72 protein-coding genes (2 of these 72 cut by a window edge) are annotated in these 57164 nt (G+C 36.2%); 10 read left to right on the top strand and 62 right to left on the bottom strand.

The genetic code is table 11. The annotated features are described in order from the left end of the window. From RCJ93_RS02405 to terS, 28 genes are all read right to left on the bottom strand, one after another. Positions 1–170, bottom strand: partial view of a hypothetical protein gene (locus RCJ93_RS02405; protein WP_446738297.1) — the 5' portion only. Its footprint begins 157 nt before the window's first position; 170 of the gene's 327 nt are visible here — the first part of the coding sequence; it begins with the start codon at positions 168–170; its stop codon lies beyond the left edge, outside the window. Between the two features lie 296 nt (positions 171–466). Beyond that, positions 467–1270, bottom strand: a complete 804-nt coding sequence (locus RCJ93_RS02400) for an N-acetylmuramoyl-L-alanine amidase (protein WP_446738296.1) — start codon at positions 1268–1270, stop codon at positions 467–469. A 2-nt stretch (positions 1271–1272) separates the two neighbouring features. Continuing rightward, positions 1273–1524, bottom strand: a complete 252-nt coding sequence (locus RCJ93_RS02395) for a phage holin (protein WP_446738295.1) — start codon at positions 1522–1524, stop codon at positions 1273–1275. A gap of 13 nt (positions 1525–1537) precedes the next feature. Beyond that, positions 1538–1873 carry a hypothetical protein gene (locus RCJ93_RS02390; protein WP_446738294.1) on the bottom strand — a complete coding sequence of 112 codons (336 nt, stop codon included), beginning with the start codon at positions 1871–1873 and terminating at the stop codon, positions 1538–1540. Between the two features lie 105 nt (positions 1874–1978). Continuing rightward, entirely contained in the window at positions 1979–2173 is a 195-nt protein-coding gene (locus RCJ93_RS02385; RefSeq protein ID WP_446738293.1) for a hypothetical protein, read from the bottom strand. A 247-nt stretch (positions 2174–2420) separates the two neighbouring features. Further along, on the bottom strand, positions 2421–2702 hold the full coding sequence (locus tag RCJ93_RS02380) for a hypothetical protein (RefSeq protein ID WP_446738292.1): 282 nt from the start codon (positions 2700–2702) through the stop codon (positions 2421–2423). Between the two features lie 100 nt (positions 2703–2802). Further along, a complete protein-coding gene (locus RCJ93_RS02375; RefSeq protein ID WP_446738291.1) occupies positions 2803–3990 on the bottom strand; it encodes a siphovirus ReqiPepy6 Gp37-like family protein in 1188 nt (395 codons plus the stop codon). A 261-nt stretch (positions 3991–4251) separates the two neighbouring features. Continuing rightward, positions 4252–4395, bottom strand: coding sequence for a hypothetical protein (locus tag RCJ93_RS02370; protein ID WP_446738290.1), 144 nt, complete (start codon positions 4393–4395; stop codon positions 4252–4254). A gap of 50 nt (positions 4396–4445) precedes the next feature. Next, entirely contained in the window at positions 4446–4754 is a 309-nt protein-coding gene (locus tag RCJ93_RS02365; RefSeq protein ID WP_446738289.1) for a hypothetical protein, read from the bottom strand. A gap of 11 nt (positions 4755–4765) precedes the next feature. After that, complete coding sequence (locus RCJ93_RS02360; protein WP_446738288.1) at positions 4766–6022, bottom strand: hypothetical protein; 1257 nt, start codon at positions 6020–6022, stop codon at positions 4766–4768. 2 nt (positions 6023–6024) lie between these two features. Continuing rightward, entirely contained in the window at positions 6025–7041 is a 1017-nt protein-coding gene (locus RCJ93_RS02355; protein WP_446738287.1) for a hypothetical protein, read from the bottom strand. Positions 7042–7053: 12 nt separating this feature from the next. Then, positions 7054–7911, bottom strand: coding sequence for a phage distal tail protein (locus RCJ93_RS02350; protein ID WP_446738286.1), 858 nt, complete (start codon positions 7909–7911; stop codon positions 7054–7056). A gap of 6 nt (positions 7912–7917) precedes the next feature. After that, on the bottom strand, positions 7918–12066 hold the full coding sequence (locus RCJ93_RS02345) for a hypothetical protein (protein ID WP_446738285.1): 4149 nt from the start codon (positions 12064–12066) through the stop codon (positions 7918–7920). Positions 12067–12068: 2 nt separating this feature from the next. Next, complete coding sequence (locus RCJ93_RS02340) at positions 12069–12287, bottom strand: hypothetical protein (protein ID WP_446738284.1); 219 nt, start codon at positions 12285–12287, stop codon at positions 12069–12071. Between the two features lie 107 nt (positions 12288–12394). Further along, positions 12395–12856, bottom strand: coding sequence for a tail assembly chaperone (locus RCJ93_RS02335; RefSeq protein WP_446738283.1), 462 nt, complete (start codon positions 12854–12856; stop codon positions 12395–12397). A 69-nt stretch (positions 12857–12925) separates the two neighbouring features. Then, complete coding sequence (locus tag RCJ93_RS02330) at positions 12926–13462, bottom strand: phage major tail protein, TP901-1 family (protein WP_446738282.1); 537 nt, start codon at positions 13460–13462, stop codon at positions 12926–12928. Between the two features lie 3 nt (positions 13463–13465). After that, positions 13466–13885: a DUF3168 domain-containing protein gene (locus RCJ93_RS02325; protein ID WP_446738281.1), complete on the bottom strand. Its 420-nt coding sequence runs from the start codon at positions 13883–13885 to the stop codon at positions 13466–13468. Positions 13886–13889: 4 nt separating this feature from the next. Then, complete coding sequence (locus tag RCJ93_RS02320; RefSeq protein ID WP_446738280.1) at positions 13890–14315, bottom strand: HK97-gp10 family putative phage morphogenesis protein; 426 nt, start codon at positions 14313–14315, stop codon at positions 13890–13892. Beyond that, complete coding sequence (locus tag RCJ93_RS02315; RefSeq protein WP_446738279.1) at positions 14281–14637, bottom strand: phage head closure protein; 357 nt, start codon at positions 14635–14637, stop codon at positions 14281–14283. The genes RCJ93_RS02320 and RCJ93_RS02315 overlap by 35 nt, the downstream gene beginning before the upstream one ends. 1 nt (position 14638) lies before the next feature. Further along, the gene (locus RCJ93_RS02310; protein ID WP_446738278.1) at positions 14639–14950 is read right to left on the bottom strand and encodes a phage head-tail connector protein; all 312 of its coding nucleotides are present in this window, start codon (positions 14948–14950) and stop codon (positions 14639–14641) included. Further along, complete coding sequence (locus RCJ93_RS02305) at positions 14934–15185, bottom strand: hypothetical protein (RefSeq protein WP_446738277.1); 252 nt, start codon at positions 15183–15185, stop codon at positions 14934–14936. Before RCJ93_RS02305 ends, RCJ93_RS02310 begins: the two co-directional genes overlap by 17 nt. Before the next feature lie 41 nt (positions 15186–15226). Continuing rightward, the gene (locus tag RCJ93_RS02300) at positions 15227–16201 is read right to left on the bottom strand and encodes a major capsid protein (protein WP_446738276.1); all 975 of its coding nucleotides are present in this window, start codon (positions 16199–16201) and stop codon (positions 15227–15229) included. Positions 16202–16214: 13 nt separating this feature from the next. Then, positions 16215–16826, bottom strand: a complete 612-nt coding sequence (locus tag RCJ93_RS02295; RefSeq protein WP_446738275.1) for a phage scaffolding protein — start codon at positions 16824–16826, stop codon at positions 16215–16217. Positions 16827–16946: 120 nt separating this feature from the next. Next, positions 16947–17123, bottom strand: a complete 177-nt coding sequence (locus tag RCJ93_RS02290) for a hypothetical protein (RefSeq protein WP_446738274.1) — start codon at positions 17121–17123, stop codon at positions 16947–16949. A gap of 50 nt (positions 17124–17173) precedes the next feature. Continuing rightward, the gene (locus RCJ93_RS02285) at positions 17174–18181 is read right to left on the bottom strand and encodes a phage minor head protein (protein ID WP_446738273.1); all 1008 of its coding nucleotides are present in this window, start codon (positions 18179–18181) and stop codon (positions 17174–17176) included. Then, the gene (locus tag RCJ93_RS02280) at positions 18162–19583 is read right to left on the bottom strand and encodes a phage portal protein (RefSeq protein ID WP_446738272.1); all 1422 of its coding nucleotides are present in this window, start codon (positions 19581–19583) and stop codon (positions 18162–18164) included. The genes RCJ93_RS02285 and RCJ93_RS02280 overlap by 20 nt, the downstream gene beginning before the upstream one ends. 14 nt (positions 19584–19597) lie before the next feature. Beyond that, positions 19598–20878 (bottom strand): PBSX family phage terminase large subunit, encoded by a 1281-nt coding sequence (locus RCJ93_RS02275; RefSeq protein WP_446738271.1) that lies wholly within the window; start codon positions 20876–20878, stop codon positions 19598–19600. Continuing rightward, complete coding sequence (terS, locus tag RCJ93_RS02270; protein WP_446738270.1) at positions 20871–21674, bottom strand: phage terminase small subunit; 804 nt, start codon at positions 21672–21674, stop codon at positions 20871–20873. Before terS ends, RCJ93_RS02275 begins: the two co-directional genes overlap by 8 nt. A gap of 81 nt (positions 21675–21755) precedes the next feature. Here terS and RCJ93_RS02265 point away from each other — a divergent pair, with 81 nt between their 5' ends. Next, positions 21756–21917 carry a hypothetical protein gene (locus RCJ93_RS02265; RefSeq protein WP_446738269.1) on the top strand — a complete coding sequence of 54 codons (162 nt, stop codon included), beginning with the start codon at positions 21756–21758 and terminating at the stop codon, positions 21915–21917. Between the two features lie 17 nt (positions 21918–21934). Here RCJ93_RS02265 and RCJ93_RS02260 read toward each other — a convergent pair whose 3' ends face one another. The 23 genes from RCJ93_RS02260 to RCJ93_RS02150 form a co-directional block, all read right to left on the bottom strand. Further along, positions 21935–22234 carry an ImmA/IrrE family metallo-endopeptidase gene (locus tag RCJ93_RS02260; protein WP_446738268.1) on the bottom strand — a complete coding sequence of 100 codons (300 nt, stop codon included), beginning with the start codon at positions 22232–22234 and terminating at the stop codon, positions 21935–21937. Positions 22235–22332: 98 nt separating this feature from the next. Continuing rightward, positions 22333–22923, bottom strand: coding sequence for a hypothetical protein (locus RCJ93_RS02255; RefSeq protein ID WP_446738267.1), 591 nt, complete (start codon positions 22921–22923; stop codon positions 22333–22335). Positions 22924–23007: 84 nt separating this feature from the next. Further along, positions 23008–23217 (bottom strand): hypothetical protein, encoded by a 210-nt coding sequence (locus tag RCJ93_RS02250; protein WP_446738266.1) that lies wholly within the window; start codon positions 23215–23217, stop codon positions 23008–23010. 465 nt (positions 23218–23682) lie between these two features. After that, positions 23683–24165 carry a sigma factor-like helix-turn-helix DNA-binding protein gene (locus RCJ93_RS02245; protein ID WP_446738265.1) on the bottom strand — a complete coding sequence of 161 codons (483 nt, stop codon included), beginning with the start codon at positions 24163–24165 and terminating at the stop codon, positions 23683–23685. A gap of 117 nt (positions 24166–24282) precedes the next feature. Beyond that, positions 24283–25371 carry a GTP pyrophosphokinase gene (locus tag RCJ93_RS02240; RefSeq protein ID WP_446738264.1) on the bottom strand — a complete coding sequence of 363 codons (1089 nt, stop codon included), beginning with the start codon at positions 25369–25371 and terminating at the stop codon, positions 24283–24285. 313 nt (positions 25372–25684) lie between these two features. Next, complete coding sequence (locus RCJ93_RS02235) at positions 25685–26167, bottom strand: Panacea domain-containing protein (protein ID WP_446738263.1); 483 nt, start codon at positions 26165–26167, stop codon at positions 25685–25687. 5 nt (positions 26168–26172) lie between these two features. Further along, positions 26173–26967: a hypothetical protein gene (locus tag RCJ93_RS02230; RefSeq protein ID WP_446738262.1), complete on the bottom strand. Its 795-nt coding sequence runs from the start codon at positions 26965–26967 to the stop codon at positions 26173–26175. Positions 26968–27102: 135 nt separating this feature from the next. After that, on the bottom strand, positions 27103–27291 hold the full coding sequence (locus RCJ93_RS02225; RefSeq protein WP_446738261.1) for a DUF3954 domain-containing protein: 189 nt from the start codon (positions 27289–27291) through the stop codon (positions 27103–27105). A 149-nt stretch (positions 27292–27440) separates the two neighbouring features. Then, complete coding sequence (locus RCJ93_RS02220; protein ID WP_249775577.1) at positions 27441–27623, bottom strand: hypothetical protein; 183 nt, start codon at positions 27621–27623, stop codon at positions 27441–27443. 19 nt (positions 27624–27642) lie between these two features. Next, the gene (locus RCJ93_RS02215) at positions 27643–27819 is read right to left on the bottom strand and encodes a DUF6877 family protein (protein ID WP_446738260.1); all 177 of its coding nucleotides are present in this window, start codon (positions 27817–27819) and stop codon (positions 27643–27645) included. After that, a complete protein-coding gene (locus RCJ93_RS02210) occupies positions 27782–27982 on the bottom strand; it encodes a DUF6011 domain-containing protein (RefSeq protein ID WP_446738943.1) in 201 nt (66 codons plus the stop codon). Before RCJ93_RS02210 ends, RCJ93_RS02215 begins: the two co-directional genes overlap by 38 nt. Positions 27983–28454: 472 nt before the next feature. Continuing rightward, a complete protein-coding gene (locus tag RCJ93_RS02205) occupies positions 28455–28664 on the bottom strand; it encodes a hypothetical protein (protein ID WP_446738259.1) in 210 nt (69 codons plus the stop codon). Then, a complete protein-coding gene (locus tag RCJ93_RS02200; protein ID WP_446738258.1) occupies positions 28664–29518 on the bottom strand; it encodes a DnaA ATPase domain-containing protein in 855 nt (284 codons plus the stop codon). The genes RCJ93_RS02205 and RCJ93_RS02200 overlap by 1 nt, the downstream gene beginning before the upstream one ends. Next, positions 29433–30239, bottom strand: a complete 807-nt coding sequence (locus RCJ93_RS02195) for a DnaD domain-containing protein (RefSeq protein ID WP_446738257.1) — start codon at positions 30237–30239, stop codon at positions 29433–29435. The genes RCJ93_RS02200 and RCJ93_RS02195 overlap by 86 nt, the downstream gene beginning before the upstream one ends. A 12-nt stretch (positions 30240–30251) precedes the next feature. After that, positions 30252–30419 (bottom strand): hypothetical protein, encoded by a 168-nt coding sequence (locus RCJ93_RS02190; RefSeq protein WP_446738256.1) that lies wholly within the window; start codon positions 30417–30419, stop codon positions 30252–30254. Between the two features lie 3 nt (positions 30420–30422). Beyond that, positions 30423–31229: a recombination protein RecT gene (gene recT / locus RCJ93_RS02185; protein ID WP_446738255.1), complete on the bottom strand. Its 807-nt coding sequence runs from the start codon at positions 31227–31229 to the stop codon at positions 30423–30425. A 35-nt stretch (positions 31230–31264) separates the two neighbouring features. Then, entirely contained in the window at positions 31265–31429 is a 165-nt protein-coding gene (locus RCJ93_RS02180) for a hypothetical protein (RefSeq protein WP_446738254.1), read from the bottom strand. Then, positions 31426–32364: a YqaJ viral recombinase family nuclease gene (locus tag RCJ93_RS02175; RefSeq protein WP_446738253.1), complete on the bottom strand. Its 939-nt coding sequence runs from the start codon at positions 32362–32364 to the stop codon at positions 31426–31428. Before RCJ93_RS02175 ends, RCJ93_RS02180 begins: the two co-directional genes overlap by 4 nt. A 73-nt stretch (positions 32365–32437) precedes the next feature. Then, positions 32438–32629, bottom strand: coding sequence for a hypothetical protein (locus RCJ93_RS02170; protein ID WP_446738252.1), 192 nt, complete (start codon positions 32627–32629; stop codon positions 32438–32440). 277 nt (positions 32630–32906) lie between these two features. After that, positions 32907–33170 (bottom strand): hypothetical protein, encoded by a 264-nt coding sequence (locus tag RCJ93_RS02165; RefSeq protein ID WP_446738251.1) that lies wholly within the window; start codon positions 33168–33170, stop codon positions 32907–32909. Beyond that, entirely contained in the window at positions 33171–33689 is a 519-nt protein-coding gene (locus RCJ93_RS02160) for a helix-turn-helix domain-containing protein (protein WP_446738250.1), read from the bottom strand. A 65-nt stretch (positions 33690–33754) separates the two neighbouring features. Beyond that, complete coding sequence (locus tag RCJ93_RS02155) at positions 33755–34054, bottom strand: hypothetical protein (RefSeq protein ID WP_446738249.1); 300 nt, start codon at positions 34052–34054, stop codon at positions 33755–33757. Positions 34055–34087: 33 nt separating this feature from the next. Next, positions 34088–34333: a helix-turn-helix transcriptional regulator gene (locus RCJ93_RS02150; RefSeq protein WP_446738248.1), complete on the bottom strand. Its 246-nt coding sequence runs from the start codon at positions 34331–34333 to the stop codon at positions 34088–34090. A gap of 161 nt (positions 34334–34494) precedes the next feature. Here RCJ93_RS02150 and RCJ93_RS02145 point away from each other — a divergent pair, with 161 nt between their 5' ends. The 7 genes from RCJ93_RS02145 to RCJ93_RS02115 all read left to right on the top strand — a co-directional run bounded on the left by RCJ93_RS02145 (position 34495) and on the right by RCJ93_RS02115 (position 39563). Beyond that, complete coding sequence (locus RCJ93_RS02145) at positions 34495–34860, top strand: helix-turn-helix domain-containing protein (protein ID WP_446738247.1); 366 nt, start codon at positions 34495–34497, stop codon at positions 34858–34860. 112 nt (positions 34861–34972) lie between these two features. After that, positions 34973–35764 (top strand): SHOCT domain-containing protein, encoded by a 792-nt coding sequence (locus RCJ93_RS02140; RefSeq protein ID WP_446738246.1) that lies wholly within the window; start codon positions 34973–34975, stop codon positions 35762–35764. A gap of 22 nt (positions 35765–35786) precedes the next feature. Beyond that, complete coding sequence (locus RCJ93_RS02135) at positions 35787–36311, top strand: ATP-binding protein (protein ID WP_446738245.1); 525 nt, start codon at positions 35787–35789, stop codon at positions 36309–36311. Positions 36312–36313: 2 nt separating this feature from the next. After that, positions 36314–37384 (top strand): N-acetyltransferase, encoded by a 1071-nt coding sequence (locus RCJ93_RS02130; RefSeq protein ID WP_446738244.1) that lies wholly within the window; start codon positions 36314–36316, stop codon positions 37382–37384. Next, positions 37362–37736 carry an ASCH domain-containing protein gene (locus RCJ93_RS02125; protein ID WP_392993381.1) on the top strand — a complete coding sequence of 125 codons (375 nt, stop codon included), beginning with the start codon at positions 37362–37364 and terminating at the stop codon, positions 37734–37736. The genes RCJ93_RS02130 and RCJ93_RS02125 overlap by 23 nt, the downstream gene beginning before the upstream one ends. Positions 37737–37809: 73 nt before the next feature. Beyond that, complete coding sequence (locus RCJ93_RS02120; protein ID WP_446738942.1) at positions 37810–38289, top strand: ImmA/IrrE family metallo-endopeptidase; 480 nt, start codon at positions 37810–37812, stop codon at positions 38287–38289. An 80-nt stretch (positions 38290–38369) separates the two neighbouring features. Then, positions 38370–39563, top strand: a complete 1194-nt coding sequence (locus RCJ93_RS02115; RefSeq protein ID WP_446738243.1) for a tyrosine-type recombinase/integrase — start codon at positions 38370–38372, stop codon at positions 39561–39563. 80 nt (positions 39564–39643) lie between these two features. On the opposite strand, the gene odhB is transcribed toward RCJ93_RS02115, so the two are convergent. The 6 genes from odhB to dapF all read right to left on the bottom strand — a co-directional run bounded on the left by odhB (position 39644) and on the right by dapF (position 48923). Next, positions 39644–40894: a 2-oxoglutarate dehydrogenase complex dihydrolipoyllysine-residue succinyltransferase gene (odhB, locus tag RCJ93_RS02110; protein WP_150284585.1), complete on the bottom strand. Its 1251-nt coding sequence runs from the start codon at positions 40892–40894 to the stop codon at positions 39644–39646. Positions 40895–40925: 31 nt separating this feature from the next. Then, entirely contained in the window at positions 40926–43736 is a 2811-nt protein-coding gene (locus tag RCJ93_RS02105; RefSeq protein ID WP_150284586.1) for a 2-oxoglutarate dehydrogenase E1 component, read from the bottom strand. A gap of 231 nt (positions 43737–43967) precedes the next feature. Then, complete coding sequence (locus RCJ93_RS02100) at positions 43968–45386, bottom strand: HAMP domain-containing sensor histidine kinase (protein WP_446738242.1); 1419 nt, start codon at positions 45384–45386, stop codon at positions 43968–43970. Beyond that, positions 45383–46063 (bottom strand): response regulator transcription factor, encoded by a 681-nt coding sequence (locus RCJ93_RS02095; RefSeq protein WP_066787908.1) that lies wholly within the window; start codon positions 46061–46063, stop codon positions 45383–45385. Before RCJ93_RS02095 ends, RCJ93_RS02100 begins: the two co-directional genes overlap by 4 nt. Before the next feature lie 131 nt (positions 46064–46194). Next, entirely contained in the window at positions 46195–47928 is a 1734-nt protein-coding gene (locus RCJ93_RS02090; protein ID WP_190323428.1) for a sensor domain-containing diguanylate cyclase, read from the bottom strand. A 23-nt stretch (positions 47929–47951) separates the two neighbouring features. After that, a complete protein-coding gene (gene dapF / locus RCJ93_RS02085) occupies positions 47952–48923 on the bottom strand; it encodes a diaminopimelate epimerase (RefSeq protein ID WP_150284590.1) in 972 nt (323 codons plus the stop codon). Between the two features lie 606 nt (positions 48924–49529). Here dapF and RCJ93_RS02080 point away from each other — a divergent pair. Next, a complete protein-coding gene (locus RCJ93_RS02080) occupies positions 49530–50078 on the top strand; it encodes a GNAT family N-acetyltransferase (RefSeq protein WP_066787918.1) in 549 nt (182 codons plus the stop codon). A 102-nt stretch (positions 50079–50180) separates the two neighbouring features. On the opposite strand, the gene RCJ93_RS02075 is transcribed toward RCJ93_RS02080, so the two are convergent. Continuing rightward, a complete protein-coding gene (locus RCJ93_RS02075) occupies positions 50181–51263 on the bottom strand; it encodes an undecaprenyldiphospho-muramoylpentapeptide beta-N-acetylglucosaminyltransferase (protein ID WP_150284591.1) in 1083 nt (360 codons plus the stop codon). A 73-nt stretch (positions 51264–51336) separates the two neighbouring features. Here RCJ93_RS02075 and RCJ93_RS02070 point away from each other — a divergent pair, with 73 nt between their 5' ends. Beyond that, a complete protein-coding gene (locus RCJ93_RS02070; RefSeq protein ID WP_150284592.1) occupies positions 51337–52686 on the top strand; it encodes an MATE family efflux transporter in 1350 nt (449 codons plus the stop codon). Positions 52687–52751: 65 nt separating this feature from the next. On the opposite strand, the gene RCJ93_RS02065 is transcribed toward RCJ93_RS02070, so the two are convergent. The 4 genes from RCJ93_RS02065 to RCJ93_RS02050 form a co-directional block, all read right to left on the bottom strand. Beyond that, positions 52752–53843 (bottom strand): Ger(x)C family spore germination protein, encoded by a 1092-nt coding sequence (locus RCJ93_RS02065; protein ID WP_150284593.1) that lies wholly within the window; start codon positions 53841–53843, stop codon positions 52752–52754. Next, positions 53831–54862, bottom strand: coding sequence for a GerAB/ArcD/ProY family transporter (locus RCJ93_RS02060; RefSeq protein WP_150284594.1), 1032 nt, complete (start codon positions 54860–54862; stop codon positions 53831–53833). The genes RCJ93_RS02065 and RCJ93_RS02060 overlap by 13 nt, the downstream gene beginning before the upstream one ends. Beyond that, complete coding sequence (locus RCJ93_RS02055; protein ID WP_150284595.1) at positions 54859–56277, bottom strand: spore germination protein; 1419 nt, start codon at positions 56275–56277, stop codon at positions 54859–54861. Before RCJ93_RS02055 ends, RCJ93_RS02060 begins: the two co-directional genes overlap by 4 nt. A 264-nt stretch (positions 56278–56541) precedes the next feature. Next, positions 56542–57164, bottom strand: partial view of a CAP domain-containing protein gene (locus RCJ93_RS02050; protein ID WP_150284596.1) — the 3' portion only. The gene runs 184 nt beyond the window's last position; 623 of the gene's 807 nt are visible here — the last part of the coding sequence; the start codon falls outside the window, past its right edge; it ends in the stop codon at positions 56542–56544.

The following is a 57164-nucleotide window of genomic DNA, read 5'->3' as shown; positions in this document are numbered from 1 at the left end:
TTAACAACTTCATATCCATTATGAAAACCTGGATGGAATCCTGGATCTTCTAAAATGTCCCCTTTTACAGGACGAATGTTAGATTCAAATGTTTTCATAACTATTTCTCCGATATTGTTTTCTTTTTGTTTTTTTATGGATGATATAAAAACCATTAAATTTATTTTCATTATAGTTCCCTTCTTTACTTTATATTGTATTAATTAATTTATCTCTCTCCACTGTACTACAAAATGGATATATTATCCTTAATATGTTTCATTAGTTCAATAAGTATTATACAACCTTAAAAGACCACAAACAGGACTTTCAGTTATGTATGAATTTTAGAATAGCAATATAAAACAAAAAACGCGGCTAGTCTCATATTTTTAGTAACATGGGAAACCGCGTTTTTACTATACTTAACACAATTTTGTTCTTTTGAGATTCTTTAATTATAGCTTTTTGAGCGGTAAAAGTAATGTTATTTCTTATCTACTGTATAGGCTTTTACATACTCACGATTGGCTGTGATAAAACCAAATTCATCTTTTTCTTTAACTAAGAAACGAGGTATACCACTCTTGGTATAAACAATAGCTTCGATATCAATCTTGGTATCTTTTTTGTACCTATTAAGCTCTTTTTCAAACTCGACGTCTGCATAAACCCCTGCGTCTGTTAGTAAAACTAACCGATCAAATTTTTTATTATAATAGATGCTATCTTTTGGGTTAGATACGCCTTCAACTTGATTGTTTGCATATCCTAAATGTCCTGCTATAACTTTTGCGATAGCTTGACACAAATCTTCAAAGTTATTGCGATAAGCTACAGCATCTTTTTCAGACGTTACAAAGCATACTTCTAACAGGATTGCGGGTTTATTAGTGTTACGTAGGAAATACAATTCCTTTCGTTCCTTTGCTCCCCTGTCCACAATTCCAAGAGCAGATGCCATAGCTGCACTCATTTTAGCTGATAAGGTTAAAGCATCATAGTAAAAGCATTCTGTACCTGTTGCTGTAGGAGTAGCACTGTTAAAGTGAATGCTAACATCTAGTTCTCTTGTTTTGCCATTGTGGAAGGAAACGATATTTGATAAGTTTTGATCCTGTGTTGTGGCAGTTGTTTCGTGATACTTATAACCCACACCGTTGTATTCCTTAGTTAGAATATCGTATACACGATTAACAACCTTTTTTGCTTCGTCATGCTCATTTAAAATCCCAATTGCCCCTGCCACTTTGTCGCCATGTCCACTGCTAATTACAAATTGTTTTGCCATATTTATTTCAGCCCTTTCTTTTCTAATTCTTTTTCTTGGATTTTTGCTGTTTTACTTACTACATAAGTGTTTTTCCAAATACCATAAATAACTAATGCAAAGGGAACGGTGGCTATCAGGACTTTCGTTAAAGCATCGATAGATTCATCTGTATACCATTTCATCTCCACTCCCAGTGTATGCAAAAATAAAAGGATCGCTGATAGCAATCCCCCAAATAACGCTATATATTGTTTAAGTTTCTCTGCTGTCATTATTATTACCTCCCTATTTTAAAAAAGCAAAGTAACCTGCTGTAAACAAGGCAACTATTCCTCCACAGATTTTTAAAAATACCGTGGCTAAAGTATTCCATTTTAGTATCTTCAATTCATGTGACTGAGTTGTTCTTGTAGCTTGATATCCCATTGCATTTTCAACTAATTCAAACATTTTGTCTGTTTGTTCTTTCAGAACTGTCCGTGTTTCTCTGCTTTCAGTCATCATGGTGTTTTCTAACTTAAGATGACTATCTTCTAATCGCTTAATCCGTTCCTTTTGTTCATGTTCCGAAAGCTCTAAATTCACAATTCTTTCCTCATGATTCTGTACTGTTTCAAACATTGACGAACCCTCTTCCATGACCCGTCCCCCTCTCTAACCCTTAGCAGGGCTTATCTCTTTATATTAAAAATACCCTCCACAGATTGTGGAAGGCCAGTTGTTACTCTACTTTATATTTGCTTGAATACGAATGGAAAAATCATCACATCTAGTCAACTCTCCTATATTTACTTTTCCCTCCTCTTTAAGCTCTTTTGCTGACTCATAAGTTAAATCGGCTTTTCTTTTGTTCCAAAATTGTAGTAAAAGCGAATTACCTGCTACTTCGGTCAGCCGTTTTAAAAGTTCTAATTTATCCATTAAAGACACCTCCTCTACCTGCTAATTTCGACAGAGAAGTAATATAACCTTTAATAATTGTTGTCCATTTTTTGGCAATGAAGATAACGCTAGTCGATTAACTACGTCTATTTCATATTATATTCCTCTAATGTCTTAATCATGGAATTACCCCCTTCCGGCATTCCAACCTTCCTCGTTCTCTCTATTTTTCGGCAATGAAAATACCCTCCACAATGATTGTAGAAGGTATTGAAACAGCAACCTCCTATTGGACTTGCTGTTTTATTAACATAACCTTTTTATCCGAGTCTGTAATAAAAATAGTTTTATAATTTTCCAAGTCATTGGTTTCATCGCCTTTTGATATTAGCAAACTTGTAATAATATAGTGATTCATATGCAATTTTATGAAATGTTTATATGCGTCATCTCGTTTACTAAAATTAATTTCTATTGAATTTTCTCTAACGCCAAAAGTACCTTGAGTCTTAAATATACGTCTTTCACCTTGAGCAAGAATATTTATCTTATCAAATTCTTTTAACATATCATCCACTCCCATCTATCTACTTAATTCGACAAAAAGGAGTTTGTACCTTTAATATATTTATGGTTGTTTTTGGCAAAAAATAAAGTTAGTCGATTAACTAACGCTTAATCACTGGATTCATATTTTTAAATTGCCGCTTAATGATCTCAATAAAAGTAGGTTTGTCCTTATCGAACACTACTTCGATTTGTTTAGGGTTGCCGACTTCGTAAATTTCTTTTATCTCTGTTATACAAGTATCCATCGTAATGACCCAATTTTTGTTTTGAACCGTTATAATATCCCCTAAATCCCAATCTCTTTCGTATAGGAATGGCGACTTTGCAAGTATTTGACCACCCATATAAATTTCTTGCTCATGTTCGGCTAATTTTTCCTTACCTCTATCCGTTAACTCTGCAATGATTTCATCCTCTGGGCGTGGTATATCTTCGGTTGTTGGATCTCCCTCTGAATCTGTTGTATCAACACTCTTTGTCTCTTCCACATCTCGCGCATCCACAAATAACTCGTATCGGTCTAAACCTGTTGAAGTGTCATTTAACGTGATTACTCTTCGTTCTAGCCCTTCTCCTTGCCCAGCTACATAAGCCATGTTTTTATAGTCGAGATAGGACTCCGTATATTCCATATTTTTAAGACTGTTGTACTCTGGGCTAAAGATAACAGGTGGGTTTATCCGCTGCGAAGCAACTCTGTTAACCCCTTCTGCTATATCAAATACAAACTGCTTATTCTTAATGTCTACAACGATATTCCACCCTAACCCACTTAATTGTGAGATAGTGGTCATCTCATCAGATACAACTTCAAAACGAGAAGATCTGCTTATTGAATCCCCTCTATTTTTATTTGGTGCAATGACTAACTTTGGAATCTTACGCTTGCTATCAATTGGATTGACTGCATGCAAGTTGACGTAATGCTTCATTACCGTTTCGGCATTGCCTTGCTTATTGTCATATGCCGTATGGCTAGGAGGCAATATAAGGCGTTGAGAAAGCCATGCTTTTAACGGCTTCGCTTTAATCAACCAATTTTCTGTTTCCTTACCATTTTCGTCTAGTTCAATTTCTCGATGCTTAATCTGATAGGCTTTATGCAAATGATTGTGAGGGAATATGATTCTATCCTTCGTTAGCTCGTTTGCACCGCGAATATAACGGTTGATTTTAAGCTCAATTTCACCAATTTCATGCCATTTTCTTGTGAACTGTAACGATGAATATTGAGTGATTTCATCAATTAGATTGAAGTCTAAGTCAATAATTCTTAATGGGAGCATATTTCACCTTCCTCAATTTTTAATTTTTATCGCAACTGATCCATCTTATGTACCGACTGCTAGGGTAAAGAAAGGCGGTGCATTAAGATGAAGAAAAAGAATAAAGAATTACTAAATTTGATTTTGACTGTTGTGGTACAAATACTTCGTATAATCTTAGAATTGATAAGAATTTCACAGTGGGTTTAATCCACTGTGTTTTCTTTTTCGGCAATAAAAATAACGCTAGTCGATTGACTGCGTTTATGGTTGCTCCTATACCTACTGTTCAACTGCGGTACCTTCAATCACCTGTGTAACAACCTCTTTTAAATTAGATAATTTGGGTACTTGTTCAAGCTTGTAAGTTCCTACTCCTACTAGTCCTACCCAGAAAATTACCATCGCTGAATTTTTGTTAAACATTTTACATCACCTTTTCTTTATAATTTTTTTTCAAAATAAAAACACCTTCCTTAAACATTAGGTGTTAACGTAGCAACAAACATCATTAATTCTGCGAGTGCTTGTTTTTGATTTTCTAGTTCATTTTTTAAAAGTGTCATTTCATCAACTGGAGCATCTTCATACTCCACGTAGAAATTCTTACCGTCGAATTTTTGGATCGCAATCTTACCTTCGCGATGTTCAATTGGAGGGATTTCATCTACAAAATATCCAATAGCCTCTAATTCCTCTCTAGTCTTGCCTAAACCTAAAACTGGATCAAATGGGGAATTGTAAGTCATGACAATCATATTATTTTCATCTGTTCTAATAAACACTAAATTGCCTCCTATTTTACTATTTGATAGTGTGTTGCTGTTATATATGCTGTACTACTACTATCTATGGTTCTTATATTAGCTAAATTACCATTTTCCATCCACTCACATATAACTGACCCTAAAAAACGGCCATTCGGAAATTGACTCCAAAAAGGAGAGGTCATAGAACCGAGTCCGCCTGTTTCATCTCTAGTTACGTCATACCCTTCTAAGATCCCTCTACTATCTACTGTTAGAAAACCAACCGTTATAGAAGTATAGTTATCTTGTGATGCAATACCACTACCATTAATTATAGCTAACATATTCAAGTCATTATTAAACATACAACTGTAGTCTAAATTCCAATTTGCCATTTTAGCAATACGAAATGATAATTCTGTAACCAAAGTATCGCCATTCAAAACTTTATACCAAACACCGCCGTTTGAACTGTACAAATTGTGCATTGCTATTATCTTATTCAATCGTTTACTATAACCGATCTGTAATTTTCGCCCACCACTACTCCCTAAAGTTTGCCAACATGTGTATAACTCTCTTGAACTAGGTATAATATTGTCACTTATCAATACACCTTCTAATGATAAAACTACATAATATGCTTGACCAGAAATCCAAACATATACTTTATCATGATCTGGTATATGAATAAATGCATTTCCCGTAGGTGAATAATGTTTGGTTAAATCGTACACTTTGGTCCACGTTTTAGTTGTGAAACTAAAAAAAGCAATGCTCCAACCATTAGTAGGTGTACTATTATTTTCTACCATTTCAGCATAAAACCCTTCATTCGTAACTTTTAGAAGTGTGTTAACTTTACCTGAAATCGTAAATACTGTGGCCCCAGTAGTAGCATTGGCTCCTCTAAGTTTGTATACTCTGTAGTTACCACTGGTATATGTTTCTATGTTGTAATAAAGAATTCCGTCTTTTTCTAACATGAACGAGTTAGGTGAGTAACCTGGATATTCACCATTAGTATCTCCAGCTATAGTGATGGATGATATTATAGCATCAAAATTTTTATTGAATTTTGTAACTGTAAATAAACTGCTGCTATATTTGGCGTAATGAAAGAAATTATTTGACAGTCTATCTTTAGTAAAACCTGAATAATAAGCATTAACAGATGTTGAGTTTACACTTTGCCACCATGGTATAGTTGAATATGGTTTTATAGAAGTTATGGGAATTTTACTGTTCTTCCGATATTTACTACGCCCACCGAATGTACCTCCATGTTCTTCAATCCCTATCATAGTTACACCTCACTAGTTAAATCGTCATCTATATCATAAGATAGAGCGCTGACCGTTGTTTTCTCAACAGTAATTCCATCAATACCGTAATAAGTAATTGTTCGTGTCGTATATCTTGGACTTGTTCCACCGCTTAAAACCGACTTTGCAGCTAACGTATTATCTGATTTCCTTCGGTATTGTACAGTTGTAAAAATCCCATTGGAATCCTTCCCACTTTTATAAACTTTATATTCAGTTTGCTCAATCTTTTTACGGACTGCATTTTGAGTAGGTACTAATGAGTTTGAATTACCATTAATATCATCAACTAACTGTGCATGGCCTTTGTTCGTTGTTGTGGCAACCTCCGCAATATGATTATTAATAATGTTCAAGAGTTTCCCAGCTGCGTTCTCGTCCAACACTTTTTGCAATTCTGCAAACCACTCATCAAATTCAGTGTCACGACCGTTTTTATAAGATGTAAACCACGTATTAAATTGTTGCTGGAAAACGCTCGTCGGTACTGTTACTAAGGATTGAACGATGCCACATACATTCTCATTTGCTCTCTCGTCGATTAAGTCGGATTGTAACAAGCTAGAAGTATTCGCCCTAACTAAGATTTGAGCAATGGCAATCTCATATACATATTGGTCACGTGTCAGTTCAGGCACTTTAGGTGATGCAGCCGGTTCTCCTGCCACCACAAATAACTTGATGAATCGGTTCGCATTCTTTAAATCACATCTTAATACTATCCGATCAATCCGGTTCATTGTTGCTTCTGGTAGTTGATGCTTAAGCGTTAGATTTGTAGTATTTTCGTAACTATAACCTTTGATGATTGCTTTCCCTACACTTACATTTGTTGATAATGTGCCGGGCTCTACTTTGACCTCTAAACCAATTTCATTGTTATCATTCGACAGTAACCCACTTGATAAAACCGCACTAAAGTATTGGGCAAAATCAGATGCATAATACCATCGCTCATCTCCTGGTGCTGAGTTAAAAAACTTATATACTTCTGCCATTTTCCCACTTCCTTACACTGCATTAAATTGTTTTTGCCATGTTAAATTAAAGATTGCTCCTTGAATATCGTTATCTGCTGTATATTCAATTTCATTTTCACCAATTTGTAGTTTGAAAAAGTCACTAGCAAGATCAATCCAATGGAACACGTTCCTTGCATTGCTCTGGTCGTCAATAAAGTAAATGGCTCTATTCTCCTCACTTGTATCAATTACCATGCGTTCACCTTCCAAGAGCTCCTGATTCACCTTAATAAATTCACCTGTTGTGTTATTTTTAATGACCGGATTTAATGCAGGTCCATAAAATTCGATAAATAATGGAACAGGCGCGTCACCGTCATTATTCAGGATCCGCTTATCCTGCTGTAACCCCATCTGGAAAGGTTGGCTAAAAGGAAATTGAAATAACGGTTTAAATGCTGGTTCTTCTTCAATCGAAAGAGACTTCCAATATGGATTGTTCGCTACAAAAGAAAGTTGTCCTTTTTGTAATACGGTAGTTCTCCCGCCATTATCAGGGAAGCTTGGTACACTATCGGCCACCGCATTAATTACTCGAACGACATAATCATTCTCATATCGTAATAGACCCGGACCTAGTTTTGGGTTGCATACCTTAGCAATTAATGACCTAGCTTTAGAAATATCTTCATAGGTGCCGAATGGGTAACTAATCATGAAATCAATATCAATATCTCTTTCATCTAGGATTGCATCTAAAAAACTTGTTCCATCCATATATGGACTCTTTTGTGTCTGTATTTGTGCTGAGACTTCACCAAGCCCCTCAATATTTTGTAAATAAAAAGGAGAGTCACCAAATTCAATGGACTCTCCATGGCTATTAGTAAATATAACTTTCTCCATTGGTGACTACCCCCATTCTTGTGCTAATTTTTGAGCTTGTTTTTTCATCTGACGAGCGTTTTCGGATGGACTTAATTCCCGTGGGCTGTGTAAGTGTACTTCTTGGTTAACAGTAGTATTTCCTTTACCGTTATTGCCGTCGCCCTCTAGCTCTACTTTGACCTTGACGTTCAATTCTTTATTAATGGAGCTTGTAGCGTTCGCTGTATAGCCTAAAACATCTTTCTGCGTTAATCCTGCCGCCATCCCTGCTTTAACTTCCTCCGCCAACTCTAACGCGGTTGAAACTGCTTTCGATTGCATGTTTCTTATGCCGTTTATCATACCAAGTACTAAGTTTTTACCAATGAAGTTTCTACCCCATCGACTAGGTGAATGTATATCTAATGATTTTTGTATGGTTGCTTTTATACTATCAGCGATACTTTGTGCTTGAGACAACAAAGCTGGTGTCATATCAGATAAACCTTGTTGCATGCCTTTGATGACATTTTTTCCGATTGCAGGCATGGATGCAGTTAATGCATTAAATTGATTAGTTGTTTTACCTGTCAATTCTTTAATTTGCACCTGCCACTCACTCTTGTATTGTGCCAGTTGCGCTTTCGTTTCCTTTTTTAACTGTTCGATCTGCTTATTTGTTTCTAATCGTAAATCAACTAATTCATTCGTTGCGATTTGTGTTGCTAAAGTGGACTTTTCTTGCCACAGGGCTACATATTCTTGTAGTTCAGTATCAGACAAGGTATTCATTGCTGCAATCTGGCTAGCAGCACCTGGACCCATTGCCTGTAATTCTGCAAGTAAACCTTCATCAATTCCTTTTGATGCAAGAGAAGCCATGTTTTCAGACCAAGTGCGAATTGTTTCAACTTGTGATTGCAGGTTCGATTTCAACTGTTGCCCACTTACTTCTGCAGCTTCGGGTATTTCATCAAACAAACCTACAAAGTTCTTGATTGTATTAGCACGGTCCGCCACCGCTTTAGCGTATTCCTCATTAAGTGCTTTTTCACCATCAATAAGCTTTTGGTTTGCCTCTTGAATCTTAGTTGTATATTCATCATTCAAAGAAATTAGCTTGTCATAGATCGCTTTTTTCTTCTCTGCAGCAAGTTGTTCAAAGTAAACACGTTCTTCACTGTTTTTCTTATATTTCTTTGATAAATCAGTTAGAATCTCAACTTCTCTAGCTGCTGTTAGCTTTCCGGTGTTAAGCTTTTTGTCATAGTAAGCCTTATCGTTTTCAAATTGTTCTTTGAGTTGTTTTATCTTAGCTTGTGCTATTTTGACATCAATCTTTGAAATCGCATTGGTTACGCTGCTATATTTCGATTTCATCGCATTTAATGACTTAATATATTGCGACTCATTAATCTTGCCTGCAGCGTATTTATTGTTTAGGTTGGCCATTTTGTTATTAAACTCTTTTTGAAGAGCCATTTGTTTAGCGTGACGTTCCCTCTGTGCTTTTAACGCTTGTGATGTAGTAGCCTTACGAATCTTAGCCGCCACAACGTTTTGTGCATTAGTGACTGTTTTATACTTGTTTCCTAAAGCTTTCGCTTGTGCCACATAAGTAGACGTGGTGATTGATCCAGCTTGCAGTTTTAAATCAAGCCCCCGCATACCGTCGTTAAATGCCTTTTTAGCAGTTGCTGCAATTGATTTAGCAGACTTAGAGACTGTTTTCGATTTACTTCTTATCCCATTTGCATAACCTTGACCTGTGTACTCACCAAGTGCATAGGTAACACGTGACGGTGAATGAATGTCCATTGCTTTCTTAATCGTACTTGTTACTTTGCTAGCGATTGATTTTGCTGTACTGATAACAGCGCCGATCTTTGATTGAATACCATTGATTAAGCCTTGGATAATATGTGCGCCAATGCTGACTAAGTTTATTCCAGATAAAAATGATTTTGCTCTATTCCAACCACTTTCAACTTTAGATTTCACTTCGTTCATCTTATTGCCAACGGATGAAACCATTTCTGAAAACTTATTAGCAACCGCAATTTTCATCTCTGAAACTTTATTAGCTGCTGAAGACTTTAATTGGCTAAACTTGCTTACTGCACTAGTGGCCAACTGTTGGACTTTACTTACTGCCGATGACTTTAATTCACTGAACCTACTAACAACAGCGGTTTTTAGTTCACTGACTTTGCTTGATGCCTTTGTCTTTAGGCTTGTAAATTTAGAGACAGCTTGTGTCGCTAACTCTGCCACTTTTGCTGTTGCTTTAGTTTTTAAATCATTAAATTTAGTAACGGCTTGTACCGTTAATTCTGCTACTTTTGAAATAGCTTTTGTTTTTAATTCATTAAATCGTTGGACAGCCTTATCTCGTAACTCTACAAACTTGGCAATAGCCTTTGCTGTAAGCTCTGTTACCTTGGTTACTACGGCTGTTGATAATTCAGAAGCTTTGACTTTAATGGTATCCCAATTCTTGTAGAGAGCGACTCCTATGCTGATTAAAGAAGCAATAATGGCAATCGTAGCGCCGACTGGTCCAGTTAATAATCCAAAGCTTCTTACTAGCCATGGCAATGCTTTTGAAGCCAAACTAATTACTCTTATACCTACATTTGCAATTACTTGACCAACCTTAGTCAAAATAGCATTAGCTGTAGTACCTGGAGCTACCATACGGATTAATGATGTTCCAACTGAAAGAATCCATGGTAATGTGGCCATTACTACCCCTATTAATGTAGTAAGTCCAGCGATGATCCGACCGATTACTGGATGAGCTTTCATCATGTTGTCCGTCCATGACAAAAACCGATTGGTTAACTCTAATAGTTTTGCTCCAAGTGGTGCCATACCAACGCCAAGGTTAATAAGAAACGTAGTAAGATTGCCGATTAAAGCCATAACAGACGGTGCTGTTTGAATTACATAATCACAAAACTTCTTGAACCCTTCACTTTTAGAAAGCGATGCCGACCATTCTCTAAACTTACTCATCATGCTTTGCAAAGCTGACATCATGTTAGCACTCATCGGACCAAATGCAGCGAATGTATTCACTACTCCTATAATTGCGTCTCCCACAATGCTTTTAAGCTTAGGCATATTCGTTTGGACATAATCCATAAACGTTTGGAACTTTTTAGATTTATCTAATCCGGCTGCCCAATCGGCAAATGATTTAGTCATATCTAAAAACCCACCAGCTGTACTTGCAGATAATGGAGCAAAAGCTGTTAACATGCTTGTAATACCTTGGAATACGTTCCCGAATGCTGCACCAAATGTGACGAGCATTGGAGCACCATTTTTATTTAGATATTCTAAGAATTTTTGTACAGGAGGTGTGCCAATTGATTTTTTAAGCGTGCCCATTAAAAAGTCCACTGCTTGTGCCGACTGTACAAATAACGGTTTAAGCTGAATAAGTAACGTTTTAGCAATACCCATCGCTTTTGTAAATGCAGATAAGACGGGTTTCTCCGTCGCGGCTACAAGGCTTGTATATGTAGCTTTCAGGCTGTCGAATGCAGACTTCGCTTTTTGTTGTTCTGCATTTAACTTCGCATTCTTTTCAAAGAGTGCTTTTATAGTCGGAATGGCAACCATACCAAATGCTGCAGCTGCAGATCCTGCTGCTGCAAATGCTCCCACTAGAGCAAAGGTACTCCCGGCCACTGTTCCTATAATCGGACCAAGTGACCCGATCAGGCCACCTAAATTGGCGATGATAGGAGAAATAGCTGGCAATACTGCGATGAACGCTCCTTGTAGTGACGTACTAACAATTTCACCGAAGTTCCGCATAGATGTAGCAATTTTGCCTATCATGGCTTGACCAGCCTGCCACCCTGCACGGAAATTACTCCAATCTGCTTTAATACGTGCAACTACTTTGCTACCAGATATAGCGAGCATTTTAGCTTTTAGAATCGCCATTGTACGATTGAACGATGATATATCTGCACTGATTTTAGCTTCTGACTTCGCATATTCGACTTGTTTTAAATTAGCTCTTACAAGTGTCATTTTCGCGTTAAAAGCTCGCACGTTGGCTCCAATATCTGCATTGGCGCCGGTCGTTGTCTTTTTTAATGTGCTGTGGACTTCTCGCATCTTTGCTAAGAAATCTTTAATACTTGCCCCTACAACGGCGCTAAAACGTTCTGTCATATTCACCCTCCTATCTTATATTTTTTCATTGCCTCTTTCGCTTTATTAAAGAGAGTAAAATCTTTCTCTGTAGCTACTTCTGATTGGTTGTTTAATATTTGGTTACGAACCTTTTCAGCATCAAATAACTTCTTCACGTTAATACGATTTTCATTTTGTGCTCGTGCTGTAAAGATTGCATGGACAGCCATATCTTCATAGGTCTTAACGTCTCGTAACATAGCTCCCTTCATGAGATTGTTATATTCGCGAGGCGTTAGGCTATAAAGATAATCTAAATCGACAATATTTAAATGCTGAATCGCATCAATTTCAAGTTGATCGAAGTCTATTCCTCGATTGCTGCTTTTTTCTTCAATGTCTGTTCGTACGCCAGATTGTTTTGTGCTTTCTCTTCCTCGTCCTTGCCGAATCCCTTCATTAGCTCTAAATCGTTCCAATAATTCTTGACCGTTTTCTTGAAAAAACCACTTTCTGAGATTTCCTTATAGATTTCTTTTAGTAATGGTTCTGTATCGCCATCTTCTTCAATACGACTTTCGAGCGCTTCCTCAATTTGCTCTATAGTGGGCTTTCCTCTCTTTGATAAATGGGCTGTGGCACAATCCCAATATTGTGCTGCTGCTTGAATATCACCTTCAACAATACCTGTAAGAATATTAGCTAACCCGTTAACCATTTTTCCCGTTTGTTCCTGGAAAGTTCCGTATTTTGAATCTGCTAGTTTTAAAAATGCAAACGATGGTTTTCCTTGTACCTCTTTATTTTCAATAGTTAATAGTAGTGACATATGTGTTTCCTCCAATTTTTCCGCTTTTATTTTTGGTAATTAAAAAAGAGAGGGCTAAACCCTCTCACATTATTCTGTAGGCTGTTGTGGTTGTTCAGTTTGCGTCTCGCCAAGTTTGCCTGATTTTTCTCCTGGCTTTTCGAAACCGTATTTCCCAAATTCAATCACTTCAATAGGTAGTGGATCTAATTCACCTTTTTGAGACTGTCCAAGTACTTGAATCGTGCCCGATACTTCAACAAAGCCCTCTGTACCAGCTTTTTCATCTGCCGATTCAAAATAGCCATATGCAAATGTTGCATTATGTTTGCCGTTTTCATTTAGAACTAAATCTACTTTCCAAACTTTAATCTGTGCACCTTTTTGTATTGCTTCAAAGATTAGTTCTTGGCCTTTGTCACCCGAATCTCCATATGCAGTGAGTTCAAATGATTCTGACGTAGTGCCTGGCGCTACAACACGTCCGAATTTAGTTTTTTCATCGCTCATTTCTGTTTCAATTGAGTGAGATAAGTCAGTTTGTTGTGCAATGACAAATGCAGATTCACCTAACGCTGCAGTTGCACTTTGAATTAATAAGATGGTGTCTTTTCCGTTTTTGAGCATGTGCTATACACTCTCCTTTTCTAATGTTAAAAGCAATGTAAAAACGCCATGCCTGTGAATGCCGTCAATGTCTGTAAACACTTTGGCGTCACGGTATGACGTTTTAATTGTTTTGTAACCTTTTATATCTAATTTGTATTTAAATGCATCATGAACAGCGCTAAGTATCTTATATGCTTCGCTATTTCCTTTGTAACTACTCCAAACGTGAAGAGTGATGGACATATCCACCACATCGTTGTTTTTAACATCGAACTGATCGCTTGTAGGTTCTCCTACAACAATATAAGGGTAAGTCGTATCTTCCGTCACATAATCATATACACCTAAGTAATTAGGTGCTTTGTTAAGCAAAGAAGTGACGTTTATATCCCCTCTTAATCTATCCATAATGGCTTTCTGGGTTGGTGCAAAAGCTAACACTGTATCACGCTCCTAGCCGCTTCATTTCAGAAAGAAAGTGTTTCCGGCCAACTAATATACTATCGAACCAAAACGGCTGTGGTGGCTGTCCTGCCGTAACCACAAACCGTCCTAGTTTTTCATCGAAGTACACCCACGTGCCTTTTCTTCCGTTTCCATGCATGGAATATTTGCCGGTTCCCCATTCAATGTATGGAGCGTATTCAGCTCCAACTGTAATGGTGGCTGTATATCCTAAGCTGCTTATATCCATAACGTATGTGATGGATTGTCTTAAATAGCCGGAATCAACAGGAGCCCTTGCTCTCGCTTCGTTTTGAATAACAATAGCTGTCTCATCGACTATTCGCTTAACTTCTTTTTCGATGTCCTTAGACCACTTTTTTAACGCTCTTTCAAGCTCCTTGCTCCCGAACCTTGTTATGCTCATGCGGCACCTCTCTTAGCTTTACACGATAAATTTCATTTGCTCCGCCCTGATCCATAGGCTTTGCAACAAGTTCGTATTCATCTCCATCAAAACGTACATAATGCTTGTTTAACAGCTTATATTCATATGGATAATACAAATATCTATCAAACGAATTTTCCAACTGCATAGCTTTATATTGTTCATCTGACGAAGGTGTATCAACAAAACAATTCATTGAGAAGAGCGTTTCTGGACCCCCTTCGGTAAATCCTCCTGAATCATCTTGGGAGCCTTCTGTAATGTGATATATTTCTACTTTATGAGGAAATTCATCGTTCAAACTACCACCTCAATTTCTTAAATGGTTTTAAAGGCTTCAATATACTAGATGGTAAGTCTGTAGCGTATGAGTAGCTTACACTGCCCATTGAACGTGCTGTAAGACCGGCTTTTTGCGTATAAAATTGAATTGCTTTCGCAATAAACACTTTCACATTTGAGTTTTCCACCGTTAATTCTTGATTGCAATAATCAATTGCATAATCCAAATAGATAGGAGCAAGTATTTTATAGGTTTCAACCCGCTCAGGCGTTGAAATATCGTCGTTAATAGCAATTAATTCGCATACTTCTTCATCAGTCGGCGTCCACATTGTTAACACCATCTTCCGCTTCCGAATTGACTGGCTTTTCAGGATCTTGATTTTCTTTAGGTACTTCAACAAGATAAGCGATTAACTCTTTTTTAGTGTCGTTTGATTTGTAATCAATCTGCTTTGAATCTAAGATTCCTTTAATTTGAGAAATCTTCATGGCATTCAATTGCTCATATGAATGGTTTTTAACTGCTAACCTCTCACGAGCACGCCGAAATGTATAAGCTCCCATACAATCACCCTTTCATAACAAAAGAGCGCCTAAGCGCCCTCTTATTTAATTTTGAACTTGAAATCAACCATACGAACTGCTTTAGGTTCATAAACTAATTCCCAGTTGGAGCCAGTTGCTAATTCTGTGTTTGTTGGGAAATCACCTGCAACTGCTGATTCAGTCCATTTCACCCCACGTGGATGGAGCATAAAGATATTACGATTGATTAAGAAATCTTCACCTGATGAGGCCATTGTGTCACGATCTGTTTCAGTCTCAATAATATTCGGGTGCTTACCATTACCCCAAGCCAATGCGCCTTGACCAAAGATATACGTTTCTGCCACACCTGTTGCAGTATCATAAGGCATACCATCATCTACAATTACTCGTTTCCCCATGAAATAAGGAATGCGAACAGATTGGCCTGCAGGTTGTACATACTCAATTAATTGCAGTTTAGCAAGATAGGTTTCAACAGCTGAATGCATTGTAATAGCTGCTAAAGAGTCCTTTGCATCTCCCATGATTTGTACCGCATCTAAGAAGCTATTAGCTGTGAATAGTGCACCTGCATCTGTTTCACTAGAAATATCATGGATTTTCTTAGCCATTGACATTGAAGAAAATACACCCTTTAATGTTGAAAGCAATACTTTTTGACGGTCACGAGCCCAATAGTTTGTCACAAGATTTCCGATAGCTCCCATAGGGTCAGCACCCGAAAGCAATGCTGATAGGCCATTTGCTCCCCATGCTTTTGCGCGACCTTGTTTGCGAGCAACGTCTTTGCTTGTGCCGATTTTTCCAGGAGTTAAAGATCCGTCATCTGACATAACTTCTGAATCACCTGTAAGGTCGTTGAAGTAAGGCATATTGACGAGAGTGTTTGGACCACTTGCTAATGCGTTGAATTCTGCGTCATTTGTAGCAATTCCGCTATTTAATACATTTGATAATTCCATTGTTCGTTGAGTCACATAGTTTGTGAAAATCTCTGGTTGAATGATGTCTCCAATACGTGTAATTGGCATAAATTAATTCCTCCTATTGCCCAAATTGGGCTTTCAATTGGTTGTATAAGTCGGGGTTATCACGTAGCAAAATCCCTTGTTCTGTTAAATTGAAAGTGTCTTTCGCAAACGGATTTGGTTTGTTGTAGCCTCCTGGCACATGTTGACCGCCTGCTGATGGCGTTTTGCCCTTCAAACTATCCGATTCAAACAAGTAAGCATCAGACTCTTTCAAAGCATTCAGTTGATCTTCAAGACCTAAAAGCGTTTGTCCATCTTGCTTGATGCCTTCCACATTTAATAGAGCCTTAACCGCTTTCGGATTCTTTGCTTTGGCCTTGCGTAACGCTTCTGACAAAGTAAAATCAAAGTCCTTTTGCTTCAATTTTTCTTCGTATTCAGCAACAGTTGTTTGGTTCTGCTCTTGCAATGTTTGAATTTGTGTTTGCAATTTCTCATTGCCTGCTGCCTTTGTACTTAAATCTGCAAGTTGAGTGTCACGGCTTTTCATAAGATCTTTCAAATCATTTACCTCTTGGATTTTGTCATCAAGACGGCTTTTCGGAACCATTTGACCAAACCCTGTTACAACCTTATTTGCTTGTTCATCCGTTAAACCTAATGCAAGTAATGCTTCTTTGTTCATCTTGTTTTCCTCCTATACGTTTTTTACGCCCAACGCGGCGATAGGTAGACTTTGTTCTTTAACGTCTACAAAGCTAAAAGACGATTTTAGACATAATAAAAAGCCGTTCCTTAGAACGACTTAACCCCAATCCATTTCAAACAATGCAAACTTTATAATCTCCCATAAAAACCAAACACCAATAATGATTATGGGTATACCGATAATACCTAGAAAGAAGCAACCTCCTAATGCTTGGAGATTAGCTAAGCAACCTTCGCCAACTTTTTGTACTTTTTCAGTTGTATACTCTTCCATTCGCCCCACCGCCTCGCTATCAGTATATCTGAAAAAAAGGTAGGTATTGGCTATGCAAATTTCTTTTCCCATTCTTCGTATGTTTGATATGGAACTGTGAGATTTGGTGGTAATATCTCTTTTTGTGCTTTTTTCAATGCCTTGGTATACGTAAGCCCGTCTTCCATATACCTATCGATACGATCAGCAAGCTTTTGTTGATAGTTTGCATCTCTATAATCCCTGCCGCGGCGTACTTCTGGCAGCATATTGTTTATAAGTACCATTACGATACAACGACAATTAATGTCCATCTTTGCAATATGCCATTGATGAGGTCCCTTAGCTTTCAAGCCAGCATGATGGAAGAAGCCTTCTGAATCTGACTTCTGGCCGTCTAGTTTTCTATGTGAAGTTCTAACTTGCGCATCTAGTGCCGACATCCAAACCTTTTTGACTGCTGCATGCTTACTTGCCTGCTTAAAGATTTGTTCGTCTGAAAGTGATAAGGATCGCCCTCCTTCTGTCCGTGCAACAAGCCTAGCCTTTCGCGAACTAAAGCCAATTGCATCCTCAATACGTTTAGCCATCTTCCAATAGCCTTCGCCGGACATAAGAGATTGAGAAATCTCAATGTGCAACCGTTGAACGGTTTCATTTCGATGTTTCTCTAAGATAGATGACAAGGTTAAGTATTTAATAGCATTCGTTAGAGTTGTCTGCACTAAATCCTTAGCTGGTGGAGCAAAGCCCATTTCTGTACTAGCAAACACCTCAAATAAATAGGCCATCTTTAAATAGTTTTCAACATAGACCGTTTCATTCATCTGTGAAATCATAACAACAAGCTTTTTATAGTCCTGTGTTAATTCCTTTGCAATGTTGTCTAGTTCCTTTGCTAATCGGTTGTACTTATTTAGGTCTGTATACCTTGTCTCATCGCTTTTAACGAACTTCACATACATTTTATTCAACTCGTCTAAAATGCTCTGTAAACGTAAGGAAAACACTTTTTCAATTTCATCTTCTGCTTTATCGATAAGCTTTTGTATATCTTGTTTAATCTCCTGTTGGTTCATCTTCAAGACCACCTAATCGATCACTATAAGAATCTTGTTCATCCCTCAATCGTTGTTGTTCCTGTGCTACATCTCTCACCCAAGGATGATTCTCTAAAATAGTAGTTTGAGAAATAACGCCAAGACTTTTTTGTGCCATATCAACGATTTCAGATTCATTCGTCAATATCATTTTGTTGAAAGAAAAGGTAATGTCACGATAATCAAACTCACCTTTTTTGCTTAACTTAGCGTACTTAGCAACAAACAACATGAACCTTCTTAAAGCTTTGGTGAATTTTCGTTCAAGCATAGAAGCTTTAATATCTAGTAACGAATAAAGATTTTGCAATGCAACACCACTTGGAGCATCCCCAATAATATCCGGTGATGGATTCACACCTTGGCCGAAAGAATAAATATCATTTGTATAAGTATCTCGCTGAGTTTTATAGGCTTCAACTGGAACCTCGCCGGTTAAAGTATCAACTCCCGAACCTTCTTCGGCTTCCACTTTGATTGCACGATACCGTTTTAGCATGGTTTTAAACTCTTGTAGGTCTTCACCTTCATAGCCTTTCAATACATAAATCAATGCTTGAATCTCTTCTAAGGTGTCTTGGGTCGTACTCACTAAGGAGTCATAACCATCAATCTGATTTTTATAGAAGGTGAGGTCTGATACGCCAAATTCATTGTTCTTAAATTCGATAAAAGGAACGACTTCCCAACTCAGGCCCTTATCACCTTGATAGAAATGTGGCGCTGGGTTGATTTCTTCGGTTACATCCATATAGATTTTGCCGTCAATCATTTCATAGTACGTCACATCGTCCGGCGTCCATAACTCTAGCTTTACTTTATTATTTGTCACATTGTAAAAGCGAATGCCGGCTAGAAGCTTATCCTTTCTCTTTGTATCGTAGATAGGGATAAATTCTTCTGCCGGTATGATAATGTGTTGAAATTTCCCATCCTCATCGACATAAGGATGAAGCCACTCCTTACCTTTGTTTGAAGCATTTAAGATTAACTCCGGCAGCGTATCTTCAAACTCTTCTCCGATTAATTCTTCAATGAGTTCGAGCGCCTTTTTATCATCGCTTTTTGACCCAAAAGAAAGAGGCTCCCCAGCAAGATAGCCGACTTTTTGATCAACTAATATCTTGTGGAAGCCCGATGGTATTTTTGATGCTTCGTTTGTTGCATCTATATCAATTGATTTGGCGCCATTTTCATCATAGACATATACTTTCTTATTCAGAATCTCGTTTTCGGTAAAGTAATATTTTACGCCTTCTAAAAGCTTTGATGGATTGAAGGCAGTGTATAGCTCCTTAACTGTATCTATCGCTTTCGGTTTATTCTTTTCAATAATTTCTATAAACTCATCTGTTTGAGTCTTCCCAAGTAGCCAGTGCAACTGTTATCCCCTCCTTACTTTAATAGTGAAATACCACGTTTCTTCATAACAACTGTATTCACAAAGTATCTGTCACCATCCATTTGGTGGTCATTCTGCTTTACTGGCTTATCTTCTCCACGATCTGCAGCTTTCTCATCCCAAATGTAAGATGAAAACTCTCGAAAGGTTTCTTTGCAGCAATCATTGTACTTAATCAATTGCTTTTCTAAGGCTGTTGCTACGTTACGAATGCCGTCTAGCACATCGTTTTTTGCTTTAATCACATGCAAACCGCGCTTCTTTAAAACAGCTATGAAAGATGCTGCGGATGGATCTACGATAATACCTTTAAAGTGAGAAACATCACCAATGAATTGTTCTAAATCATTTGCATACTCTTCATCAGTCTTCTGTTTTGACTTCTGACGCCCGTCATAGTGATATTCCTTTGTCTTATACCAAACGCCATCAAAAAGACCCCACAAACCAAATGTTGTAGGGTTCTGAGTACCATAGTCAATGCTGACATAATATTTTTCATATTCGCGTTCAACAGTTTCAACAACATGCTTTTCCTTATCGAACATGTCATAGATAACGCCCTCGGCAAGTACCCATAACCCAAGAATGAAGCGCTTGAAGAATACTCCGCTATACATCCGCTTATAACGCTCTTTTACACGTTCAGACAATGACGGGTTGTCATCCATCAAGAAATGAATCTGGAATAGATTCTTCTCTTCCATCTTGTCGATAAACTCCGTTTTAAACCAATGATAAGGGCCTGCTGGGTTACAGTTGAACCAGAACTTTGCACCTTCAACAGAACAACGCGCCGTCGCTTGGTCAACAAATGATTTCGGCATAAGCGCTACTTCATCAAAGAACATTCCGGCAAGCGTAATACCTTGGATAAGATCTTGTGAAGCTTCATCTTTACCGCCGAAGTAGTAAAAGTGATTTGTCTTGCCATTCTTCGTAACGGTAAACATATTCTCTGTACGATGCTCTTTGACTTGATACTTCCTGCTACGTAACATCTTTTGCAAAGGCTTGAAAACATTACGTCTAAATGACCCTATTGTTTTACCGGCCATGCCTAAGTTTTCATCGTCAAAGCTTTCCATCGCCCACATGATGTATGAGAGAGACATCACAACCGTTTTACCGGCTCGGACTGATCCGTCGCAGATGATACCGTCTTTGTCCTTGTATGGCGACTTACCATGTACCCACCAGGTGAGGACTTTCTTTTGTTTCATACTAAACGGCGAGAACTTGAAGAGAGCGGACTTTTTCTTTCGTTTAATCATCCCAACTCACCTCTGTGCATCCAAGTGCTTCGATGAATCCATCGTCTTCGTATTCTTCTTCCTCACCAGTTTCTTTTCGAATAGCAATGTTATTGCGTTCAATGTCCGTCTTGGTCTTCTCAATATTTAGCTGCATTTGCTCTAGCTTCATACGGCGCTCATCGTATTCATCCGAAAGCTCCAAGAATTGCTTCACCACATTGCGCCATTCGGCTGTTAAGCGGGCTTCTGTCTTAATGTACTCAGCATATTGCTCAAAGGCATACACAACCTTGTAGCGAGTTGAGGAGCCTGTCTGACCATCCGCGGTCATATCTTCTTCTCGCAAAGTGTCAAAGCGATTTTCAACGAACATGATTTTATGCAACTGGATAAGTGATGCGAATTTCGTTTCAATCTGAAACCATAACCTATCTGCTAATGTCATGGTTTTGGTGTCCTCGATGATCTCTAACATATCTTGCGGTAACCACTTACGATAGAAGCCATGTTTAACCGAGGCTTCATTCCGTTTTGTGAACTGGTTCTTCGGGTTGCTCCTGTAAGCACCTGAGCTCTTGCTTTCCTTCTGACCATCAACTTTATTAACTGCTTTTCGTTTAGTAACGTTGCCTTTCGATTGATTAGTAACGTTACCTTTCAAATGGTCGGCCCATTTATCTTGATTTTTCCACTTTCGAATCTGAGAATCAGACTTTTCAAGCTGCTCAGCAATATCTTTCAATAGCATCTTTCCGCTTGATTCTAAATACAGTTTTTTTGCTTTATCCCTGTTCGGGTCACGTGCTCTTGGCAATCATTTCACCACCTCCGAAATTGAATCTTTTTACCTGTTTAATTCGTACTATAGTTATTCCATATAAAAGAAGGTGATATTATGGCAAAAAATGCAGGTAACCACCGCAAAGGAGCCGTGAAAGGGCGTAGTCAGTTTAAAGCTCCTAATGGTAACTATATTAAACGAAATGCCGGTAATGGTCAGTTTATGGACCAAAAGACTTCTGGCGGTAAGTTTAAAGGTGTCCGCACTGAAAAGTAATGTCTGAGAAAGGCATCTTAAGTGATGCCTTCTAGATTAAAACTAAAATTATTTTCTTTTAATACTTGATACAACACTATCCCCAAACGATTTACCATATCTTCATCCTGCTCTTCAAAACCTGCCTCATTCAAACATGCATGTAACATTTCATGTATTAATGTTTGATTCTTTTTATCTGTAGACATTCCATTCTTAATTTTAATGACCGTTTTTTGATATACACATGCTCCCATCATCCTTGGATCATCATCTATTTCATTTACTAGCTCAATATTGTAGTCAATGCCCGCTATTTTAATGATTTCTGGTAGCAAATTATTTCCTCCAATCCTCTCATTTTGATAGTTGCTTATTTTAATCAAAATAAAAAGCACCCAAAAGGATGCTAAAATTTATCTTCCTTATAAAATGTTTACTTTTTATAAATATCATACTCATATTTAAAAGTATAATAAGCATCAATGGCAGATTTATATGTAACCCACACACTTCTAAATGAATAAATGTAATAGATAATGATTATAAACATAACTAATATAAATGTTTCTTTAATACTAATATCAAATTCAACTAGTTTCTCTAAAAAATTTAATTTTGAATCCCATAACACTCCTAATAAAAAGATCATAAATGGGACGGGAGTAAAACTTTTTAATATATCAATTTTCACCTTAGCAGTATCAATAGTTTTTGATTCTTCCATTACGAAAAAATATAACTTCTCTTTAGCATTATCTTCTCTTTTTAATCTAGCGACAGAATCTTTAAAATTTAAGTGTTCCACATATTTTTGATAGTCATTAAAATTTTTAAATAATAGATATATAAATATAAAAAACAAAACTACTCTAAAAATAGTGTTATTTATATTAACAATATCCGGGAAAAATGAGCTAAACATAGCATATACAAAACCCAATATGAGTATTGTAAATAATGCATTTTGAAGTACCTTTTGAATTGAAACAGTTCTATTTATTTTTCTTTGATCTTTAATATTCAATTTTCTCACCTCCCTATCAAATATATTAAATATATACAAGGCAGTATATTACATATCTGATAATACTATCAACATTTACTTTTCCTAATGTGAAACTAAATTAAAAATATAGTATGCAGCCACTAAAAATATAAGCGAAGCCATTGTTCCAGCAATCTTATTAGGCACTCTTAATACCTTAAATAAAACTATCAATATTACAACGGTGATTACAAACAGTGCTAAAATTATTCCGAGTTGCATTGCCAATCCGTTAATTACTCCGTTATCAAAATTCTTATCTATTATTTTCATATCACACCTCTAGACTCACTATAAGAGAATAGAAAAAATGTGTATATTACATATTTGATAATCATAATAAAAAAGACTACCGCTAGTAATCGATAGCCTTTCTATGAGGGGTTTTCAATTCATGTTGAGATATACATCATCATTTTGATTTAGCATCTCATATAAACGAACAATACAGCCGAGCCTAGAATACCTAGCTTTGTAGCATGTATTTAATTATTAGATGCTCCGCATTATTCGCTTATATGAAACGGTACTTAAAAAAATACAGACCTCAATGTGGCTGAAAGCCAAATGTTTATTCCTCTTTAGCATGATATAACCAATGGAATTTATCTTCTTGGGTTGGTTGGTTGGTTTTTATAACCTCTGAGGGTTGATTTTTAAGAGAAGTGGAAAAACCTGCTCCCCCTATAATCCCCCTCATATATGCTGAAATCGTATGACAACGTATGACAAAAAACTTTATGCAAGCTCCTTAAAAACCTTACTTTTTGCTCTATTAATATTGGTTTGAACCGTGCTCTTACTGAGTTTTAGCTCATTTGCAATTTGTTGAAAACTTTTTTGTTCAACAACGTGTTTTACATAGCAAATTCTCTCTTTATGACTCCAAGATGCGAATATTTTAGCTAGTCGTTTCTTTTCATCTTGTGACATATAAAGCTGCTTTGAATTTATATCATAGAGCTGATCTGTAATGTCTGGAATAACGTCGATAGATTCAAAGAACTGCTTTTGATAAATGGATCTTTTATCTACACCACGATAGGCATCTGGATTACGTCCTGTTTCCATCCAGTCAATTGCGAATGTCATACTCTCAATCATGCTATTGATTTGTGTTTCATCTTCAAAATTATCTATATCTATTTTTGCTTTCATTTTGTGTAATGCTGCGCGGTTCTCTTTATATTCTTGCAGCAAGTTATCTGCCCAGTTTTCCATTGCTACTCCCCCTTATTAAAGTAACAAAAAAGGAGCACCAAATAAACGCAGTAATTGCGTAAATTCGATGCTCCAGGTTGTTCCCGTAAGCTGACCTTCAAATATATCTCTTTAATCCTAATTACTAAATTTCCTTTGTATACTTTCAATCACTGACTTTGATCCTAGCTCCGAAAAGTTCGATAGTCCGTATACATATTTCTCCAATAAATCTACATCCTTCCTTAACACTAGCAATATATAATATAAATAAAATAGAACTATACTTTTATCTACAACAGGTACTGAGACCGAAAGATCTTCTGGATCTTCCGTTTTCATCCATTCTATAAAAAATTCTAGCAGCGAAACTCTATTTTGTTGTAGTAGAGTATCTAATTCTTCAATAGTATTTATATTAAATAATTTTAATTTTTTTAAATCTTCATCAGAAACTATATGCTTACTTTCCAAAAATTCACCATCAGTAACAAGCCCTGTCTCTAAAATGTCAGAATAGATTGTAGATACAACTCTAGATGACGCTAGATATTTTTCTATACTTACCTTATCTATTGGAATATCTAATTTATTCTTTTCAAATTGTCCATTTACTTTTTCTTCGTATTTAGATAATTCATTTTTTATTCTAATAAATTCCGCATCTGCAAGTTCAAGTAAGCCTGAAACTCTCGAAAATTCTCTTCTTATTTGAATAGGTACCTCAACAGCAGATTTATATCCTAAATCATGTTCAATTTCTGCCCATGCATGTTGTAAAATGGATCTAATTTGCACTTCAAATTTTATATTATTAAAACGTTTATACTCTGTCATTTTTGCTCTAACGCTATTTAAAGATAAAACATAATGAAGTGAAGAGTATCCGAATACATCAGGTTTTTCTTTAACCCTTTTATCAATAGAATTTTTCCAGTCTACTTCATATTCTGATTTTAATAATTCTGCTACTTTATCTACATCATCATCAAAGTAAGTAATTATTCTTAATCCTACTACATCCGTTATTTCATCTAACGTATTATACTTCTTTTTATCGTTTACTTTTTTCTCCAAACTTTTTAATTCCTTAACTCTTTTTTCAATCTTGTGTACTTTCAATCCATTATCTTCTAACAAAGACTCTAGTAAATTTTCCATTGATTTTTCACATTGTTCAAATAGTTCTTTATTATAATTATAATTATCTAATATTTGTTTTGACACCATTTGTTTTCTCCTAATGTTTATAAAAATATAATATTAGTATTCCATAAATGTTTTAAATCAACAATACTTACCTTTTTAAATAGTTTTAAATTTCTGCGTACATTTAATCTCCGAATGTGTCAGCTCACCTTTATGTAATCTAAATACCTACTTTTTATAACTGTATTAATTCTTCTCTAACTTTTAATACCTTATCTCTATCCATTTTAGTTAAACACCATTCATCCCACATCCCCTTTTTAGCAAATAAAAAAGAGCACCAAATAAACGATTAATTATGTAATTCCAATGCTCCCGTTGTTATAGTATTTTAAGAACTTGCTAAACTCGCTTTATATTCTTTTGCTAACTCTGGCAAATCTAAATTAGAATATTTTCTTTGATTAACGATGGGATAAGTTGCATAAACATATTTGATAAAGTCATTCCAATTAAAATATTTCGTCTCTTTAATAACAGTATCTAATATTTTCTTCTCTTGTTTGCTTAGCTTTATAATTAAATTTTCATTACTAGAGCCGGTGAAGTCTAGAAGTTCCTTATTATTCCCAAAGGCCGAGGAAGTATGGATAATTTTCAATTTAGAATCTTTTGCCGCTACATCAAATACATCACTAACGTACGGGCCATAATGATCAAAGTACCAATCAATATTAGTAATCTGATGATTATATTTAATTGAACTTTCCCAGTCAGCTAAGTAAACCATTTTTGTAGTCCTTGTTTTAGATAATTCATCTTTATATGGATAATTCTCGACAATATAATATAGTATTTCATTAATTTTACTCATAATCCTCACCCTTCCCCTAAAGGCAAATTATTTTCAATTGACTCTACCAATAACTGTCCAAATGGCCCTTCTAAAAACTCTGATAAGTGTAGTTCATCATGATTTAGTTTTTCATTTGTTGTTTCGATAACAATTACTGCTATTGCTCTATCATTGTGTGTTAAATTTTTGCAAAAATAACATCTACTCTTCATTGAAATATTTTCTAAAATACTTCTTTCCATACCTGTTTGCTTTGTTACGTAATCAAGATATCTTTTTGGGGTTCTTTCGAAACTAGGAATCTTGTCAACATAAAATGTTCCATTCATCCAAGCTTTAGAAATATAACCATTATCTTTTGAATATGTATCTCTACCCTTTTTTGTATATACAGGATTTTTAGAATACCTTCCTATAGGGATAAATAATTCATTTGCTATATTATAACGATATATTGAAATTCTGTCCTGATAAGTTAATTCTAAAGAAAAGTTAATATATTTTATTATCATTTCAGGTGTTGCTTCAATGGTGTTATTTAATGATTCTACTGTATTCTTGATTGAATCCAATTGGCTGTTTAATTTACTATTTGATAATTTTAACGAAGACATTTTCTCCTTGGAATAATTTGATTGTATCCAACATACACAGAAAATAATAATCGTTAACAAAAGCCAATACCACTTACCTACTATTAACTTGTTAAACTTCGGTATTGCTAACCCAATAGGAATAAGTAGTAAAAATAAATTCCCCCACTCGGTTTTCCAATTTTTAAAGGAGAGTGCTATTCCATCAATTATCTTTTTAACCATAACAAAGTCCTTCCCTATTTCTGAATTTATAGTTATATTATCTCATAATATAAACAAAAAAACACATTTTTTTCATAAAACATCTACTCATAAAGAAGCCAACAGATTTCTAAAATTATTGCTATTTAAGTTCTATTAAAATTTCTGTGTATATTTGATTTCCGAATGAGTCGGTAAGCCTCTCTGCCAAGAAATTTCTTGTTTACCGTAACCATTCAGAGGTGTATCTAAATGAATCAATTGACCATCACATACGACATACACTGCATTTTTACATAAGTCAATTTCAGCAATCATGATATGTTCTTTAATTTTTTTGACCATATTACGCCTCCGCTATGATGTTTTTTATAAAAAACGAATCTTAACAGATTCTTATTCGTATATTCTAATACCGTATTGATAATATTGGAGGTGGACGGTCGGCAAACAGTCTAATTACCTCCCCTTTCACTTACACGTTTGAACTTGATTCAAGCGTGTTTTCTTTTGTTCAATTCCATTAGCACCGCATAAGCGCCACCATTTTTATTTTCAGTTTGAATCTTGCTGATTTGCTTCCAGCCGCGAGTTTCATAGTCATCAATCCTTTTTTGTAAGTCCATTGCTGTATATCCTCGAAGAATTTTTCTTCCAGCATCTCTTCCCCAAGCCATCTAATCACCTCATCCGTTTTTATTTTCGCTCTAATACACGAGCGACATTTCTCATGTATCTTAATTGCTGCTCAATGTACGGCCCTTCCGGTTTTCCACCACTTGCTAGATAATCCGCAATACGCTTGTCCACATCTTGCAGTACCTCAATTGGCATCTTAGGAGCAAGCTGCGCTAATTGTTCCGCTAATGACATCATTTTCACCGCCTAAAATATCGAAAATTGTTACTTGATTCTTTAAAAAGTCCTCTTCTGCTTTTCGTACCCGACAAGTTGGACCAATGCCAAACTTTATGGATTGTTTGGATTTTAAAGGCCGATTACAACGTGCACAAAGACATACACTTTCATCATTCATTTTCTTTACGTTTCCATCGCCATCTTGATAGCAAGACACATCCATGCAACAGTGACTGTTACAATCATTAATTCAAACACTGACAATACCCTTACCTCCCTTTCTAATTTCAAAATCTTGCGAACTTTTATAACCTTGTTTCTCCATTTCACGTAAATCCAATAAACACTAAATGTACTACCAATAAACTCCCATATATAATAATATTGGATATAATAGGAGGGTTTTATGAGATACTTTTCAATTACTCTATCAATATTTTTTGGTAGTATTATTCTATTTTTATTAACACTATACTTAATTCAAGATGAAACATTTATGGTTCCAATCGGCTTCGTACTATTTTTATTAATGTCAATAATAATCACTTTGTTAATTAGAATCATAGAAATAATAAAGAAGAAGTAGCTCTGCCATAAGGAGCTATTTTTTTCTGCCCAGTTCAACTAACATATTTGTTCCTACAGCTAGTTCACGCAACCCCCTTAACTCTGCTATCACCCGACAAAAAGTTGACTGCATATTCCAAAGCTCCATCACGATCTAGCCCTGTGATTTCCCTTAACTCTGCTGTGTACTTTTCGAAGTTGTCGCCGAATGTCTTATTACCAAACTTTTCATACTGGCAATAGGCGATAACAATCTGATCAATAATGTATTTGATGTTGTTTGTTGGTTTCATTAGTTTGCCTCCCTCATCTTCAATAATCTGTGATTCAATTTAATATCCTGCTTAATCGTCACTGTATAATCGCTACACATTTCAAAAATTCGTGTGCAAATCGCTTCGTCAATGTCCAGCATGTCATCAAACGATAATTCGCTTGAAATAAGTAATGGCTTGTTATTGAGATAACGATAATTTATAACTTCAAACATTTTTTCAACTTGCCACGGTGTAGCCCTCGGCTCTTTGATTCTTACGCCATTTACAATCTTGGTAACGGGCTTGAACAGATCATCGATAAATAAGACATCCACTTCTTTTAAGCGCTGAATTTTATTTGCCAGTTGGTCAAAGTCACTACGCAAATCCTCTGTTCCTTCGATGTAAGGAAAGTATAGGACTGGCACTAATAAATTCTTAATCATGCCATTTGCAATTGCTGATAAGAGATGTGTTTTCCCTGCTCCTGGTTGTCCAATCAATGCAATACTGTTGCAACGTTTATTTTTAATGTTGTTAAATGCTTGGCAATATTGAAAAGCTGTATCGTACATTTTTTTAATGACCTCTTGATAACCTTCTGTACGAAAATTACCGAAAGTCATTTTCTGAAATTCATCTGTAATCTCCGATGTCCTTAGCAATTTATTAATCTTCTTTTGCTTCACACAGGAACATTCCACCCAAACCTCTTCTTTGCGAATGTACTGGCCGTTTCCAAACACATCTGCTTCTCGCCATTCAATAAAACCGCCTTGATCTTTGCATTTATCACAGTTGTAATTAATCGCTGCAATAGTCTCCGAAGATTCTTGAATTGTTATCCTTGCTTTGAGTGCTTGCATGACTTCGTCGATTGTTCTGGCCATTCTGTTCACCTCGTTTGTTAGATTCATAGATTTCAGCTTGTTGGCGAGTAGTTACTAGGTTCTTTTTCCAACCGTTTAAAATCGATGTAGCATATCTCATTGGATTAGTAACTTTCGGATTTAAAGCTGTAATTTCAAAAGCATATAAAACTAAATCCTTATCAAAATCATCAACCAACCCTCCAAGCATTTCTCCAACGATTGGAGTTACTAGAGAAAAATTGCTTTCATAAAAGTCTTTCACCTTTACAAAGTTCATGTCAGGTTGGTTGTTGTTAGTACTTAGTAATCTATTAGTATTTGGTTCTTTCAGTACTTGGTTAATATCAGTACTTAGTAGTGTTCGATTCTCTACTTCTAGAAAATCTACTTCTTGGTTTTCAACTTCTTGCTTTTCTACATGTTGAAAATCGGTAAGTAGAGAATTATCTTGTGGTACTTCATGTACTATCGTTTCCCACTCTTTTATGCGCTGCCCTTGTCGAACTGGTCTTCGCTCAACATAGCCACACTCTTTTAATTCATTTAAACCAGCTCTAAAGGATGCTTTTCCATCCGTAGAATGCTTAACTAATTCGTCAAAATAGAACACCCAATCATCTGGCATTGAAAGCATGTAAGCTATAATTCCTTTCGCTTTCCATGAGAGCCGTTTGTCGTTAAGTGCTGTGCGATTCATAACTGTGTAGTTGCCATTTTTAGCGACTCGCATGATTCCCATCTCTAAACCTCCTTAAATTTTGTTAGTCTCGCAAATTGCTAATCTATTACTGACTTTAATCACTCGATAGCCGTCATAGCGTTTCATATAGTCGAGTACCAGTCTTTTAATTTCATCTTTATCGCCCTGAGCCTGCTCGAAAATCCATGCAGGCAGGACTACTTTTGTTTGATTATTCATCGTTTATTCTTCTGTTACTTCGCCTTCTAAAATTTGATCAGGCGCTTGCACAAATACATCTTCATCAGGCGTAACATCTTTAAAACTTCGACCGACGCCTTCGTCATAAGCCACTTGCTCTTGCATCTCTACACTAATCGGTAAGTACTTCCACATATGACGGACCACGGTTTTCTTGGCCATTTCTTCATAATCGGTAGACCAAGGAGAATAGTTTGAGTTTGCAGCCTTAGAACGACCTTTTCGCTTCTCGATATCTGCTTTACTCATAAACTCAAATTGATGTCCACCATCTTTGAAATGGGCTACTGCATAGGCTCCAACAAAAGACCCTTTATCCGTCGACATTGTCGGTGTATGTTTTAACTTCGGTTCTAGGCCCAGTTCATATTCAAAATCATCATTTTCATAGACTGCATGAGAATAAATAGATTGGATATGACCACTACGTCTAGCGAGATCAATCATTCCTTTGTAACCGATGATGAATTGAACTTCCGTAATTCCTTTTTTACCGTTTTTAAATGGTAACAAATAGCATTGGCCAAGTAAGCCAGGTTCTAACCCTAGTTGAGCCGCTTGCATAACTGCCCCAAGCAAACTTGATACATCAGCTTCACGCAGAGCTGGGGTTGTCCTAATTGTTGTCATAGCCAAGCGTGTTAAACGGTCAACGCTCATATGCTTTGGTAGAGCTTCTGCCATTGCAGGAGCCATTTGTTTCATGTAATCCTCAATAGTCTTTGTTTTGTTTGTTTGAGCCGGGGCTTGTTGCTTCATATGTTCTTTTAGTTCAGTTGTAGTTGCCATTATATTTTCTCCTTTATATTTATTAGTAATTGATATTATTGAAGAATCCTTGTTTTTGATGATTCAATTTTTGATAAATTCAATTTTGATCCACAACGTGTGCAAAAAAGAGCTTCTTCAATGTGCCAGTTTTTTGCACAAACACTACATTTCACATGTTTCGTTTCTTCTTTGGACATTCCAGCAATTTTTTTCTTCATTTCATTGCCTCCTTAATTTTTAATACACGAGCATTGGATTCTTTCGTATATTTCTCGTAAACATCCGGCGCTTCTTCCTTCAAACGCTTACTATCGATTGTTTTTCGTGTTTGTGATTTATAGGTCACCTTAAAGCGTTCTGAGTAGCCTTCTGACGCACTTTCTAGTTGCATTTTAAGTTTGTTCTCATACTCTTTTAATTGGCTTTCTAGGCTCTTCTTTTCTGATTTAAGAGACTCTATTGCTTCAATTAATGTGTTAGCTTGTTCATCCAATACAATTGCAGATCCATCGTCTTCTGGATAAAGTTTTTGTAAAAGTTCAGCTGCCGATGGACTTCCGTCAATTTCAGGTGGTGTTTCTGTAAGTACGTGATTTTCCCAAAAATTTTTCTCGAGATTAATAAGCAATTCTATAAATTCTTCATCACGCTCAATCTCTTTCCAAACAAATTGATTTCCACCGATTAATACAGCGATATAGGCCTTTTCATAGCCAGTGACAGCTAGATAATGTTGCACCTGGCATATATAAGTTGCAGGTACGCTATCCCCATCCCAAACTTCTTTGTTATAGGTAGAGGTTGTTTTACATTCGAGCAATGCTTTTTCACCGACCACAACACGATCTAGGTTTGCTTGTATGAATGGGTAATCTTTATGCTTAAGCATTTTGTTCATTCGGCGCACCTTTTTGCCAGTTCGCACTTCAAACTCCTTAGCTACAACATCTTCAAGAACATTGCCCCAATAAATAAACTCATTGTCGATTTCTTCAACATGCTCCCCTGTTTTTTCAAGATAAAGTTGGAATGGTGATTTCCATTTGTTAAATCCTAAGATGACGGAGCTGTCACTGCCGCCAATTCCTTTTTGGCGTTGTTTCAACCAATCTTGACGAGACATATCAACTGTTGAAATGAAATGTTGAACCATGCATTTTCTCTCCTTTCGTGATAATCACGTAAATACTGTTAGTAATGGGGACCACTTTGTGAGAGTGGTCTTTTTATATTTCTTGCAAAGCCCCAACCTTCTTAAGGTGACTTTCAAGACAGGATGTGCAGCAAAACAACTCATCCTCAAACAACACACCTTCGTACCCTTGGAATACAAAATCTCTACATTCTACACATTGACCTTCTGGAGCTGCATACGACTCTTCGAATCCCTGGCCAATTACCATTGGATTTTCTAACATTGTTGCACCTCCTTTCTGTTTATTTGATGCTAATAACTCGCATCATGAAGCACATGAGTAGATAAACTCTTTGTATAGGTTTTTATCTCATGCGCTTCATGACAGGAGCTATCCTGTCGTGTTATAATGACTAAACGATAGACTTATCATGTAGCTGGTTAACTCGCACAAGTTAGCCAGCTATTATTCATTTTCATGTCTATGTGAAAAAATCATTGATGTAAGAATGATAGTAAGAGTTACCGCAACACTTACGATGATTAGCATATCTAAGCGATCATACATAAAGCTGCACCACCTTCATTGTTACACCAGCTTCTTTCATCTTCTGAACAATCTCTTGCATCCTCTTTTGCTCATTACGCATTCTCTGCATTTGTTGCAAGACCTTGATTGACTTTTGCGCATCCAACAAACATTGCAATGCTTTTTCTAGGTCACCGCTGCCTGCCATTGCATCCGCTTCAACTAGCAAGTCTTCTACGCATTCCAATTCTTCTACTGCTTTTTCTACGTCTACTGCTCTGTATAAATCCGTCATTTATACTCCCCCTAGCGCTAGATATCCATTGCTAGCAAGTGATCTATAATGCTTCTGCCATAAATCCACATAGTTAATTCCTGCTTCCATACATATCACTGCTACCAAATGGTCAATTGCTGTTTGCGCTTCAACCAATTCATCTAACGTTTCTTCTAAATTTTGTTTTTCAAAGTGTTCAATTTTCCAAAGTGGTTTCACTAAACTCGTTTTTTCAAGTTGATCAATAGCCTCTTGCATTTCTTCAAGTGTCTTTTCTTTTACCGCGGAGCGATGTAAATCTACATTTGGCCCATCAAGCCAGAGTGTCCCTGTACCAGTAAATTCAGCTTGTACTTGCAGACTGAATATTGGATTATCAAACTCTTCCGCAAGTCTTTTGAGGATTGATGTAGGAGCTTCTATACGTCCAGTTTCGTATCGAGAAAATGTTTCTCGCGAGACGCCAATCCTTTCTGCAATCTGTTCCTGCGTATAACCTTTCCGCAATTCTCTTATTAATTCTTGTGAATTTAACATCTCTAATCCCCCATATGATGTGCTGAAACTGCACGTCGTTTTTATTTTTACTTGGTAAAATTACATTAAGTATATTTTTCAATCATGACTGTATTTTCTTCAATCCACTTGAATACAGCATCTCTAGGATATCTAGCAGAAATCGCAGTCAACCTTGGAAATGACGGATCACGCGTTAGCTTGTCAACTGTTGGATAAGCTACGGACAATATTTCTTTTAAATGTTCACGTCTTAGAACTGGCGGATATGTGAAACGTTTCTGCCCTTCTTCAATGCCACGTTCGAAAGCTTGTTGAATTAAAATTTCGAATTTTTGTATAAGGTATTGTTCATCTAGCCCTTGTAATAGTGTAGGTGTGTTCATGCAATAATTTCCTTTCAATTAAGATAATCACCCTCAAACACAACAAAATGTTGTTTTATTAATCAAAAAAAATTTGGTTGGTTCAACATTAAACAAGGAAGAGATGGCTAAAGCAACCTTTAAAGATGGTGTTCTTACTCCTTGTTCAATCATGCCATAGTAACTTTCTGTAATAGTGATATTAAATTCTTTGGATAACTTTTCTACCACATCTTTTTGCAGCCATCCATTTTTCTTACGATAATCAACTAATGTATTTCTTCTTTCTGAGTAATTCAATTTAACACCTCCCAACTTTTTGTTGTTTTAATTTTACCCAACAAAAAGTTGTTTGTCAACAAAAATAACCAGATTTTTTGTTGTTTCCGTTTTTATTTGTCTACATACCCAACTGATAGTTGTATAATTATATTAGTACTGCTAATGAAAGGAGTTTATTAATGGCTACTGTTCCTCAACGGTTAAAAGAATTACGAAAACAAGCAAAATTAAACCAAGCTGATGTTGCTAAATTCTTAAACATCTCAGAGAGCGCATATGGATATTACGAACAAGGTCGTAATGAAATTTCTATTAGCAGTGTTCAAAAGTTAGCTAAGAAATATGATGTTAGTGTTGCTTATATTTTAGGAGAGACTGATTCCCCTACCCTTTACGTAGAGGAAAAAGACGAAGAAGAATTCCAAGCATTTGCTAATGATCCATCACTGCAAAAATGGTACAAGGAACTTCCGAAGTCGAAGGAAGAAGATTTGCGTAAGCTGCGTAAGATGTGGGAGATTTTGAAGGATAATGGTGAGTTGTAGTACAGTTGTAGTACAAGCTACGGCTATTTTAAAAGGACACAGAATTGTGTCCTAAAAAAATAAATACCAATGTAAATATTTTTCATTTTAATGAGGAAAAAGGGGTGCTGACGTGGGCTTTTTTGATTCAAAAGCAATATGCGCTGTGTGTAATAAAGAAACCGGTTTGAATAGATATAGGATTGCTAACAAAGAATGGATATGCCCAGAATGTTTTAAAGAGGCTGGTTTAAAGAAACTTGGACTTAACAATAAGCCAATTCAAAAAATGACAATTGAAGATATTCGGGAAGCTATGTCCAAGAAAAAAGCAAACGACGATGAATTGATTGCTTTTACCCCAACAAAAAGAATAGGAAATTATATAGAGTTTGACGACGATAACAGAAAATGGCTGATTCTTTCTTCTATCCTGGGAAAACGTGATAAATCCCATGTTTACAAATACAGTGATATTGTTGATTTTGAATTACTAGAAGATGGTGAATCAATTACTGAAGGTGGTATTGGACGAGCTTTAGCTGGGGGTGTTTTGTTCGGAAAAACTGGCGCTATTGTTGGTGGTGTCACTGGTAAGAGAAAAAATAAAGCTGTATGCACCAATTTAAAAATCAAGATTACACTTAATGATATTAATAACCCTGTAGCTTATATTACTTTTTTAAATACAAAAACCAAAAAAGATGGCTTTATATATAAAACAGCCTTTAAAGATGCGCAAGAATGCTTATCGGTATTTCATTTAATCTGCAATGGCAATACAACTCCGACACCTAGCATCGTTAATAATGAGGTTGCTACATCAGCTGCAGACGAAATAAAAAAATTTAAAGAGCTGTTGGATGACGGTATCCTTTCACAAGAAGAGTTTGACACGAAGAAAAAACAACTGCTAGGAATTTAAAGTTTAGTAGAGAGGTGATTGCATGAAAAATATTATTTTTATTGCAGGTATTCATGGGGTTGGAAAGACTACTTTTTCAAATGAATTAAGTGAAATTTTGCAAATCAAAAACTTTAGTGCGAGTGATTTAATTCGAAGAAAAAATCAAAAGTTAATGTTTTTAGATAAAAGGATTGAAGAAGTACAAAGCAACCAAGATATTCTTGTCTCGGCTATTAATGAATATGTTACTGAAGAAAATTTTATATTAGATGGACATTTCACCCTTCAAAACAAAAATGGAACGATTGATAACATTCCCAATAAAACCTTTAGATTACTAAACCCTTCACTGATAATTTTATTAAGTGACCAATGTGGTGAAATTCTTACTAGATTAAATAAACGTAGTTCTCTAGCTAGGTTCTCAATTGAGAACCTAGAAGAAATGCAGTCTAAAGAAATTAGCCAAGCTTATTCTATAGCGAAAAAACTTGATATTCCAATCATCCGATTATCAGGTTTTAAAGAATTTAAAAAATTTCTTTCCAACAAAAGGAGTATTTAACTATGAGTCGCTCAGATTATTTTAAAAAGGATTTATTTAAAAATATCAATTTGGAAGACCCTTTCTTTAATTCTCTTAAAGAAGATTATAAAGAATTTGAAGATTGGTTTGAAAAGAAAAAAGATAACGAAGCTTTTTTCTATAAAGATCACCAAGGTATACAAGCGTTTCTATATTTAAAATGTGAAGATGAAGCTTTACCAGATATCATGCCTCCCCTTCAAAAAAAGAGACGTATTAAAATTGGTACTTTAAAAATAAACCCACATGGTACTAGAGCAGGTGATAGATTTATAAAAAAGGCTATTGATTATGCAATCCAAAACAATTCTAACGAATTATATGTCACTGTTTTTGAAAAACATGCTGCCTTAATATCTCTATTAGAAAAGTATGGTTTTTATGTATATGGTAATAAAACTACAGCAAATGGTACAGAAAAAGTTTTAATTAAGGATTTGTCTATTGATAATTTTGATTTGGAAGAAAATGCTCGTTTAACTTATCCTTTAATTTCAACTAATAGAGCTACTCATTTACTCGCAATTTATCCAGAGTTTCATTCTAGATTATTCCCTGACTCAATACTTAATACCGAAAAAACTTATGATGTAATCGAAGATGTTTCATATAGTAATAGTATAGAAAAAGTTTACATTTGTAGAATGAAAGGCGCTGCAAGTATTCGACCAAACGATCAGATAGTAATATACCGTACAAAAGATGGAAATAAATCTGCTTACTTCAGTGCGGTAGCCACATCTATTTGTACAGTAGTGGACGTAAAGACACGAAACGACTTTGCAAATGTGGAAGAAGCAATACAATACTGTAAATCATATAGCATTTTTACAGAAGACGAGATTAGAAGAGAATATAATAGTAGTAAACCTATGATTGTTATTAAAATGCTTTATTGCCACGCCTTACCAAAAAGAGTTATAAGAAAAAAACTTATCGAAGAATGCATGATTGACAGCGATCAGTACTGGGGTATAATTAAATTGAGCGAACATCAGTTCAATAAAATTCTAGAATTAGGTGAAATAAATGAAAGTGTTGTTGTCGATTAAGCCTGAATTCGTTAAAAAAATCTTTTCGGGAGAAAAAAAATACGAGTATCGTAGAATGATTTTCAAACAAAAAGATATTGAATCAATAGTTATATATTGCACACAACCTATTGGTAAAGTTGTTGGAGAGATAACTTTTGATGAAATATTAAACCAAGAAATTGATGAACTATGGGAAAAAACAAAATTTAACTCTGGTTTGTCTTATAGTTATTATAAAGAATATTTCCGTGATAAAGATAAAGGTTATGCTATAAAAATTGATAAATTAATTCCATATAATGAACCAATATCTTTAGCTGAATTTGACCAATCATTACATCCTCCTCAATCGTTTTGTTATCTTAAATAAGTTGTTCTCAACCCTACTTCCCATAAGTAGGGTTTTCATTTATACTTATACAGAACATACGTTTGTGACGGAGATGAAGATATTGAATTACCTAGAAGACTTTATTAAGAATTTTTATATGCATTTAGGCATAAATAATCCCATCCAACTAAAGATGGAAGATATTTCCCGTAAATTAAATATTGGTCTCTTTAACTGGAATGAACCCAGCCAAGCTCTCTTTTTAAATGGGCATCCATATATCTTTTTAAATTGTCACTCACCACATAATTTTCAATGGCAAGACTTCTGCCATGAGTTAGGCCATATATTATGGCATGCAGGCGATCAGATGCGCCTCCCCACATCTTTTGTCGAGTATCAAGAATTTAAAGCTAACAACTTCTCTCTTCATGCGGCTGTGCCAACTTTTATGCTTAATGAACTGGATTTACCCGAGGTATATGATGAAGCCGTAACGCTAATTCAAAAAAAATTTCGAGTTAGTGCCTCGTTTGCAGCTCGTAGGTTAAATCATTATGTTAATAACCATATACATACATCACAATATTGATAGCTACTGTGACAAAATAGCACAAAGTAAACTGATTCTTGATGCTACGATTTATGTAATAAGTTAAGGAGGAATTAATAATGGCATCATATTCTAAATATAGCACCGCTAAGGGTGACCGATGGTTAATTAAACTTTCTTTAACTGACCCTATAACTAGGAAAAAGGTAAGAACCACGAGAAGAGGATTTAAAAAGCTAAGTGAAGCAAAATTAGCTGCCCAAAAACTAGAGGCCGAAGAGAAAAAACAAACAAGAAATCTAAAGTCACATTTTTTCTTCAGAGAAATATTTTTAGAGTACGAGGAAGGGTACTCCAAACATCTAAAACCCTCAACTGTCTATCGCAAGTCAATAGATTTTAATAAATGGATCCTCCCCCATTTTGGTGATAAACGTTTAAAAGATATTACCAAGAAAGAGTGTCAGAACTTCATTGACTTTATGTCGACTCAGTTAAAATCTTATAAACCTATTGTTATTCAGGCGCGAAATGTATTTGATTTTGCCGTCCAGAATGATTATATCGAGATGTCGCCTTTTAATAATACTGTATATCCAAAAGTCACTACATTCGAGGAAAAAGAAAAGTTAGAGAACTTTTGGAACAAAGAACAATCCATCTATTTTTTAGAGCAAGTAAAGAAAAATGAGACTTTAAAAAAATATGCTCTATTTCGCACATTATTGCTTACAGGTATGCGTAAAGGGGAGCTCCTAGCTCTTCAGGAAAAGGACTTGAAAGATGATACACAAACAATCAGCATTACCAAAACATTATTCTATGACTCTGACGGTAATTATCAGATACTAAAACCTAAAACCCCTTCATCCCTGCGAGATATCCATCTAGATGCAGAAACATATAATGTTTTGAAAGACCTAATTAGACAAAATAAAAAGCTAAGGTTAATAACAGGCGAAAATGTTAGCACCCGATTTATTTTCACAAAAGAAACTTCATTCGAACCCTATCGCAATTCTTATGTTAATGAGGTTTTAAATAAACTGTGTAAACGATATGATTTACCACGTATAACCGTTCATGGTCTAAGACATTCATGTGCTTCTTTGTTGTTTGCTGCTGGGGTAGATATCAAAGTAGTTCAAAAATTATTAGGTCACGCACATATCGAAACTACGATGAATATTTACACGCATGTGACCACTGAGGCTATTGAAAAAACAACAGACTTACTCATAAATTACTTACAAAAACCTATTCCAAAAAATTCTGGTGGTCAAAATGTGGTCAAAAAGAATTTTAAGCATTAAAAAAGCCCCTGATTCCTCAGGAGCTTTCTTTATTCGTTTAATTATTAAAACCTCTCAAACACTTGATACTACAGGGTTTATTAAGATTCTAACAATAAATCTTCTGGGTTTTCGATCAAGTCTTTTACTGTTTTCAAGAAGCCAACTGATTCTTGACCGTTGATAATGCGGTGATCGTAAGAAAGTGCCACATACATCATTGGACGGATTTGTACTTCATTGCCAACAGCAATTGGGCGGCTGACAATGTTGTGCATACCAAGGATTGCAGCTTGGTCGCCGTTGATGATTGGTGTAGACATTAATGAACCGAATACACCACCGTTTGTGATAGTAAATGAGCCACCTTCTAGGTCAGAAAGAGCTAACTTTTTGTTACGCGCTTTTGTTGCTAGTTCAGCGATTGTTGCTTCAATTTCTGCAAAGTTTTTGCGGTCTGTATCACGAACGTTTGGAACAACTAATCCATCTGGAGTCGCTACAGCTACGCCGATATCATAGAATTTATTGTAGTGCAATTCGTCGCCGACGATTTTAGCATTAACAGCTGGATATTTTTTAAGAGCAGCTGTTACAGCTTTTGTGAAGAATGACATGAAGCCTAGGCGTGTGCCGTCGTGTGCTTCTTGGAAGGCATCTTTTTTACGTTTGCGAAGCGCCATAACATTTGTCATATCAATTTCGTTGAATGTTGTTAGCATTGCAGTGCTTTGAGAAACTTCTAGTAAACGTTTTGCAGCAGTTTGTTGGCGACGAGTCATTTTCACAACTTCTACCCGAGAATCGTCAACATTTTTAGCTGGTGCTGCTTTTGATGCTTCCGCTTCTTTAGGAGCAGCAGCTGGTGCAGTTCCATGAGCTGCTACGTCTTGAACACGTACACGGCCTTGCGGATCTACTGGTGAAATTTCGCTAAGATTAATACCTTTTTCACGTGCTAATTTGCGAGCGGCTGGGCTAGCGATTACACGGTCATTTGAAGTTGTTTCTTCCACTACAGGTGCTGCGGCTTGTGGAGCTTCTTGTTTTGGCTCTTCCGCTTTTGGAGCTTCTTCTTGTTTTGGTTCTTCTTTTGGTGTAGGTGCTGCAGCTGCTCCGCCTGCTTCTACTTTAGCAATAACAGCTCCTACTTCTACTACATCGCCTTCTTGAGCTAGGATTTCAGTTAAAACGCCTGCTTCTTCAGAGATGATTTCTGCATTGACTTTATCTGTTTCTAACTCAACGATGAATTCACCTTTATCTACGTGGTCCCCTACTTGCTTAACCCAACGTACGATTTCACCCTCTGTAATTGATTCTGCTAATTCTGGAACAATAATGTCTGCCACTTTCATTTCCTCCTTTGTCTTTTAACGTTTCTTACTTACTTGATAATGCTTCATCAATAACTTTTGCTTGCGCTTCTTTATAAGAATCCGCATCGCCTTCTGCAGGACTTGAATGCGCGTCACGACCAACATACACCACTTTTTGGCCTTTACCAGCTAATTCGCGCATGTATGGATCTGCAAATGACCAAGAACCCATATTTTTTGGTTCTTCTTGCGTCCAAGCAAGCGTTTTGACTTTCGGGAATTTCGCTAGAATTTCTGCGATTTCTTCTTCTGGGAATGGATATAATTGTTCTACACGTACTAAGTGCAAGTGCTCATAACCTTCTCCACTACCAATTTTTTCAGCAAGATCAATTGCCATTTTACCAGATGCAAATACGATTTTTTTCACTTTCTCTGCATCTTGGCCTGTTGTATTGTGTTCAATTACTGGGCGGTATTCGCCGTTTGTTAATTCTTCTACATCTGCTCCAACAAGCTGATTGCGCAGAAGTGACTTCGGACTCATCATGATGAGTGGACGAACAGCATCTGTGCCTAATGTTTTAGCTTGGCGTCGCAATAAGTGGAAGTAGTTTGCTGCACTTGAAAGCATTACTACAGTCCAGTTATTTTCAGCTGATGATTGCAAGAAACGTTCTAGACGAGCACTTGTATGCTCTGCCCCTTGGCCTTCAGCTGAATGTGGTAGTGAAATAACAACGCCTGATTTAACACCCCATTTTGAGCGAGTACTTGAAATAAAGTTATCAAACATGACTTGTGCCATATTCGCAAAGTCACCATATTGTGCTTCCCAAATAGCAAGCGCTTTTTCATTTTCTAAATTGTAGCCATATTCATAAGCAACCATTGCTGCTTCAGATAATGGACTATTGATTGGTGCAAATGATGCTTGTGAACCTGAAATATGGTGCAATGGCACATATTCATTGCCGTTTTGCTCGTCATGTAACACAAGATGACGTTGAGAGAACGTACCGCGTTGTACATCTTGACCAGAAATGCGTACTGGTGTGCCTTCTTGCAGAATTGTACCGAAAGCAAGTGTTTCAGCATGACCCCAGTCAATTTTACCTTTTCCTTGGAATGGATCACGGCGACGGTTTAAGATTTTCCCTAGTTTTTTAAACACATGGAAGTCTTCTGGGAATGTCAGAAGTTCTTCGTTCATTTTTTCAAGACGTTCTTTTTCAACAGCAGTTGCAATGTCTTTTGGTGCGCCATTTTTCACAGCTTCTGGCATTTCAAGGCTTGTTTCATGGCCTTTGCCCACTTCTTTGACATAATCTAGCGCTGTTTGTAGCTCATCTTTAATATCTTTTTGAAGTTTTGTAACATCTTCTTCTGTCACAATATTTTCAGAGACAAGTTGTTTGCCGTATAAAGCACGAACAGTCTCATGATTATGAACAATATTGTACATTGTTGGATTGGTGATCATTGGTTCATCCATTTCGTTATGGCCATAACGGCGATAACCAATCAAATCAATGACAATATCCTTGCCGAACATTGCACGGTACTCAACTGCAAAACGAGCCACTTGCACGACTGCTTCTGGCGCATCAGCATTGACATGAATAACTGGTACTTCATAACCTTTTGCAGGATCTGATGCATAAACAGTAGAACGTGAATCTTGACGTTCAGTTGTAAAACCGATCATATTATTTGCAATAATATGCACAGAACCGCCAGTATTAAATTCTAATGTACGAGAGTAGTTTAACGTTTCTGTCACAATGCCTTGCCCCGCAAATGCTGCATCACCGTGCACTAAGATAGCAAGCGATTTAGATTTATCTTGTTCAGGAAGGCCTGGTTTTTCTGTAGCATCTTGTGCTGCACGTGCTTGACCAGTAACCACAGGACTCACTACTTCTAAGTGAGAAGGATTGTAAGCCATTTTAATAGTAGATCCGTTTGGTGCTTTATATGTTGCACCAAGATGATACTTCACGTCGTTAGACCAGCCTCTTGTGGCTTCTAATGAGCCGTCTTTTGGCAAGAATAACTCGCTTGGTACATGTGCAAAGTCTGCAAGCATCATTTGATAAGGTTTATGCACATTATGTGTTAACACATTTAAGCGACCACGGTGTGCCATACCGATTACTACATCTTTCGTACCGCGATTTTCAGAGCGACGGATGAGTTCATCTATTAGTACAACTAATGAGTCTACTCCTTCAATAGAAAAACGTTTAACGCCGACAAAAGTTTTATGAAGGAATTGTTCGAATCCTTCTACTTTATTTAACATATTTAGAATTTCTTTTTTCTCATCAGCTGAAAGATTGTTTTTTAAAGCGCCATTTTCAACTTTTGATTGAATCCAATTCTTTTCTTCTTTATTTACTACTTGGCTAAATTCATAGGCAATCTTTTCTGTATAGATTGATTTCAAATAATTTATTGCATCTAGCGCATTGTGAACGCTTGCAGGAACGTCTTTTAATAAGATAGAAGCAGGCATATTAATTAGGTCTGCATCTGTCAATCCATATGCATTTGCTTCAATGCGAGAAAAATCTTTTGGTTGGTTGTTTAATGGGTAAAGATCAGCTGCTAAGTGACCGATTTCACGGATGGCTTCTGCATACTGTACGGCAGCCAATACTTTTTCAATATTGCCTGCATCAACAGTTGAAGTAGCAGTTGAATTTGAAGTATTTACAGAAGGTGCACCATATTGTTTGAAAAGTGCTACAAGGTCTTGGTCTACTTCTTCAGGATTTGTCAGATAAAGATCATACATATCCATTACATAGCCAAGGTTAGGACCAGAAAACGCAGCCCACGGCGAACTTGCAAGTGAATCGTTGTTTGACATGAGAATTACCTCCAACTTTTTGCCAAGTGGCAGTTCCATTAATTAAAGTTTTAATTTCAGAAAATCCACTGTATATTTTATCATTCTTCCAGCCAATTCGGTACAGCAAGTTAGATTGGTTTAAAAGAACAATTTTCCTTTCAATCTTACTACTCTTCACAAAAAATTCAATGTTTTTGAGAGAATTGAGCATTTTTTTTCTTGAATGATGTAATAATTACATAAAAGACATCAAATTTGGTTGTTTTCTAACGGGAATGTTATCTGAAATTTAGTTCCCTCCCCTAATTTACTGGAAACAAAAATTTTGCCGCCATATTTATTGACGAGCATATGAGCGATACTCAATCCTAAACCTGTGCCACCCTCTTCTCGAGATCTTGCTTGATCTACACGATAAAATCGCTCAAAGATATAAGGTAAATCAGACTCAGCTATACCAATACCATGGTCTTCGACTTCGATTTTGCAATTTTTCCCTTCGATTGTCAAGCACACAAAAATTTTGGCATCATGGTTGCTATAACGAATGGCATTTTGGAGCAGATTTCGGACGATTTGGCCCAATGCACGTTGGGAAATCGCTGCATAAACATTTGTAAAGTGATTCTTCACTATTTCAATCTTCACTGAAGGATATAAATGTAGCTGTTCTTCAACTATCTCTCTTATCGTCTCTTCCACATTGCAATGAGAATCTTGGGCAACACCCTCACCTCTAGCTAGTTCTAACATTTCTTCTACTAAATCTTTCATTCGCTTAATTTCTGTTAAAGAGGTTTCTAAAGATTCCTGTAAAACTGCTGGATCATCTTTCCCCCATCTTTTGATTAACGAAAGATGCCCTTCTACCACTTGAATAGGTGTTCTAAGTTCATGGGAAGCGTCTTGGACAAATTGCTGTTGTAATAGAAATGTTTGCTCTAATTCTGCCATCATCTTGCGATAGACTTGAAGCAAATCACCAATCTCATCTTCATAGCTATATTCCATTAGTATAGGCGTACCAAACCCTTCCTCCGCGACATTCAGCATTTCTAACCTTAGCTCATGAAGCGGTCTTAAAAGAAAGTTCGCAAGGAAATGACCAATGTAAAAGGAAATAATCAATGCCCCTAAACCGAGTATGCACATCGCCATTAAAAGATAATTCATCAACGAATGAAAAGAGTCTAAAGGGTGTGTCAATTGTATATACCCCAAAAAAGGCGACATTTGCAATTTACTTGTAGCTACAAAACAATCTATTCCTTCTAATTTTTCCTTTTCTACAATATAGCCTTGTGAGGGTACTTGTTTCTTGATTTCCGGTATCTGATTGATGGTATCGTTAATCCGCAAAATTTCAATGCCATCTTTATTTAAAATACGTACTGTTTGATTTTTATCGATAATTGAATTCATTAAACCACGATTCGAGCGAATTTCATCAATTGTCATACCGCTTCCTTGAGATTCAAAGAAGACCTGTAAATCATCCATTGTCCGATTGACTGATTGATGTTCTTGCGATAAAAGCCATGTGTGCATGGACCAGTACAACACGGAACAAATGATGGCAAAGCTAATGAAAATCACAACCGCCGAGGTAAGTGCCCACTTAGTTTTCAACGATGATCTACGGAAAGAGAATAAAATTTTTCTGTTCATTCACGCATCACATAACCTACGCCCCGCACTGTTTCAATATAAGTGCTGGCACTGTCAGGAAGTTTCGCTCTTAAATGTCGTATGTAAACATCTACAACATTTGTCTCCACATCACTTTGATAACCCCAAACGCGCTCCAGGATATGGTCTCTTGTACAAACTCGATTTTTGTTTTCAATAAGGAGGCGTAATAAATCGAACTCTGTTTTGGTAAGCTCAATCATTTTTTCATCTACATATGCTGTATAGGCAGCTTGGTCTATTGTGATATTTTTATATTTTAGCAAGTCTCTACTTTCTGGGGCGGCTGCTGTTCTCCTTAAAATAGAACGTATACGAGCAAGCAACTCTTCGATGGCAAATGGTTTTACGATATAGTCATCTGCTCCTGCATCGAGACCAGCCACCCGGTCCATTACTGCGTCTCTCGCAGTAATAAGTATTATAGGCACCTGGGAATGGCTTCGAATTCTTCTACATACTTCAATGCCATTTAAACCAGGGAGCATGACATCAAGGAGAATCACATCGATTTTCATATTTTCTTCTAGTGCCTTTTGTAAACCTTCTCGACCATCAAAGCATGTTGATACGCTAAAACCTTCATGAGAAAGCTCCAGCTCTATAAATCTTGCAATATTCTTTTCATCTTCAATTAATAAAATTCGTTTATTCATACACACTGCCACCATTCTTACTAGTTTGAGGTGTCACATAAATTATGACACGAATTGTACGTTTAAACGCTGTTTCAATTGGTACGTTCTATAATCAACAACAAAAGTGCTTATTATAGATGGTGGGCAAGCTACCGTACTAAGGTTGAATCTCTTGTTTCTTGTATACTCTCCATATAATGATAAGAGTCTTTTCCTGCTACTCTTTTAGCATAGTATAATGCCTGATCTGCCTGGTCTAGCAACATAGCTACTGTAGAACCATGCTCTGGATAGCAGGCAACTCCAATTGATGATGTAGGGGAAAAGGTATGTGGTCCTATCATCCAACCAGTATGCAAAATGTCTTGTATACGACTGATTGTTTGCCCAATTTGCTCTTTCCTTTTCATCTCATCTATCGATAAATCTGTTAAGACGATAATAAACTCATCTCCACCTATCCTTGCCACAAGGTCACTGTTTCTTACGCTTGAAGAAAGTGCTTCTCCAAAGCTTTTTATAAATTCATCACCTATTTCATGCCCATACGTATCATTAATTTCTTTAAAATTGTCGCCATCAATAAATAATAGCGCTAAAGAGCTTCCTGAGCTGTCTGCAATCCGGATGTATTCGGTAACTTTCTCGATTAAAAATCTTCTATTAGGAAGCTTCGTCAGGGCATCATGATAAGCTAAATATCGCAGTTGTTCTTCCATTTCTTTTCGTTCTGTTACTTCACGAGCTACTAGAACAGTTTGATATATACCCTTACGTTTTGAATCTCTTACTTTTGTCAATTGTGCTTCAGTCCAAAAGGTACGGCGATCCTTTGAACAAATTTCTAATTCTAATTTTATACTGTCGAATTCCCCATGTTGCTTTAGCTCTTTTTGCATTTTTTCAGCACTATCTTTTGACAGTAGATCCATATAAAACTTTCCTATTAACTCATCTTTCCCATAGCCTAGTTTTGCCTCATGATTAGGTGAAACATACTGAATAATGCCCTCATCGCTTGTTATGACGATAAAGTCTTTGGTATGTTCTGTAATAAGCTGAAAAAGCTTTTCAGTATTTTTTAATTTCGTCAGTTGCATTTTTTTATTAGATACATCAAAACTTATACCTAAATAATGCTTAATTTCCCCTTGATCATCTGTGATAGGTACAATCGTTGTATCTAGCCAATAGTTTCTGCCGTACTTGGTTCGATTACACATTTCTCCACGCCATATAAAACCGCTCGATATTTGGGACCATAATTCTTTATAAAATGCGCGAGATTGTTTTCTCGAATTCAACATGGCATTGGTATTGCCAATCAACTCCGAAGCAGAATACTCCGTTGTTTGTTCGAAACTAGCATTGACATATTCAATGACCCCCTGCGTGTCAGTAATACATATATTTACTGCAACGTTGAACGTATCAAAGAGGTGCTTCATCATTGATGGGCTTATTTTCAAGCTATTAAAGGCTGCAGAATTACTGGCAGTTCCTTCTGAAGTTCCTATTTTTAGTTCTTCAATTTTTGAAGTAGAAGCTAATAGATATGTATCTTTATCGTATTGTATAGGTATACAAACTGTTTTATTTGTTTGAATTCTTTCATTTTCCAAATAGAAATCATGATAAGTCACTTGTTGATTATTAGCGATGGCCTCCTCATATTTTTTCTCTATTAATGGGACAGATACTCGATTAACTATTTCTGTTAAATATTTACCTTCCAGCTTATCTGAAAAAAAATCCTTTGCTGCTTGGTTTGTATAAACGTATCGATAACCGTTAATATCCTTTTTCATGAGAAAAACAAGAGATTGGTCTAACTGATATATTGCATGAAATTGTTCTCTTGTAATAAATGCTTCTTGCATCATGCATTTTCCCTCCTCATCAAACATCAAACGCCAAATAATGTCTTGTGTTTTTCCTTCGCTTCATGGCTAAGTTTTAGATAGGCGAGCTGTTCAGCTGACTCTTCTTTGCTTTCAAATGAATAATGAGCGCCTTCAGACTTTAACGTATATAATGCAGTAATCGTTGCGTTACCTATTAACCTTAAATTATATTGATCATCTTGTTTTATGCCGACCATACATTGGACGAACCCACCTGGATTCATGACAGTAATTTTTTCTTTGGATGTGTAATTCAGTAGGCGAGATACTAAAGCTGAAGCAGTCATCGCCGTGCCACAAGCATTTGTAAAGCCTACTCCCCTTTCAAAAGTGCGTACATATATCTCGTCAGGTCCCATTGTATATACATAACTCACATTTACGCCATCTGGACAAATACGATTTGGACCATTTAAAAAGGATGCCACTTTCTCTTGATGTGATGAAGTGGCTATTAAATCTTTTGGAACAAAGGAAATTAAATGTGGATTTGGCACTGAAATGGCTGTAAATTGTAGCTGCTCGTCAAGAGCAACATTGACCTCATTAATAAGAGTTGTTTTGTTATCATAATTCATTGGAAGTGAAGTGAGTTCGAAGGAAACAGGTGAAATTTCTACACTGTACGTAGGAATTCCTTCCGCTAAAGGCTGTTCTTTTGCAACATGTAAAATAGCTTTCATCGTTTCAATTTGTCCTTCAGGGAGATTGTGTTTTTCTAATACATAGCGTGCAACACATCGAAGTCCATTGCCGCACATTGATGCTTCTGTGCCATCTGCGTTAAATACTCTCATTTTGGCTAATGCGTTAGAAGATGGCGACACTAAGAGCAGTCCATCTGCGCCATCTTCTATATCTTTGTCGCAAAGCCAGATAGCTAAATTTGCCCAATCTAGTTCTTTATCATTTTTAGTTTCATATAAATAAAAAGTATTTCCTGAACCGTGGACTTTTTGAATGTCTAAAATCATATTTGGTCCCCTCTTTTCATGTAAGTCTAATATTTAATTGTACAAGCAGCCATAGGACACTAGTACAACATTATTTGCTTTTTTATAAACATAATTGAATGCTCATATTTTATTGAATAATTCTTGCAAAACTCCTTAAGCATGAGCTACATTATACAAATAATCAGTAAAAACATAGGTCATTATAGTAAAAACTATCTATTCTTAACTCTATATTATACGCAATTCATATTAATTTTCCATAATTAAGTGAATATTAAAGAAAATAAGGGAATACTACTATACTTTTCATCCAAAATTATGTTTCCCTCCAGCAAAAAAACGCTGTTCACAATTATCATTTTTTGTTCAAATTTTTTATTAAAAACTGTATTTTTTTCTTTGCAATTTGCGCAAATCTTAGTATAGTTAAAGAGCAAAATAATTTCATAAATGAGTCTATAATATATAGAATCAATAGGGAAGGCAAATGGTGCGCCACCAGTGATCGCTGGTTCTAGTGGGTTCGATTCCCACCCCGAAATTTTTTATGCAACATTAAATGAAAAATTTCGTTGGGGCTAGAACTGGGTTTTCGATGTTCACCCCCAAAAGGAGGCGTTCAATATGATTAAGCGACGTGAATTACAAGAATGTAATGAGCTTTTTGAGTTGTTAAGTCACCCATCTGTCTTCCCTTTTGTTCGTCAAAAGGCTAAGACAGCCGATGAATTCTGGTTTATGACAAACCAGCTTATGGAAGATGAAGAAAACGGTAAAGTAGTTTCTCGCACGATTTTAGACGATTGGGGCCAACCGATTGGCAGCATTACCTTGTATGATGTGCAAGATGGCGCAGGCTTCTTAGGAACATGGATAGGCGTACCTTATCAGGGTAAAGGCTATAATCAAAAGGCGAAAGAATTGTTTTTAGAAGAGTTATTTTTTGAACTCGATTTTCAATGTGTGTTCTTAAAAATCCGCAAAGAAAATACTAAATCAATTCGTGCTGCATTAAAGCTAGGTTATGCTGTAGATGCTAAAGAAAGCCACCCATCTCTATATAAGGAAATTAATCAAGGTGAGAAACAATTTGAGTTATTCAAAATCCAAAAAGATACCTTTTATTTATATATGGCTACCCGAAATGGCGAGTCTACAGAACAAGCCATGTAAATTACCGGTATTGCCAACAAAAGCCCCTCTATTCTATATAGAATGAGGGGCTTTTAATATTACTACAGAAATTATTCCTTTGAATTTCCTTGCCTGAGTATCTTATTTCGTTTTTGCATATTGAAGTATCAGATCCACCATTTCATCTGGTGTTTTTGGAGATTCTGCTTCCTGCATATTTTTGATTAGCGAATCACTATGTTTTTCTAACAATTGAAGCGCTTTTAAGAAGCTTTGTTGATTGACCTCTTCTTCTTGCAGTACTTCGGCTAATCCTTGTTCAAAGAACAGTTTGGCATTTAAAATCTGATCACCGCGAGATTTTTCTAAAGAAAGAGGGATTAATAGCATCGGTTTTTGAAGTGCCAAAAATTCAAAGATAGAGTTAGACCCTGCTCTAGATACTACATAATCAGTTGCATGTAGTAAATCTGGCAATTCAGTTGTTACATATTCAAACTGTTTATAAGATGGCAAGTCAACTAGTGCTGTATCGATATGCCCCTTACCACATAGATGGATGATATTGTACTTCTTTAGAAGTTCCACTAAATTGGCACGAACCGCATCATTAATGAACTTAGAGCCTTGGCTCCCCCCCATAATCATAATGGTCTCTTTATCTGCCACAAACCCACATAATTGTAGGCCCCTCTCCTTGCTTCCTTCAAATAAAGCAGGACGTATGATAGAACCTGTACATGCCGATTTCTCTGCAGGTAAATGTTTTAATGTTTGTTTGAAAACAGTGAAGATATGTGAAGCGAATGGCAAAGCCAATTTATTGGCAAGGCCTGGTGTTACGTCAGATTCATGTGCGATAACTGGAATGCCTGACATTTTAGCCGCCATCACAACCGGCACCGACACGAAGCCGCCTTTTGAAAATACTACTACTGGCTTTACGCGCCTCATAATAGACAAGGCCTGCGAAATTCCTGCTAATACACGGAAGGGATCCGTAAAGTTTTTCATTGAGAAATAGCGTCTTAATTTACCGCTAGATATCGGATGATAAGGCAAGTTGGGAAATGCCTGATCAATAATCTCTTTTTCTATCCCTTCTTTTGAACCTATATAGTGAACCTCATAGCCTTTTTCTAGAAAAGATGGTATGATTGCTTGATTGAGCGAGACGTGGCCTGCGGTGCCCCCGCCCGTTAAAATTACTGTCTGATTTGTCATATTAAATCTCCTTAAAGTAAATCAACGTCTTTTTCCCTTTTAGAAACATTCATATTCAATGGAGTTGAACAAAATGCATGAAACAACAAAAGTAGGCACGAAATGGAAGAAAATGTCGACCATCGTGCTGCCAATTTTAATTACCCAAGTGGCATTATACCTCATGTCATTTTTCGATGTATTGATGTCTGGTAAATACAGTACACAAGATTTAGCTGGCGTATCAATTGGTTCTTCTATTTGGCTTCCTGTTTATACTGGTTTATCAGGCATCTTAACATCAATCACACCTATTGTAGCACAATTTGTAGGTGCAAAAAGAGAGAAAGAAGCATCTGCTACTGTTAAACAAGGTTTTTATGTAGCGATTCTGTTAGCCATTATTATCTTTACTGGACTAACGCTTAGCTTAAAACCATTATTGAAAGGCATGTCACTTGAGCCAGATGTTTACCGCGTGGCCTACCATTATTTAATCGCCATGTGCTTTGGTTTATTACCTTTATTCATATACAGTGTATTGCGATGCTTCATTGATGCACTCGGTCAAACGAGAGTCAGCATGTTAATTACATTGATGGCAGCACCCATTAATATTGTTTTTAACTATTTATTCATATTCGGACATTTAGGATTCCCCGAATTGGGTGGCGTTGGCTCGGGTGTAGCATCTGCGATTACCTATTGGCTAATCTGTGGTGCTGCCATCATTATTACAATGAAAAAGACACCGTTTGTAGGTTTTTCACTTTTTTCAAAATTACCTAGGCCAAACCCAACCAAAGCATTTGAAATTGTTAAGCTTGGCTTGCCGATAGGTTTAGCTATATTTGCAGAAAGCAGTATTTTTTCTGTCGTCACAATGATGATGAGCAAATATAGTACAGAAGTAATCGGCGCACACCAGATCGCTATGAACTTCGCCAGTCTTCTTTATATGATTCCGCTTAGTATCTCGATGGGTGCGACAATCTTGGTTGGATTTGAAGCAGGCGCCAAGAGATTTCAAGATGCCAAAACATATAGTCGTTTATGTACAATTACTGCGGTTACTTTTTGTATGATTTCTCTTACTGTTTTACTTATATTCAAAGGTCATATAGCTAGCGTGTACAGCAATGATGATCAAGTAATAAGACTCGCTGGCCATTTCTTAACATATGCTGCTTTCTTCCAGCTTTCAGACGCCATCCAAGCACCTATCCAAGGAGCACTGCGAGGATATAAAGATGTCACCATTACATTCATTATGGCACTCGTCTCTTATTGGATCATCGGCTTGCCTGTCGGTATATTACTAGCAAATATGACGAACCTTGGCCCTTATGGTTACTGGATTGGTTTAATTGCAGGGCTGGCTATGGGTGCTGTCACATTAAGTATTCGACTTCGGTTTGTACAGCGCAAGATGGAGAATGCATAAAGTTTATAACAATTACACATTTAAAAAGGGAGTTCCATCCACCATGACGGTAACTCCCACTACAATTATCTAATACTTCCACTACGCACGATTTTAACCTTTACTTTTGCTTCTATCTTAATGTCTTTATATATTTCCTTCCATTTGCCTTCTCTCCATAAGTTCGGATGATATGCTCTGATATCTTCACCTATTCCTACTACATCTGAAGACGCTTCCTGGCTTCTTTTAAACATCCTAGCTATATCTTTCTCAACTCTGCCTTCTATATACTTCTCTAACTCTTTTCTTTTTTGCTTACGATCTAAATGGTCCGGCGGATATTCAGTCATAACAATCGGCATATAAATATTATAATTCACTTTAATGTTATTACCAACCTGTGTTACTTTCATATTCTTCTTAAATCTAATGGCATTAAACCCTACTGATATATCTTTTCCATCTTTCTTCATTAGATATGCCAACTCAATAATATCTGATTTCCCATATCCCATTAATGTTGCAAAAGTGGATTCTCTCATTGTAAGGTGCTCACCTGTATAATTTTTACCATTAAATAATGCAATACCTTCTCCTTCGGGAAGCCCTTTATCACCACTCGCTTTTAGGTATGGTAATGCAAGATCTCTACCCTCACCAAACATCTGATTTGCCGCGATTTCTAAATTAGTTACAGGATATATTGAGGATTTTTCAAATGATTGAATAAAATCTAAATAGTACTCCCCAATCTCTTTTGGTAAGTTTTCTTTAAGTTCTAAGAACTTTTTTGTCGAGCCATCGGTAATTACTACTTTTGCTGTCATTGGACTCTCAGCAGATCGATAATATACGTCCAATAAAGAATATAAATCCTTCTTAGCCGTATCTTCACTAACTAATATAGTAGTCAATTCAGCTATATCCATTGTTTGCTCAGTTTTTTTATTTGCATTCATCCTTACTTCTCTAGCTGTTTTCCCTACTCCTTCAAGCACTATATATTTTGTTGGGTCACTACTTGAACTAGGGTATGCATAGTAGGCTTTTATATCTCCAATGCTGCCATCTACCCCTACTACAGAAATAACAGAGAGCTCTTTATACAAACGTTGGTCCCAGCATCCACTAAGTAAAACAGAAGCTAAAAGAAGAAAGATAATCATTTTGCGCATTTTGCTTCCCTCCTTTTATTTTTCCAAATAATCAAGATCGGTAAAATAACAGTAAAAGGAATATAAATATATTGGAAATGAGCTCTAATAAATTCTACAGACCTTATATTCAAAAAAGCTAAGCTTCCGAAAAAAATCAAAATATGCAATACTGCCATAGGAAATTTCTGATTCTTCCTTTGCACTTGGAAATAAGCAACTCGAATGTTAAATACAATCAAGCTAAACGAAATGAGACTCCAACCTAGCCATATATACAAAAAGAAAATATCGAGTCTTTTAACAAACGTAACTTCAATGGATTTCAAAATATATAAGGTAGGTTCAGTTATATAAGGTAATGAAGCCGGTGCAAAATACATTTTTACTACTAATAATAAGAAGCCAGAAAATAAAGTTATGACAGTTTGATAAATTAGAATATCTTTAAAACGCATTTTGTCTTCTGTCAGTACATGTTTCCTTAATACTAAATAACCTTCTAAACCAGTAAAGGAAGCTAAACCATATAGCGTACCCATAATCCATTGGTGCCCAGTACTTGTGCCAATCGGAAAGAGTTGACTTACCTTTAATTCAGGTGATGCAAATAACAGGAAAAATATAAATACAAAGACAAAAGGAATGATGAAAACTGGCATATTTACTGCGGTTGACGGCCTGCTGACACTGATATAATAAGAAACTAAAAGCATTAGAAGCAATGTTACAGAATTAGGAGTGTTTCCAAGCACCCAAATATTTAAAGTATATTGAATATACACTAAAGATAATATTAGTAAAGCAAGCCAGCTAAGAATATAAATCCAACGTGTTATCTTCCCTAATTCGAAGTATTTATGATATTTTTCGTATAAACATAATTGAAGAAAAACAAAAGCGGCTGCAATAAAGAACATAATCCATGCATCTCGTCCGCCAGCATTCAGAAGAGCCTCTGAATAAGCAATAAAAATAATTCCCGTTGTTCTAAAAAAAAGCATAATAAATAATTGGACTTTAGTTATGGTAAAATTCATGGTTTCTTCCCTTTCGGATCAAAACTGGTAGGTTGAGTACCTGAAGTTGTATGTTTTCCACGAAATAGTATTTGTTTCGTTTTCTTTGGATCAAATGGAACAATCGGATAAATATATGGTGATTTCAGAGATTTTAAGTTGCATAAATGTACACCTAAAATAAGTGCGCCGATTAAAATTCCAAAGAATCCTAGTAATGCAGCCGCAAACATAAACGGAAAACGCAATACACGGACCGACGTATTAAGCTCTACTGATGGTGCAACATAGCTAGAAATTGCAGTTAATGCAACTACTATTACAACCATATTGGAGACTAAACCAGCACTTATAATGACATCTCCTACAACCAAACCACCAACAATACCAATTGTTTGAACCAAAGCCTGTGGCAAGCGAATACTAGCCTCTCGAATTAACTCAATAATTATTTCGACAATTAAAGCTTCAAAAATTGGCCGATAAGGTATTTCACTAATGTCTAACTTTAATTTTTTACTTAATTCAATTGGAAGAACCTCATAATGAAAGCTGACAATGGCTATATAAAAAGCAGGTAAAAAAATAGCAGTAATAAAACTAAATACCCTAACCATTCTATAAAATGAACCGACGATTACACGACTATTAAAGTCATCTGGCGATTGATAAAATGAAAATAATGTTACAGGTGCTATATAAGCAGTTGGCGAAAAGTCAGACATCATAACAATTTTCCCCTCAGAAAGATTAGCAAATACCCTGTCTGGCCTTTCAGTATTCATAATTTGAGGGAAAGGCGATAGAGGATTATCTTCAACAAAATCATTCAATTGTCCTGAAGCATATAATCCATCGGCTTTTTCTTTCATATTATTGAGTTTCTGCTCTAAATCATTAAGGTTTTCTTGATTAGCAAAACGGGCTAAATACATATAATAAATATCTGCTTTGTTGTCTTTTCCAATAGTTACTTTTTTTACAATTAAATCGGGTACTCGCATTCTTTTTCGAATTAGCCCTAAGTTTACGTCTGTATCTTCCACAAATCCTTCATGGGCACCCCGTAAAATAGCTTCATTTGTGGGCTCATCTGGAGAACGATGGGGCAAGTTAGGCATAGAGAAACGAACCATTTGCTGAGTATTCAATAAAAGAAGTACTGTATAACCCTGACATACATAATCCACCAATGTTTCTAGATTGTAGGCTTCTTTTCGTGAAGAGGTGGTTGCATCCCAGTCTTTTTCATTAAACGTTGTTTGCACTTTTAACACATTCAATATATCTTGTACATCTTTTTTATTAGCCATCGAGCTATAGTAGCAGAGAATAGCATATTGATCTTTTGGAAATGAGATTTCCCTTGCTATAAAATCAACTGAATTATAAAAAGTGGCTTTTAATTTTTCAACCATCGATTCTAGCTGGAGCATTTAATACCTCCTCTTTTATTCTTGATGAATATGGTTGGTACCTTCTAGTTACCTTTACATTCTTTCTTTTTTCAGTATGGAACATAAAATTACATTTCAAACAAAAATCCAACCATTAAATGACTGATCCTTTATTTATATAGGTTGCATATTATGCTGGTTTTTGATTTATGAAGACATAAAAAAGCTCTCAGAATGATAAATATTCCGAGAGCCTCTTAACTTGAAATCAGGATGCCCTGATCTCAATTCAAATACTTTATTCTATTTTTGAATAAATTGTTGTGTCCAGACGTTTCCTTTTGCATCATAACCTACACCAATATGTGTATAGTTTTTGTTCATAATGTTAGCGCGGTGACCTTCTGAATTCATCCAAGCTTTTACTACTTCTTCTGGTGTTTTTTGACCTTTGGCAATATTTTCGCCTGCTGATTTATACGTAATACCAAGAGATTTCATTTGGTCAAATGGTGAACCGTAAGTTGGGCTTGTATGATCGAAATAATTTTTGTCTGCCATATCCTTAGATTTAGCTTTCGCAGAGCCCATCAATTTTGTATCTGCTTGTAAAGCAGGCAGACCTTCTTTTGCACGTTCTGCATTAGTCAATGTGATGACTTGTTTTTCAAATTGAGAAGCAGATGTTGCATTTGAGTCTGTAGATGGTTTGCTTGGTGCATCAGTATTTGGTTTTGACGGTGTTGTAGTATCTGTATCTGGCTTAGCTGTTGTATCTGTATTTGGTTTTGTTGTATCTGTATTTGGTTTTGTTGTATCTGTATTTGGTTTTGTTGTATCTGTATTTGGTTTTGTTGTATCTACGTTCGGCTTAGTTGTAGGTTTTACCGAATTCGTATTTGAAGTACCATTTGTAAAGCAGTTAT

It is taken from the genome of Rummeliibacillus sp. BSL5, assembly GCF_052928305.1.
The sequence above is the reverse complement of the archived record's forward strand: the minus strand, read 5'-3'. Positions and strand labels throughout refer to the sequence as shown.

Coding starts and splice junctions, on each gene's coding strand:
- RCJ93_RS02305 (WP_446738277.1), bottom strand. CDS start 15,185: ATGGGAGCTTATACATTTCGGCGTGCTCGTGAGAGGTTAGCAGTTAAA.
- RCJ93_RS02330 (WP_446738282.1), bottom strand. CDS start 13,462: ATGCTCAAAAACGGAAAAGACACCATCTTATTAATTCAAAGTGCAACT.
- RCJ93_RS02340 (WP_446738284.1), bottom strand. CDS start 12,287: ATGTTACGAGACGTTAAGACCTATGAAGATATGGCTGTCCATGCAATC.
- RCJ93_RS02070 (WP_150284592.1), top strand. CDS start 51,337: ATGCATGAAACAACAAAAGTAGGCACGAAATGGAAGAAAATGTCGACC.
- RCJ93_RS02285 (WP_446738273.1), bottom strand. CDS start 18,181: ATGAACCAACAGGAGATTAAACAAGATATACAAAAGCTTATCGATAAA.
- RCJ93_RS02310 (WP_446738278.1), bottom strand. CDS start 14,950: ATGTGGACGCCGACTGATGAAGAAGTATGCGAATTAATTGCTATTAAC.
- RCJ93_RS02060 (WP_150284594.1), bottom strand. CDS start 54,862: ATGAATTTTACCATAACTAAAGTCCAATTATTTATTATGCTTTTTTTT.
- RCJ93_RS02385 (WP_446738293.1), bottom strand. CDS start 2,173: ATGGATAAATTAGAACTTTTAAAACGGCTGACCGAAGTAGCAGGTAAT.
- RCJ93_RS02290 (WP_446738274.1), bottom strand. CDS start 17,123: ATGGAAGAGTATACAACTGAAAAAGTACAAAAAGTTGGCGAAGGTTGC.
- RCJ93_RS02275 (WP_446738271.1), bottom strand. CDS start 20,878: ATGATTAAACGAAAGAAAAAGTCCGCTCTCTTCAAGTTCTCGCCGTTT.
- RCJ93_RS02400 (WP_446738296.1), bottom strand. CDS start 1,270: ATGGCAAAACAATTTGTAATTAGCAGTGGACATGGCGACAAAGTGGCA.
- RCJ93_RS02375 (WP_446738291.1), bottom strand. CDS start 3,990: ATGCTCCCATTAAGAATTATTGACTTAGACTTCAATCTAATTGATGAA.
- RCJ93_RS02170 (WP_446738252.1), bottom strand. CDS start 32,629: ATGTTAGAAAATCCAATGGTAATTGGCCAGGGATTCGAAGAGTCGTAT.
- RCJ93_RS02105 (WP_150284586.1), bottom strand. CDS start 43,736: ATGTCAAACAACGATTCACTTGCAAGTTCGCCGTGGGCTGCGTTTTCT.
- RCJ93_RS02160 (WP_446738250.1), bottom strand. CDS start 33,689: ATGTTAAATTCACAAGAATTAATAAGAGAATTGCGGAAAGGTTATACG.
- RCJ93_RS02265 (WP_446738269.1), top strand. CDS start 21,756: ATGGCAAAAAATGCAGGTAACCACCGCAAAGGAGCCGTGAAAGGGCGT.
- RCJ93_RS02345 (WP_446738285.1), bottom strand. CDS start 12,066: ATGACAGAACGTTTTAGCGCCGTTGTAGGGGCAAGTATTAAAGATTTC.
- RCJ93_RS02320 (WP_446738280.1), bottom strand. CDS start 14,315: ATGAGCATAACAAGGTTCGGGAGCAAGGAGCTTGAAAGAGCGTTAAAA.
- RCJ93_RS02210 (WP_446738943.1), bottom strand. CDS start 27,982: ATGAATGATGAAAGTGTATGTCTTTGTGCACGTTGTAATCGGCCTTTA.
- RCJ93_RS02100 (WP_446738242.1), bottom strand. CDS start 45,386: ATGAACAGAAAAATTTTATTCTCTTTCCGTAGATCATCGTTGAAAACT.
- RCJ93_RS02380 (WP_446738292.1), bottom strand. CDS start 2,702: ATGTTAAAAGAATTTGATAAGATAAATATTCTTGCTCAAGGTGAAAGA.
- RCJ93_RS02300 (WP_446738276.1), bottom strand. CDS start 16,201: ATGCCAATTACACGTATTGGAGACATCATTCAACCAGAGATTTTCACA.
- RCJ93_RS02075 (WP_150284591.1), bottom strand. CDS start 51,263: ATGACAAATCAGACAGTAATTTTAACGGGCGGGGGCACCGCAGGCCAC.
- RCJ93_RS02335 (WP_446738283.1), bottom strand. CDS start 12,856: ATGTCACTACTATTAACTATTGAAAATAAAGAGGTACAAGGAAAACCA.
- RCJ93_RS02055 (WP_150284595.1), bottom strand. CDS start 56,277: ATGCTCCAGCTAGAATCGATGGTTGAAAAATTAAAAGCCACTTTTTAT.
- dapF (WP_150284590.1), bottom strand. CDS start 48,923: ATGATTTTAGACATTCAAAAAGTCCACGGTTCAGGAAATACTTTTTAT.
- RCJ93_RS02215 (WP_446738260.1), bottom strand. CDS start 27,819: ATGTCATTAGCGGAACAATTAGCGCAGCTTGCTCCTAAGATGCCAATT.
- RCJ93_RS02130 (WP_446738244.1), top strand. CDS start 36,314: ATGAGTCGCTCAGATTATTTTAAAAAGGATTTATTTAAAAATATCAAT.
- RCJ93_RS02175 (WP_446738253.1), bottom strand. CDS start 32,364: ATGGTTCAACATTTCATTTCAACAGTTGATATGTCTCGTCAAGATTGG.
- RCJ93_RS02250 (WP_446738266.1), bottom strand. CDS start 23,217: ATGAAAATAATAGATAAGAATTTTGATAACGGAGTAATTAACGGATTG.
- RCJ93_RS02065 (WP_150284593.1), bottom strand. CDS start 53,843: ATGCGCAAAATGATTATCTTTCTTCTTTTAGCTTCTGTTTTACTTAGT.
- recT (WP_446738255.1), bottom strand. CDS start 31,229: ATGGCAACTACAACTGAACTAAAAGAACATATGAAGCAACAAGCCCCG.
- RCJ93_RS02235 (WP_446738263.1), bottom strand. CDS start 26,167: ATGAGTAAAATTAATGAAATACTATATTATATTGTCGAGAATTATCCA.
- RCJ93_RS02135 (WP_446738245.1), top strand. CDS start 35,787: ATGAAAAATATTATTTTTATTGCAGGTATTCATGGGGTTGGAAAGACT.
- RCJ93_RS02350 (WP_446738286.1), bottom strand. CDS start 7,911: ATGGAGAAAGTTATATTTACTAATAGCCATGGAGAGTCCATTGAATTT.
- RCJ93_RS02230 (WP_446738262.1), bottom strand. CDS start 26,967: ATGGTTAAAAAGATAATTGATGGAATAGCACTCTCCTTTAAAAATTGG.
- RCJ93_RS02145 (WP_446738247.1), top strand. CDS start 34,495: ATGGCTACTGTTCCTCAACGGTTAAAAGAATTACGAAAACAAGCAAAA.
- RCJ93_RS02080 (WP_066787918.1), top strand. CDS start 49,530: ATGATTAAGCGACGTGAATTACAAGAATGTAATGAGCTTTTTGAGTTG.
- RCJ93_RS02295 (WP_446738275.1), bottom strand. CDS start 16,826: ATGAACAAAGAAGCATTACTTGCATTAGGTTTAACGGATGAACAAGCA.
- RCJ93_RS02195 (WP_446738257.1), bottom strand. CDS start 30,239: ATGGGAATCATGCGAGTCGCTAAAAATGGCAACTACACAGTTATGAAT.
- RCJ93_RS02225 (WP_446738261.1), bottom strand. CDS start 27,291: ATGGTCAAAAAAATTAAAGAACATATCATGATTGCTGAAATTGACTTA.
- RCJ93_RS02115 (WP_446738243.1), top strand. CDS start 38,370: ATGGCATCATATTCTAAATATAGCACCGCTAAGGGTGACCGATGGTTA.
- RCJ93_RS02165 (WP_446738251.1), bottom strand. CDS start 33,170: ATGACGGATTTATACAGAGCAGTAGACGTAGAAAAAGCAGTAGAAGAA.
- RCJ93_RS02245 (WP_446738265.1), bottom strand. CDS start 24,165: ATGGAAAACTGGGCAGATAACTTGCTGCAAGAATATAAAGAGAACCGC.
- RCJ93_RS02200 (WP_446738258.1), bottom strand. CDS start 29,518: ATGGCCAGAACAATCGACGAAGTCATGCAAGCACTCAAAGCAAGGATA.
- RCJ93_RS02360 (WP_446738288.1), bottom strand. CDS start 6,022: ATGATAGGGATTGAAGAACATGGAGGTACATTCGGTGGGCGTAGTAAA.
- RCJ93_RS02205 (WP_446738259.1), bottom strand. CDS start 28,664: ATGAAACCAACAAACAACATCAAATACATTATTGATCAGATTGTTATC.
- RCJ93_RS02155 (WP_446738249.1), bottom strand. CDS start 34,054: ATGAACACACCTACACTATTACAAGGGCTAGATGAACAATACCTTATA.
- RCJ93_RS02180 (WP_446738254.1), bottom strand. CDS start 31,429: ATGAAGAAAAAAATTGCTGGAATGTCCAAAGAAGAAACGAAACATGTG.
- RCJ93_RS02390 (WP_446738294.1), bottom strand. CDS start 1,873: ATGTTTGAAACAGTACAGAATCATGAGGAAAGAATTGTGAATTTAGAG.
- RCJ93_RS02355 (WP_446738287.1), bottom strand. CDS start 7,041: ATGGCAGAAGTATATAAGTTTTTTAACTCAGCACCAGGAGATGAGCGA.
- RCJ93_RS02090 (WP_190323428.1), bottom strand. CDS start 47,928: ATGATGCAAGAAGCATTTATTACAAGAGAACAATTTCATGCAATATAT.
- RCJ93_RS02120 (WP_446738942.1), top strand. CDS start 37,810: ATGAAGATATTGAATTACCTAGAAGACTTTATTAAGAATTTTTATATG.
- RCJ93_RS02095 (WP_066787908.1), bottom strand. CDS start 46,063: ATGAATAAACGAATTTTATTAATTGAAGATGAAAAGAATATTGCAAGA.
- RCJ93_RS02125 (WP_392993381.1), top strand. CDS start 37,362: ATGAAAGTGTTGTTGTCGATTAAGCCTGAATTCGTTAAAAAAATCTTT.
- RCJ93_RS02395 (WP_446738295.1), bottom strand. CDS start 1,524: ATGACAGCAGAGAAACTTAAACAATATATAGCGTTATTTGGGGGATTG.
- RCJ93_RS02190 (WP_446738256.1), bottom strand. CDS start 30,419: ATGAATAATCAAACAAAAGTAGTCCTGCCTGCATGGATTTTCGAGCAG.
- RCJ93_RS02370 (WP_446738290.1), bottom strand. CDS start 4,395: ATGTTTAACAAAAATTCAGCGATGGTAATTTTCTGGGTAGGACTAGTA.
- RCJ93_RS02220 (WP_249775577.1), bottom strand. CDS start 27,623: ATGGCTTGGGGAAGAGATGCTGGAAGAAAAATTCTTCGAGGATATACA.